This window comes from Pedobacter aquatilis, assembly GCF_032678425.1.
Lineage (GTDB): Bacteria > Bacteroidota > Bacteroidia > Sphingobacteriales > Sphingobacteriaceae > Pedobacter > Pedobacter aquatilis_B.
The window spans coordinates 691833-749503 of the sequence record NZ_JAVTSG010000002.1; the positions used below are offsets into that span (position 1 = coordinate 691833).

The following is a 57671-nucleotide window of genomic DNA, read 5'->3' on the forward strand; positions in this document are numbered from 1 at the left end:
GCTGCTGTCGGGTTCATAATTTATGGGTTAGGTTTTTAAGGCAAAACTAACCACCCCCAACGCCCAATGTCGTTAACTTAAGTTAAATAATTGTCCTTCTGAGCGTAGTCGAAGAATTTCTAATCGAAAACATAAATATTCATCCTTCGACTCCGCTCAGGATAACAGATTGAGCTAACAAGATTATGATAATAACATGGTGTATAATACGCAATGCTATTCCATTTAGAGGGGGGCGGGGCTGGTTATAAGCTTCCAAAACCTTTCATAGTAAAACAAGCCCAGCCACCTAAACCCGACCTGAATGTAAAATCCTTTGCCGATTTTTTCTATCGGCAAAGATTTGAAATGGGGGCGGGACTGAAGAAACCGATGCACGGCGAAATTGCTTTCCAAATCATTATATAAAAATCATTGAAGGGTTAAATTCTTTTAGAAATTATTTTTTTTTAAATTGTGGGCATGAAATACATATTCTCATCTCTTTTAATTTTTGTAGCAAGCGTTTCTTTTGCTCAAAGCACTAAATCGATTAAGCAATCGGGAAACCCAATTTTTCCAGGTTGGTATGCCGACCCGGAGGCCGTTATTTTTGGTAATAAATATTGGGTTTATCCAACTTATTCTGCTAAGTATAAAGAGCAGGTTTTTTTAGATGCTTTTTCTTCGGATGATTTGGTAACCTGGAAAAAACACCCGCATGTATTGGATACGGCAAACGTTAAATGGGCGAATAAAGCAGTTTGGGCGCCCGCAATTGTTCAAAAAGACAAGAAATATTACTTGTTTTTTGGTGCAAACGATATTCAAAGTGATAACGAAGTTGGCGGAATTGGTGTTGCCGTTTCAGATAAACCTGAAGGTCCTTTTAAAGACCTTTTAGGCAAACCGCTGGTAGATAAATTTCATAACGGAGCGCAGCCGATTGACCAATTCGTATTTAAAGATAAAGATGGGCAGTATTATTTGATTTATGGTGGGTGGAAACATTGCAACATCGCTAAGTTAAATAAGGATTTTACTGGCTTTTTGCCTTTTGATGATGGAACAATTTTTAAAGAAATAACTCCAGATAAGTATGTAGAAGGGCCTTATATGTTCATCAGAAACGGTAAATATTATTTTATGTGGAGCGAAGGTGGCTGGACTGGTCCTGATTATTGTGTAGCTTATGCCGTGAGCGATTCGCCATTTGGCCCATTTAAAAGAGTGGGTAAAATTTTAGAGCAAGATGCTACAATTGCAAGGGGCGCGGGGCATCATTCTGTAATCATTAATGAGAAAAAGAATTCTTATCACATTGTTTATCACCGTCGCCCGTTAACTGAAACGAATGGTAATCACCGTGAAACTTGTATCGATGAGATGAAGTTTGATGAAGCTGGAAATATCCTTCCTGTAAAAATTACCAAAGAGGGTGTTAAACCTCAAAAGGTAAAATAATTCTTTTTTCCGTTTTCGGCTATTCAGTCGGAAACGGAAAATTAATCTGCACTCAAAACGGCTTTTTCCTGCTTCTTATCTAATATGCTGAATCCATAAGCGCAAAGCAAAAGTATGCAGGCTAAGCCAAACCAAAGCCAATTATAACTTAGATGCTTTGCAATAAAAAATCCTGCCATTGGTCCTACAACTTGTGCACAACTCCAGCTCAGGGTATAACCTGCGGCATATAAACCTCTGTTATGCTCATTGCTTCTGCTAATCACCACTGTGTTAATAAAAGGCAGTACAAACATTTCGCCTATGGTAAAAGTTACAATCGTTAATATGGCCGAAAAAATGTGGAAACTTATTGGTGCACTAAGTATTAAGTAAGAAACCGCAAAGAATACGGAACCTATGATGATGAAGAACATTGGCGAGCGTTTCTTCTCGATTTTATTAATCATGATCATTTCGAAAAGGGCAATTATAGCACCATTTAATCCGATTATGATGCCGATTGCAAATTCATCAATGTGCCATTGTTCTTTAAAAAATACCGGAACCACCCTAAACATCAAAAAAGCGCAGGTAATAAAAAGTGTAGTTAACAATATAAACTGAACATAAAATTTATCTTGCCAGGGTTTTAAAATAACCATATTGCTGCGGTTTTCTTTGGCTTTTTGTATAAAATCCTTAACCTGAGGAAGCAAAAATAAGATAGCTAAACCAACCAGGATACTTACACCACCTTCTACAATAAATAACAGCTTATAGTTTATAGAGGCGATTATCCCCGCCATACTTATTCCTGCTGACCAACCAATATTAACCGCAAGGCGATTTAAGGAATATGAACGCGTTATGGTACCTTCTTTTGCATAATGCGCAACTGCCGTAAAATTCGCCGGACGAAAAGCCTCTGAAAAGAAACTAATGACAACTGCTAAAACGCAAAGTGTAGAAAAGTGGGTAATGGTGGAAAATAAGATGAACAGTAATCCACCAATGATTGAGGAAAGTATTTGTACTGGTCTGAAACCAATAATATCCGTCAGTTTACCACCTGTTGCCGAACCCAGAATAGAGCCAAAACCAAACAAAGTTATAATCAAACCTGCATCAATTTCTGAGCGGTGCAAACTCTGTGTTACATACAAACCCATAAATGGAACGGCCATGCTTCCGCAACGGTTAAACATCATCACAATGCTTAACAGCCAGGTTTCTTTGCTTAAGCCGCTAAATGAGGTTTTATAGGTATTTAATATGAGTTTGAACATGGTTTGGTTTGGAAATGCAAAAGTAATGAAATGGGCTGTGATAAATGAGGAGAGATTTTAAATAATGAGGGTAATTTACGATGCCGTTAAATTTAATTTTTCGAAATTGGGTGGCAGACTCCTTTCCTTGTTTAAAGAGTGTTTTATCTCGATTGTTCGGAAAACTGGAGGTGGTTTAATATATGTTGTCCTGGCCGGACTAGCACTTACCTTTTTCTTAATAAAAAGGTAACCAAAAATCAAGGCTTGGATCTGATGTCGGATAAAAGGGATAAAGTTTCTGTACGGCATCACAAGCTGCGATGAAAAATCGCAGAATGTGCGATGCCTTGAGTTGTGATTTTATGAAAGATGTTGCAAAAACTTTATCCTTTTCTCTCTCCATCATCTCCTATGCCGGTGAGCATGGCGACAATAGCGAAAGTATTATTTTTCTTAAAGTCATTTCGGCGCTCGCTATCCCCCTTTGGAGGGGACAGTTTAACCCACGCGTCGTCATGCTGAATTTATTTCAGCATCTCCTTAGTTAAATCACTTAACTAAAACCCTTCATGCCTTCATGTTCGCACCTTGTTCGTAACTTCTTCGAAAAAAGTAACCGAATTTCGAACAAGCTCCGAATGAACTAACATCTCGAATAGCTTACGTTTAACCAGATAATCTAATCATTGAAAAGATAGCGTCCATTGAATCTCCATAAGACGACTATCCCTGGCTGAATGCATGATACTTCATTAAATATCCCTTTCCTTTGAACTAAGGTATCATCGGTTTGTCAGGCGCTTATGGTGGGATTACAATCGATACACAGATGGATATGACACGGACTTGATACGGACTTGTTGAATGAAATTTTGGTGAGAAAATTTTTAATGGATTGAATATCCTGGGGTGTAATTAAAGATAATCAATAATGCTTGCTTTATGACTAGGTTTAGTTAATCTTTTTTTAGTTCGTTTATTTATTCTGTGGAGCTTAAATATTTTTTTGCTCATTAAAAATTCATGAAATTGATTAATAAAATTAGTCAAAAAATCAGTGCATAACAGCAGTTTAAGAAAAAAGCGGGTTCTGTGATAAATTCATCTATTGATTAATGGAATTCATGTTTAACTCTTTTTCCATTTCACCTCATTTTTCCTCAACTTAGCGGCATCAAATAATTATGCCGCCTGAGAAAAGAAAACCAACTGTAAAAAAACCTTCTGCACGAAAACCAGTCAGTCGTAAAAAGAAATCAAAACCCTTTCCAACGGCGTGGAAAGTGGCTATTTCGGGTTTATTGTTGATTTTATTGTCGCCATTTTATTATGGTTATGTGGTGAGTGCTTTTGTCTCAACCTGGCGTTGGATAACCGATATTGGCGAAGACCCCAATTATCGCACTTACAAAAGTTTCAACATTAAAATACCGAAGAAATATTCGATTCATGGTATTGATGTTTCTTACTATCAGGGTAAAATAGATTGGGCAAAAGTTAAGACGATGAAAGAAGATGAAGTAAATGTCAGCTTCGCTTTTATAAAAGCAACAGAAGGCATTTTGCTTGTCGACCCGTATTTTCAAAGAAACTGGCGTGAGGCGCCAAAGGCAGGTATACTGTGTGGCGCTTATCATTTTTTTAGGCCGAAACGAGATGGTAAGACCCAAGCAAAGTTCTTTCTTCAAGTGGTTAAAATAGAGAAAGGCGATTTACCTCCTGTTGTGGATATTGAAACTTTGGATGGGGTTTCTCCATTAAAAATGAGGGCTGAGCTGGCTGATTTCCTTAACTATGTGGAAATGAAAACGAAAGTCAGACCGATTATTTATACCGGACTAAAGTTTTACGAAGATTACCTTATTGAAAAGTTTGATGAATATCCGCTTTGGATTGCGCATTATTATCAGCCTAAACTTCGTTTAGATAAAAGCCGCTGGAAATTCTGGCAACATTCTGATAAAGCGAAGATTAGTGGCATTGGTCATGTGGTTGATTTTAATGCGTTTAATGGGGATAGTACAGCGTTGGCGGAGATGGTAGTGAGGTAGGTTTTTTGTTTTCTATCCGTAATTCGCTATTGCCTGCATGCGGTAGGCAGGCTGGGTTGATATTTCCTCTTCACAGGCTTGATTCGGCTCGCCGCTGAATGGTTCTAAACTTTTTCTTGATAAAAAGTTTAACAAAAATCAAGGCTTGGATCTGATGTCGGATAAAAGGGATAAAGTTTTCTTTCGGCATCACAAGCTGCGATGAAAAATCGCAGAGTGTGCGATGCCTTGGACTGTGGTCTTATGAAAGTTATTGCAAAAACTTTATTCTTTTCTCCTTCCATCATCTCCTATGCCGATGAGCATGGCGCCAATAGCGAAAATATTATTTTTGAGTGCTTCGCTGAGAGCATAGTTATCTCTGCATCCAAATCAATTCCCTAGTGAGCCAATGACTAATGAACTACATCACCCAACTTTCACATTTCTCTAAGAAAAATTCATCCGCTTCTGCGCCGATTCCTGGTGTTTCGGGGACATCAAGAAAATAGCCGTTATAAGTTAAACCGTCCACAACCGGGTCTACCAAATGGCCGAGTAGGGCGGTATCTAAATCAAAAAACTCAACATTCGGACTTGCTAATGCAAAGTGTAGGTTTGCACTCAAAGCAATTCTACTTTCGAGCATGCTGCCAATCATACATTTTACGCCAGTTTGTAAAGCTTCTTCGTGTATCTTTTGAGCACCTAAAATTCCGCCAGACTTAGAAAACTTAATGTTTAAGTAAGTGGTCGATTGACTGTTAATTAACTTTCTGGCATCGTGGTAATTGTAGCAACTTTCATCGGCCATTAATTTAATGGGCGAATTTAGATTGAGTTCGGGCAGCTTATCATCGTACCAGGTGCGCATTGGTTGTTCGCAGAATTCGATATTGTATTTTTCCAGTTCGCCCAAGGCAAATAAGGCTTCGTCAAAAGTCCAGCCTTGATTGGCATCCAAGCGTAAGGTCATTTCATCACCTACTGCCTCTCGAATGTGCTTTACACGCTCAATATCATCTTGGACTTTCTTGCCGAGTTTGATTTTAATGATTCGACAACCTAAACTTTTATACTTTACAGCTGTTTCCGCCATTCCTTCCGATGTATCAATACCAATCGTCATATCAGTTTCGATGGTTCTTTTTGTACCGCCGAGGAATTTATAAAGAGGCAAGCCTGCATGCTTCGCAGAAATATCAAACAAAGCCATATCGAACGCACTTTTTATGGTGCTGTTATGGTCGGCATAGGCTAATAAATCGTTCATACGCTCTGGAATCTCCAAAGGATTTTTACCTTTTAAAATTGCCGCAAAATCCTTAGCCATTGCAATGCAGGTTTCTTGTGTTTCGCCAACAATCATTGGGAAAGCCGAACATTCGCCAATGCCATGAATGCCGCTATCGGTATAAATTCTAATTAAAACGTTTTGTGCGAAGTGCATGGTTCCGGTTGCAATTACAAATGGCTCCATCGGGATGCTGAAACGGAAGATTTCGGTATGTGTGATTTTCATGCTTTTAAGGTTAAAGGTAGACGCTTAAAGGTATAGGGTTTTGTGTGAAATTGGAAATATCTATGAAGTTTTGAAAAACCTTATGCCTTACGCCTTAAACCCTTTACCTTTACAAATATGGAAAATACGCCCAACAATTTAATCCACGCTTCATCGCCATACCTTTTGCAACACGCTTACAACCCCGTACATTGGTACGAATGGGGCAATGAGGCATTGGAAAAAGCGAAGGCAGAAAACAAGTTGATTTTAGTAAGTATTGGCTATTCGGCTTGCCACTGGTGCCATGTAATGGAGCGTGAAAGTTTTGAAAACCATGAGGTTGCCGAGGTGATGAACCAACATTTTATCTGCATAAAAGTAGATAGGGAAGAGCGACCTGATATCGACCAGATTTATATGTATGCCATACAGTTGATGACGGGTAGCGGCGGCTGGCCATTAAACTGTATTTGCCTGCCCGACCAGCGACCAATTTACGGCGGAACTTATTTCAGAAAAAATGACTGGATAAACATTCTGGAAAATGTAGCCGGTTTGTGGGCAAATGAACCCGATAAGGCCATTCAATATGCAGAGCGATTAACATCCGGCATCCGCGACAGCGAAAAAATAATTCAATCCTCTGTAGAGGAAGCCTATACAGATGCGCATTTAACAGAAATCATTGAACCCTGGAAACGCCATTTTGATATCGCCTTTGGCGGATATAACCGTGCGCCTAAATTTCCTTTGCCAAATAACTGGGTTTTCCTTTTGAGATACGGCTTTTTAAAGGATGATGGATCTGTTTTTACAGCGGTTTGTCACACACTGGAGGAAATGAGCAGAGGTGGCATTTACGACCAGATTGGCGGTGGTTTTGCCCGATATTCGGTTGATGATAAATGGCATGTGCCGCATTTTGAGAAGATGCTTTATGATAATGCACAGCTCATTAGTTTATATGCTGAGGCGTACCAATGCACAAAATTCGAATCGTATAAGCAAACTGCAATTGAAACGATAGAATGGGTTTTCGATGAAATGACATCTCCCGAAGGCTTGTTTTATGCTGCATTGGATGCCGATAGTGAAGGTATCGAGGGCAAATTTTACGTGTGGGATAAAGCCGAATTTGATGAAATTTTGGGCGATGATGCAGAACTAATCGGCACTTATTACAACATTACAGAAGAAGGCAATTGGGAAGAGGAGCAAACTAATATTTTGCGTAAAACCCTAAGTGATGATGATATCATAACAAAATTTGGTATAACTGCCGAAATATTAAAAGGCAAGGTTAGCTTGGCGAAAGAGAAATTAATGGCTGTTAGAGGCAAACGTATTCGCCCGGGTCTAGATGATAAGTGCCTAACCGCCTGGAATGGTATGATGATTAAAGCATTGGCTGAAGCCGCACAAATTTTTAATCACCATACATATTATGAAAAAGCTTCAGCAACTGCTCAGTTTATCCTAAATAACCTTAAAACTGAAAAAGGCGGACTATTTAGAAACTACAAAAACGGCAAAGCAACCATTACTGCTTTCTTAGATGATTATGCTTTTTTTATAGAAGCCTTAATTTCACTTTACGAATACGATTTTGATGAGCAATGGCTTAATGAAGCGAAGCAATTAAGCGATTATGTAATGAATAATTTTACAGATGCAGACTCGCCGATGTTTTTTTATACTTCTGCAAAAGCAGAAGATTTAATTGCCCGCAAGCATGAAGTAATGGATAACGTAATTCCAGCCTCGAACTCTACCATGAGCCAGAATTTAAAAAAATTAGGTTTACTTTTTGATAATGAAAGCTACGCAGATAAAGCTGCGGAAATGCTTTCAGGCGTACGTGAAAAGATTAAAACCTATGGTTCGGCCTATTCTAATTGGGCTATTCAGCTGTTAAACGAAGTATATGGTATTAATGAAATCGCGATAACCGGATTGGAAACAGATGTTGTTAAAATGGAGCTAAGCCATTATTATATTCCAAACAAAATTGTATTGGGTGGAGCATCGAGTAATTTACCTCTGATTAGTGGCAAGCAAAGTAACGATACCAAAATTTTCGTTTGTAGAAATAAGGTTTGTCAGCTGCCTGTGAAAACTGTTGAGAAAGCATTGGAGCATTTAAAATAGAAGCATTTATTTACCTAATCTTCATGAGGTTTTAACTCAAATGGTTTAAATTGCGGCTATCTATTTAAATTAATTTCTTATGAAAAAACATTTTATTGCAACGGCATTTGCTGTGATGAGTTTCTGTGCTGCAAAAAGCCAGATTGTCCCTACCATTAAAGCAGGCGTTACTTTTCCAGCTATTTCAAGCAGTCAATCTCGAGATTTACAGGATGCACCTGGTGCTGTTGATTATAATATGTCTACTTCTTTTTACGTGGGCGGAACGGTAGATTTTTCATTATCAAAAGCATTGTATTTACAAACCGGAGCAATGGTGATTGGTAAAGGCGGTCAGAATGAGTTTTTTGGAAACAAAAGTAAAATCAGAACCTTTTATGTAGAAGTTCCGGTAAATTTGCTGCACAAGATTCCGGTAGGTAAAAGTAATATTTTACTAGGTGCCGGGCCGTATTTTGCAGTTGCTTTTGATGGAAATACAAAATTAAAAAGCGCAGCAGGGCAGGAGTATAATGTAGATATAAATTTCGGTCGAGATTTTAAACGTACTGATTTCGGATTGAATTTCGTAACTGGAATAGAGTTTTCTAAGCATTTAACCTTTAATGTTGGTTATGGTTTAGGCTTAATGAATATTAGAGGTGCAGGTTCTGATTACATTACCGATAGAAATCAGGTTTTATCAACTGGTTTGGGGTATAGATTTTAAGCTTTGATATGCGTTGGGATGTTTTATTTGTATTCTATTTGAACAAATGAGTATACTTTTTTGTTAGCTTAATAATTAACTTATCTTTGCCTCGCAATACTAGAAAGGCCTTAATAAGTTTTGATAATCGATTGCAAATAATAATGCCCTTTGCCAGTTAATAAGCTGAGGAAGCATTAAAGTATGTACAATAAAACAATTTAAATGAATATTTCACCAAACTCAGTAGTATCGTTAACTTACGAATTACATACTACTAACGAAGAAGGACAACAAGTTTTTGTAGAAAAAGCTGATACAGAAAATCCTTTAGTATTTTTATACGGCGTAGGCATGATGTTGCCTAAATTTGAAGAGCATTTAACTGGTTTAAAAGCTGGCGATGAATATAGCTTCGAATTATCAGCTGCTGATGGTTATGGCGAAATCGACCCAGGTGCCTTTGCAGACTTGCCTAAAGCAATGTTTACTGAGGCAGGTGGCGAAGTGCCAAATGTTGGTGATGTAATTCCTTTGCAAGATAACAATGGTAACCAGTTCAGAGCTGGTGTTACTGCCGTTCATGATGAAACTGTTGCAGTAGATTTAAACCACCCAATGGCTGGCAAAAACCTAATGTTTGCAGGTACTATTTTAACCGTTCGCGAAGCGACACAAGATGAGTTGGCTCATGGTCACGCTCACGGTGCTGATGGTCATTCAGGTCACTAAGCGCTTTACAATATTAAAGAAATAGGCTTTGGGTTTTAACCTGAAGCCTTTTTTTTATCCGTTGGTTGAAACCAACGCCAAAGAATATGAATAGTTATATATAATGGATTGGTTGAAACCAACGGGAATTACTATATGTCTGCAGTATAGAAAACAGTTAAAATGCAAATTCCCTGATTTCCGTGTTTCTGTGGCAAAAAATTATTAATTCTTTTTTTTGAAAAGCAATTGCAGCAGTGTATCGGTTCCGATAGTCCCGCCATTCGCTTTATCCCGATGAAAAATCGGGATGCCCGCTGCTGTCGGGTTTATTTTACTTAGGTAAACCTTTCTATTTTAAACCCAACTAACATGGAAATCTTTTTTTTAGTTAAACTCCCGAACACGCTGAGCTGCTAACTCCATAATATTAAACTATATTTATATCTAAATTTAATCAATATGAAAACTACAATCTTCTCAATATTCTTGCTACTATTTTCTTTTGGATTACGTGCTCAAACCGGTTTAAAGGTGGGTGATAAGGCACCAGATTTTGTTGCTAAAAACAGCGACGGTAAAGAAATTAAATTAAAAGAATTATTAAAAGAAAATAAAAGTGTGGTGTTGTTTTTTTACCGCGGACAATGGTGCCCATACTGTAATAAACACATTAAAGATTTGCAGGATTCGTTAACAAGTTTGAGCGCAAAAGGTGCTTATGTGTTAGGCGTAACGCCAGAAACAAATGAATCTATCGCTAAAACGAAAGGAAAAACCAAAGCTTCATTTTCGCTTATTTCAGATAGAGAATACAAAATAATGAAAGCCTACAAAGTAGATTTTGTTATGGAAGAAAGTCTGGTTTCGAAATATAAAACCTATGGAATTGATGTTGCTAAAAACAACGGTGCGCTTGATGCCGTTTTGCCTGTTCCTGCAACTTATATTATCGGTAAAAATGGTAAAATCACCTTTTTACAGTTTGATAAAGACTATAAAAAGAGGGCTTCAATTAAAGATATCGCGTCTAAACTTTAAAAATCCAGCTTTAACCTTAAGCCACCATTGGTAAGGTTGAGGTTGTCTTTTGAAAAAGTTTTCATAGGAAGACGTAAAAATGGTTCGACAGCGAAATTCTTTTTGCCTGATATTTTTTGTTTATAACCTAACGAGAAATTATAGAAACCAATGTATTTATCTGCTGCGGTGGTAGATTCTGTCTGTGGTTCAGAAACACGTTCGGTTACCAAAAGCATTTGTTGCTCGGCATATCCATTTGCTACATTGGTAACAGTTCGGTTTTGTGCACTGCTAACAATGTAATTATTGTCTTGATGGTTGTTTAAAACCGCTAATGCCGATACACCAATTCCAGTATAAAATTTCTTACTAATGGTATATTTTAACTCAATCGGAATATTTATACCGCGAAGATTTGCATTAACAGATTCTAAGCTTTTCGACGAATTAACCGTTGATGAACCTTTGGCACTCATTACCGGACTAGCTGCAGCATCGTTATAGCTATTAAAATTGTTGTTATTTGCTGATGGATTGCTGGTACTACTTAAAGCGGTATAAGCAATGCCCGAACTGATTGACAGTTTATCGGCTACATTGTATGAAAGTGAGAAGCCATAATTCATGTTTACTTTATTATCATTACCCATTGAAGGCGCAACAAAAATACCAGGTTCCCATTTACTGCTGTTTTTGGTTTTATCTGTTGTTTTAGCTTGATTATTTGCATAGCTGTCGCGGGCTAAAATATCCTCAAAGGTTAATTTAGTTTGAGCAGGTTTTTTCTGCTCAATTATCAGTTCTGCTTTTTTGTTATTATAAGCCGCAATGCTGAAAGTGTTATTCGGGTTTAATAATGAGTTTTCATTTTGCCTGGCGACAGGTAAATCAACAACAGGATTGTTGGTGTTATTTTGCACAAGCGTGTTTTGGCTATAATCCGGGGTATAGTTTTGTTCTTCAGGAGATGATTGTAAAGAATGTTTTTCATTGCCCGTTGCTATTTCTTTGTTCTTAGCAGGTTTTAGAGCTGTGTTTGCTAAAACTTCCTCCTTACCTGGATTTACAGCAGAAGTAGAAATTGTATCGCCTTTAGATTCTACTTTTGATATAGATTTTTTAGCAGCAATTTGTTGCTGCGTATTTGAATTATTGTTGAAGACAAAGAATCCGCCAATAACCAATATCACGGCCGCGGCCGACCAAAGTGGCCATAATACAAAACCTCTGCGTTTTTTTTCTTCCTGCACAGTAAAGCGCTCCCATGCGCCGGGAGTATATACCTCTTCGTGTTCCGATAGACTATCTTTTATATGTTCAATTAATTCTTTATCCATTTCTCTCATACGAATTAACCAAAGTGTTTGTGTACAACGTTCGTAGTTTGTTTTTTGCACGGGTTAAATAAACCCTGCTCGAACTCTCGGGAATGCTCATTATTTTTGATATTTCATCATGCGCAAACCCTTCAATTTCATATAAATTGAAAACAAGCCTGTGTGTATCTGGTAATTCATTCAATAATTTTAAAATATCCTGCACATGCAAATCAGAGGTAACCGAAACGTGGCTTGCAGGGTGTTCATCTTCTGTTAAATCATCAATATAACTTTGATTTTTTAGCGTCCGGAGTTTATCTATAGCCGTTCTGGAAGCTATTCTGGCCATCCAACCTTTAAAGGTTTTCTGGGGATCAACTGCATTGGCAGGTGTTTGATAGCTGTTAATATTCTTAAAAATCTTTATAAAACAGTCATTTACAAGCTCTTCACTGTCGTAACTGTTTTTAACATAGCGTAAAATAATACCCATTAAATAGCCATAAAATGATTTATACATCATTTCTTTAGCGGCACTGTCGTTCTTTTTGCAGCCTTTTATAATTTCCTCTACGTTGAGTATCTTTTTTATCAACCCTTTAAGAACTTAATGAAGATTAGTTTTAATGTCATCGCTAATTTAAAGAAAATAACATCACCCAAAATGATGGATGATGTTAATTTTCCTTTCATATGTAGGTGTTATTTGTTACTTAATATTGCCAGATTAAATTTCGTGCTATCTGTTTTGCTTTTTAAACCTTTAGCCCAAAGCGTGTATATTTTTCCTTTTTCAATTTTAGTTGCCGGTAATGTTGCGGTAATATTGGCACCCTCTTTAATTTGGAAAGTATAGCTATCTGATGGGTCGATGGAAATAAAAGGCGTAGCTTCCTTGTATGCTTTTGCTGTGAATAAAGCTGCTGTCTGACCTGAAATGGCTAAATCTAAAGCGGGTGCATCAGGACTTAAATTTATAAAGCGAACTTTTGCCTTATCGGTTTCAGGTGCTTTTAAATCATCTTCGAAAACTAAAATTTTCGGGCTAGGTAATACATCAACAACAAATGCTGAATAAAAAACACCAGATTTTAGTGTGCTGGATAATGTTGATAGGTAGCGGGTTGAGTCTTTTTTTACGATACCAAAAAAGCGATTACCAGGATATGCGCCGTAATAACCTAAGTCTTTACCATAACTAAATTCAAGGTTGTTGGCTCTTTGGTTATCCACAATAAAATCTAATGAACCCGTTCCTGGTGATGCGTGTACGAAACCTATGCCGGCAACGGTAATTGAACTTTGGTCATCCCAGTTTTTTTTACAGGCTGAGAAAAGTAGAGTAATTGCAAAAAGTGAGAGTATAATTTTTGTAGTTGTGCTAAAGTTTTTCAGAGTAGTTTTCATCTTAATGTTCTAAATCAATTTTTAATTTAAAACTGCTTAATGGCCATTAACAATTTTTCTGATAAAACGGGGCGAGCTTAAGAAACGCTACAGTGGATATGATTTTTTTATTAAAAATTTGTGTTATGATTTATTAATTAGTAATTCTTGCCATTACTTTTAAAATCATTTGACTATCTACAGCTTTACCGTTTACAATTGCAGGAGAAAAATCGAAATCTTTATATTGATGATTTTGGTCTACGAGTTCGTAGGTTTTACCATTATTTTCCAACTTATAATCTACAATGAGTTTGGTTATCTTGCCGAACTCATTGATGGTTAAAAAGAAAGTTACTTTGTAGTCGGTGTTCTTCTGAAATAATTCTTCAGGAATTTTTGTAGATGATGTTAGATAAGAATATAAATCATGCATATTTCCAATCTTTACAGGATATAAAACTTTATCACCTTGATTTAATGAATCGATATTATAAGCTATTGTTGTATCAGGAACGTTATATTCTATTTTTTTTAAATTGTAATTGTAAATCTGAGAAATGGTGTCTGTTTTGTATTTGAAGAAGCGCCATCGGCCAACTCTTTCATTTTGATTGTATAAGCCAGTGGCCATAAGTTTATCATTAAGAAAAACCTCAGCCGAACCATTTTTAATATGTGGCTTTGATTTTAATTCGGTGCTCTCTTCTATTAGGTTATAATCAATTGCAGTTTTTCGAACACGAGTTGAATCGCTTTTTTGGGCAGCACAAGTAATGTAAAGGAGGGAGATTAGGAGCGTATAGATTATTTTCATATTTGGTTTTTGTATTATAAAGAAAAAGGGTTTTGATGTAATATCAAAACCCTTTCAATTAAATTTTTATTAAATATCTTACGAGTACATTTCCTCGCGAAGTTTAGCAACTTCAGCATTGTTAATGTATTCATCATAAGTCATTAACTTATCAATTGTACCTTTTGGTGTAATTTCGATGATTCTGTTCGCAACTGTTTCTGTCAGTTGGTGATCTCGTGATGTAAATAAAACAGCGCCTTTGAAATCTTTCATACCGTTGTTTAATGCTTCAATAGATTCCAAATCCAAGTGATTGGTCGGCTCATCAAACATTAAAAGATTGGCTTGTTGTAACATCATTCTAGAGAACATACAACGCATTTTTTCACCACCGGAAAGCACTTTAACGTTTTTCAAAACTTCCTCGCCTGAGAATAGCATACGGCCTAAAAAGCTACGTACAAATTGTTCATCGGCATCCGTTCCAGAATATTCACGCAACCAATCAACCAAGTTTTCATCTTTACCTGCAAAATATTCAGAGTTATCATTCGGAATATCAGCTGTGCTGATGGTAACACCCCATTTAAACTCGCCTTTATCTGCAGGTGTTCTGCCCGTTAATACATCATAAAATGCTGCGGTTGCCAAACTGTTTTGAGATAGAATTGCAATTTTATCACCCTTATTCACCATAAAGGTAACTTTATCGAATAAAATGCCGTCATTGCCAGATTTGCCCAAAGCATCAACCTGTAAAATTTGGTCGCCTGCTTCTCTACCCGTATTGTTGAAAATAATTGCCGGATATTTACGGCTCGATGCCTTAATTTCGGTAATGTCAATTTTATCTAAAGCCTTTTTACGTGAAGTTGCCTGCTTAGATTTTGATGCATTCGCACTAAATCTGCGGATAAATTCCTGTAACTCCTTCACTTTATCTTCCATCTTCTTATTCTGGTCGCTACGTTGTTTTAACGCCAGCTGACTAGATTCATACCAGAAAGTATAGTTGCCTGTGTAAGTGCTCATTTTAGCGAAATCGATATCCACAATGTGCGTACAAACCGCATCTAAAAAGTGCCTGTCGTGACTTACAACCAATACAATGTTTTGATAATCAGCTAAAAAGTTTTCTAACCAGGCAATGGTTTCAATATCCAAATCGTTGGTAGGCTCATCCAATAGTAAAATGTCAGGATTACCAAAAAGGGCTTGCGCCAATAACACACGCACTTTCTGAGTGTTATCTAATTCCTTTAATAATTTATGGTGGTTATCTTCAGTAATACCTAGGTTACTTAACATGGTTGCCGCATTACTCTCCATGTTCCAGCCGTCCATTTCGGCGAAAAGATTTTCCAATTCTCCGGCACGTTCGCCGTCTTTCTCGGTAAAATCTTCCTTCATGTAAATGGCGTCTTTCTCTTTCATGATGGCATACAGTTCTTTATGGCCAATCATTACGGTTTCTAATACCGAAAACTCATCAAATTCATAGTGGTTTTGCTTTAAAACCGCCATTCTTTCTCCTGGAGTAAAAGCTACGCTACCCGAAGTTTGGCTTACTTCGCCTGATAAAATTTTCAGGAAAGTAGATTTACCTGCGCCGTTAGCACCAATTACGCCATAGCAATTGCCTTGGGTAAATTTAATGTTAACATCTTCAAATAGTGTGCGTTTGCCGTATCGTAACGATAAATTAGAAACTGAAATCATACTGTAAAATAAATAAGCCGCAAAGATAGGCAAAAAGGTTGAGGGTAAAAAGGTAGATGGTAAAAGGTTTAGGATTAATAATTTTGGCTAAAGCCTAATTGCATTTGTATTTATCCGTTGGTTGAAACCAAGGGCAATGAATGTTGTATTATTTTTTGAGTTGTGTTTATGCGCCTTTGTTTCATTGCCGTCTGCTTAAGCTGACGGTTATTTTAAATTTGAAAATGTAAGTTCAGTTTGCTTGGTAATTGTAGTCCCGCTTTCACTTCAATCTTTTTGTTGTTGCCAGTCTGAGCCTATCGAACACCTGCAACAAAAAGTATTTCCGTTCAATCTGGTTTATTTAACAGAGGACTGTGTATTTGGCCATATTGAAACCCATAGTATTATTTTGGCTAAAGCCCAATTACATTTGTATTTATCCGTTGGTTGAAACCAAGGGCAATGAATTATAAAGAATGTGCTTTAGTTTTCATTGCCGCCTGCTTTAGCAGATGGTATTCAAAAAAATACATCTCTCTGCTAATTTCTTAATTTCATTTTCGTATTTTGTTTCCACACACACAAAATGAAACATTATGAAAAAACTAACATTGGGCATCCTCATGTCCGTTATTGGGCCTTTGGCTCATGGCCAAACCACCAGCTACAAGTATAAAGTCGATTTTTTTGGCGATACCATTATCGTTGATGAAAAAGATAACACTATTGGAAAGCAGCAAAAGGATTTTTTTGGTAAAACCATCATCGTAGATAATCAAGGCAAAACCATTGGAACTCAAAAAAAAGATTTCTTTAACAACATCGTATTAGAAAACGAATCGGGTAAGGTAATTGGAATGAAGAATAAAGACTTTTTTGGCAATACTGTAATACATACAGAGAGCGGAAATAGTTTAGAAAGTGATAGGGATAATCATTTTGGAGGCATAATTCCCGGAAATGGTAAAAAGGAAACTGTAACTAAACAAAAAACGGATATTTTCGGCAACAGAATTGTTGAAGATGATAGGGGTAAAGTCATTGGTGTTTACAAAAAAGATATTTTTGGAAATACTACAATTGAGGATGGAAATGGCCGTACGATTGGTAAACAGAAAACAGATATTTTCGGTGATACAATTATAGAAGATGAAAGGGGTAATCTTATTTCTAAGCAAAAAGTAGATATTTTCGGAGATACTATTGTTGAGGATAAAAATGGAAAGAAAATCGGTACTTATAAAACAGATATTTTTGGGAATAAAGTTTTTGTGCCAGAAAATTAGTCAATAAATCAGATATTTCTGATTCTACATTTATTGCCATCTTGTTCAGTAGATGGCAATATTTTTTTAATTTCACCCGCTATTATGGATGTTAGCGAAACGCATCCTGAATCCGTAATAAAAGAGGATTTGAAATCCTCATTATTTAAACCTTGAGATGCCCTACGGAACATCTCGAAGAGCTGGTAAAATGCTATTTTAGTATCAATGGATTTAATCAATATCATAAAAGCACCCATCGGAAAAATTGAAACAGAAATTCTTGCCTCAAACAATACCTTTTCTACCAGAGATTTAATCGATTTAAGTTTCCATCAAGATGAGCAAATTGGATTCAGAGCCGCCTGGATTTTGGAACGCGTTTATTCCAATCATCAGATTAATTTTATACCTGACGCTGCTTATTTTTTAGAAAAACTTCCTTTACAACAAAATCTATCTGCTTTAAGGCATTATGTTAAAGTTCTAGCTTTTATGACCAATAAAAAAGCATCAACTGAAATTAAAGAGATTATAAATAATTACGAAACAGACGATATTGTTGAGGTTGTTTTCGCTTGGTTAATCGATGAAAAAGTTCCAGTTGCAGTTAAATCACATTGCTTAAATATTCTAGCAAACTTAATTTATAAACATAACTGGATTAAAACTGAACTTACCGAAACGATGGAGTTTTTAGTAGATAAGGAAAGTATTGCTTTTTTTGCGAAGGTTAAGCAGATTAGGAAGCAGTTGGTGGGTATCAAGTAGTTAGTATCAAGCCGTTTGTATCAAGTATTTAGTATCAAGTATCAAGATAGAAAGATTTACCAATGCTTTCTGTTGGGATTAAGGGCTTTCAGTATTAGTCTTTTAGCTTTAGTCTCTCTGCTTTATTCTTTTCGCTTAGTCTTTCATCTTTAGTCTTTCCGCTTTATTCTTTCAGCTCAGTCTTTCCGCTATCTCAACGTCAAAACTTTATTTCGCTCACTTTAATCTTTTCAATTTAGCTATTTTTACAATATGAGCAATTACGATATCATATCACAAGTTATAAAAGAACGCCGTAGTATTTTTCCGGCTAGTTATATTAAAAAAGAAATTCCGGTTGAGGTTATTAATCAGATATTGGAAACGGCCAATTATGCACCTACGCATAAATTAACACAGCCTTGGCGCTTTACTGTAATCAGAAAGGCTGGTTTGGCTAAATTAGGTGCAGAGCTTGGTCGTTTATATAAAGATTTGGTTTCACCTCAGAATTTCCTGCAAAAGAAATTCGATAGTTTTGCAGAAAAAACCAGTCAGGCCGATTGCATAATTGCTATAAATATGGCCGTGAGTGGTAAAATTCCAGAGTGGGAAGAACTGGCTGCTGTTTCTTGTGCAGTACAAAATATGGCACTTACGGCTGAAAGTTTAAAAGTTGGGGCTTATTGGAGTTCGCCGCCATTGATACACGATTTAGGTAATTTCTTAGGGTTGAAGGAAAATGAAAAATGCATTGGCTTATTTTATATGGGCTATCATAACGAGAAGCCCTGGGCGCCAAATCGCACTTCGATGGAAGAAAAGGTGAGTTGGATAGAGGAATAGTTGGTTAGTTGGTTAGTTGGTTAGTTGGTTAGTAAAAATGCCCAACAATTTAGCCATAAAACAATAAATCGAGTGCTTAAAATATGCTTAATCCATTAGATAATTTCTTCGAGCAAAAAGATGAGCCAGTTAAAGGTTGCCTTCAATATTTGAGGTTACTTTTGTTAGATAATACCGATGTAACTGAACATTGGAAATACGGAATGCCGTTTTATTATTACAAAGGTAAAATGTTCTGTTATCTTTGGATTCACAAAAAAATCCATCAGCCTTACATTGGTTGGGTTGATGGAAATAAAATTAACCACGAAGATTTGTTGCAAGAGAAAAGAGCCCGAATGAAAATTTTACTGATTAACCATGTTGATGATATCCCAGAGCAAAAGATAAAATCAATTCTCAAACAAGCTTTAGCACTTCGCAAATAATACATTACCCATTTTACATTATCCATTTTACATCAATCCATTTTCCATCTTAATATATGTCTGCCTTAAAATCTCAACTGTATCAGCTGTGCTTAACTTTTATTCAAAATAGAATAGAAAATATTGAATATTCTATGGAGCAGGCCAGACAAGCTTCAAATGATGATACCAAAAGTAGTGCAGGTGATAAGTACGAGACTACCCGCGAAATGATGCAGCAGGAAATGGATAGAAACAGTAAACTTTTGTATGAAGCAGGTCAGCAGAAGATTGCATTACAGCAAATTGAAAATGTAGATGCTGCTAAAGAGGTGAAAAATGGTAGTCTGGTTTTGACCTCCGAAGGTAATTTTTACATCAGCATTAGTGCAGGCGAATTGAATTTTGAAGGGCAAAAGTATTTTGCAGTTTCACAGGCGGCACCAATTGGCAAACTTTTTATTGGTAGAAAAGTAGGCGAGGAGTTGAATTTTAACGGGAGAAAGTATTTGATTCAGGAGATTTTGTAAGTGTTTTCTACTCAGATGCTGAAACAAGTTCAGCATGACGGAATTTGAAAATTTTCCTTGTTTAAAAACAATTATTTAATTTTCATTCTATCGGCAAAAGCCGGAACTAAATACGCTTTTAAATCGCTATAAGGAATGAAAACTACAATTTGTCCTTGCGCATAACTGGCTACTTCGTAAGGGTTGTACATAAAAGCTAAACCATTTGCATTGAAATAGAAATTCTTGTTTGGCTTTATAAAGTTATCAAACAATACACTGCTCAATTGTTCGGATGGTTTAATGTTGTAGTTTTTACGCAGGTTTTGCTCAACTATCTTTTGTAGAGTATTCGAATCGATTTTTACCACATCGCTTAAAACCATTTGCTTTTTATTTTTAACATCGAAACAGAACATGGTGCTGCTATAATTTCCATGTGCGCCACCGGTGTAAGCATCCGCCAGGAAATCAATAACCACGTAATCATTATCATTGTAAGCGATAGATTGTTGCGAATTGTTGGTATAATTCATCCACTGTAAAAAACCACGGTCTTTAGCGTTTTTTTGCTGGTCTTTAATCTGGGTTTTGTAATCCTCAAAGTAAGCAGAAGCAATCTTTTTAAATCCAATATGCCTATCTGTTTGAGTCATCTGACGGTTGAAAATTTGCTTTAATTGTTTGTCTAACCAAACGCTTGATTCATCTTTAGATTTAGGTTTAAGGTATTCAAAACTAATTTGCGCAACGGGCGATTTTTCTTCATTAACCATCGCTTTTATAGAGTCCTGATAAATACCGGCTTCAAACTGATAACTGCCTTCCGGATATTTTTCGGTTAGCGCAATCGGATAAGTTTTGTTTTCCTTATCATTTTTCCAGGTTCCGTTGAATCCATTTCCCGTCCATTTTAAATTTAGGCGAGATTGCTTAGCATCCTTATCGAAATAGTAATCATAGAAGCCGTTTTCATTTAATAAAACACTATCTTTTCCAATTAAGGTATCGGTAGAAAGGTTTAACCACGAACCGTTGTAAGAATAAACTCCGCTGTAATCATTATCTACGCTTTGTAAATGCATAACAACGGGTTTACCAGCAATTGTACCTTCTAAACGTTTATAAAAATTAGCGGTTAATTCAGTTTTTATATTTTTTGTAGAATCAGCAGTTGCTGAATCATTTTCATATTTAGGGTTATTACAGGCAGCAGTTATAAGCAGGCAAAAAAAGCCCAGGTAAATTAAATTTTTCATATGAAACGGGTAGTCGTTATGTGTTTTTCTTAACTAATCTACAGTTATGATTTAGCTTTTGTTTTATTAAAGCTTTTATTGATGCTGTAATGGAGGTTTTTTGCAGTATATCTACCCGGGTCGATTATCCTTCTGATGGTGTATAATGGATAATTTTCATCTCTTGCCGTTGATAAAATAAATGCTGCCTTAAAGCCATGTTCCTTTAACTTCGGTAAATTGGCCGCCTTGTAAACGCCGTATGGATAGGCAAAATATTCTACTTTTTTACCTGTAATTTCTTCGAGTTTTTTGGTTGGTTCGTCAATCTGGGTTTTCCAATCTTCATCGGTAAACTGTGCGAAGTTTTTATGATCGTAAGTGTGGCTTGCAATTGTATTTCCCTCATCAGCTAATTGCTTAATCTGCTCTTTAGTCATATAATTGATTCTACCTTTTCTGCCTATTGAAACCGTCATAATGAAATAAACACCCTTAAAGCCATATTTTTTTAACGTCGCATTTCCAACGGTATATTGGTCTTCATCGGTATCATCAAAGGTTATCATTATTGGTTTTTCAGGCAGTTTTTTTCCATAAACCAGGTAATCATAAAGTTGGTCGGGCAAAATTGAATGATAACCACTATCGGCTAACATTTTCATGTGTTCTCTAAACTTATCTGGAGCAATAATATCGTCGTGAGCCCTTTTGCTGTCGCTAGCAATATTATTTCGGATTTGATGATAACACAAAACCGGTACTTCCTTTCTGGCTAAAATGGTTTTAGCATCAGCAGGTTTTAAGGTTGCAGTATCGGTTTTTTCATTATCTGCTGTTGTATTTTGCGCTATGGTTTCTGTAGCCTTATTATTTGAACATGCACTAAATACTGAACTTAATATTATCGCTGCTAAGAGGGTTTGAGCGGTTGTTTTTAGATTTATTTTCAATTTGATAATAATTATTTAACCAAAGATACGGCGTTTTCAGAAAGAATAAATTCTTTTTCAAAAGTTGCCCATTCTTTTTCGGTAATGCCCGATTTGATTGCATTTTGCTTAAGAAAATCGTAGTTGGTAAATGATTTTTCAGCTTTTAAAATTGTAGTTAAATACTTAAACATTCGTTTTTCTCCAATAATTTGTTCTAAGCCCCTAAGTAAAAATGGTCCATAGTAGTACCTATATGTGCCATTGATTTGGTTCATATCTGTAATTTTATTTAATGGCACTGCTTTAAAACTTTTAAGCTCATTACCACGTTCTCTAAAATATTTGGTGGTGAAATTCTTTCCAAAATTAGCTTCTGCTGCTTTCACAGATAGATATTCTGCTGTTGATTCGAGGAAAAACCAGAACAATGTTGAATTTGGTTGCAAAACATCCCCAAAATAATAATGACCGATTTCGTGAGCTATAAAAGGATAATCCGTTGAATCTTTTAGGGCTGATTTTTCTTCATTAATCATGTCGCCAAGCTTGATTCCGGCAAAAGCAATAACAGGGAACGATACAAAACCCCAACTTCTACCTTTATTGAACTTTTCGATTGGCTCATGCTCTATAAATACATTTTTAGTTTCATAAGGAATGCCAAGATTTTTTGAGTAATAGGCTTTAATTTTTGCTATGTTTTCTTCAAAGATTTGCAGTTGTTTTTCATTCATTGAAGTATTGAGGAACATCGCGTTTTTAGTATTTTGAACGCCATAATTCCCCACAAAGAGCATAGGCGATAGGGGTACTTTTGAGGAGAAATTAGCAGAGGGGCCGTTTTTTGGTAAATCACCATTTACAAAAATTGTTTTGGCATCTTTACTTATCACTTGAATATTAAAAGTAAGTTGTTCAATCTGCCTGTCGTTTTTTACATCATAAATTACAGGATACCATTTAGATTGGTCAGTTGCACGCATGGTTTTACCGTTAAAGGCAATTAGTCCTTTAAAATCGATAAAATTTAAGGTATCCTTATAAATAGGAAATGCTCCGGTGTAACTGATGTGTAGTTTTTTAGGATTTTGTAAAACCTCTTTTCCTTTTAGTGGACTGTAGGTTAAACCTTCGCCTCTCATTTTTCCGTTGTAAAATCCGTCATAACTCAGTGTGTTATTCAAAGAATCTTTAAAGGCTTTAATGTTAAAGCCTTTATTCAGAAGGATTTGATAGTCTTTCCCAAAGTCAGGAATATTACTTAAGGTAAAATCGCAGGTAATCATACCTGTAGCCATCGAGATTTCGACCTTTCCACTTAAATGTGGCACTTGCGCATTAACAGTGATTACAAAGAGGGCTAAAATCAAAAAAGATAAACGTTTTTTCATAATAGATGTAAATGAGAAACCCCGGCATTTGCCAGGGTTTATGTGTTAAAAACTATTTTTAATGCTATTGCTTAACGTTTTCGGACTCCAATAACCGCTGGCAATAATTCTGCGGATGGTAAATAATGGGTCTTTTTCATCGCGTTTTGTAGACAGTTGGTAAGCCATTCTAAAGCCACGTTTTTTAAGTTCTGGAATACCTTCTGCATTCCATAATCCAAATGGATAGGCAAATTCGGTCATTTTTTTACCAGTAATTTCTTCCAGTCTTTTGGTTGGTTTATCTAATTGCTCTTCCCAATCCTTATCTGCATATTTTTTAAAGTTCTTGTGGTCGTAGGTGTGCGAACCGATAACATTTCCTTCATCCGAAAGTTGTTTAATTTGGTCGCTACTCATATAATCTACAAACTTTCCTTTTTTACCGATAGAAACCGTCATGATGAAATATACAGCTTTGTAACCAAGTTTTTTTAATGTAGGGTTAACGATTGTAAACTGATCCAAATCGGTATCATCAAAGGTTAGCATAATCGGTTTACTTGGTAATGCCGCACCTGTGTTTAGGTATGCGTAGAGCTGGTCGGGCAAAATAGTATGGTAACCGCTATCGGCTAACATTTTCATTTGGTCTTTAAAGTTTTGTATCTCTACAATATAATCTTTACCTACTTTTCCATCTGTTGGTTTCCAGTTTCTCACCTGATGGTAACAAAGAATAGGCACCTGTTTACGCTCCAAGATGGTTTTTGCATCGGCAACCTTTATTTTAGAAACATCAACAGGATTGGCTGTATTGCTATCACCTGATGTATTTACAGCTGTCGAATCAGTTGATTTATCTGTTTCCGTTTGAGATTTAGACTGGCAGCTGCTCATTAATATTGCGCAAGCAGTTATAATGGTTAGAATTTTGATTTTCATGTTTTAGATATTTAGCACAAAACTAAAAAAAAGCAGATTATTTAACACCGAATTAGAAGGTGTTGATAATTTTTTTAATACGCTGCATTAACTAACGCATTTATTACAGAGCACAACAAGCTTTTAGGTTATTAATAAATATTTTTGGCGACTAAAAATCAACTTATTAATGAATAAACTTTACAAACTTATTTTTTTTGCGCAAATAATCTCTTTTTCGGTTGCTGCTCAAACTAAAACATTCACCATTTCTGAAAATATTGCGCCTCAACCAAAGGCAAATTATCAGTTAGCATCGCGATTCTCTCCAAATAAACTAAAGAAAATGGTTTATTCCACTTCAGTAGATCCACATTGGTTAAAATTATCTAATCGTTTCTGGTACACTTTTGAAAGCCCAAAAGGAAAGTTTTGGTACCTGGTTGATCCGGCTTCAAAAAGTAAAAAAGTAATTTTTGATAATGCAAAGCTGGCTGCTGATATTACTTTAATCGTTCGCGACCCGTTTGATGCAGAGCATTTACCATTAGATGAATTTAAATTTGCTTCGGATGAAAAAAGCATCACATTTGAAATTAAAAGTACCATTGATGAGCTGAAGCAAGATAGAAAGGATAAAAAAGCTGCAGATTCTATGCAGAAAAAAATCTTCTCTTTCAGATATGATTTGGCAACAACCAAGCTTACTGAAATTCCAAATTACAGCAAGCCTAAACCAAAACCTAGATGGGGTTCAGTTGCACCAGATTCATCAGCAATTATCTTTTCACGCAATTATAATTTGTACTGGATGGATAAAGAAAACTACAAAAAGGCTGTTAAAAATGAAGATGATAGCACAATTGTAGAGCATCAACTTACAAAAGATGGCGTTAAGTTCTATTCATACGGAAGTGATGGCGATGGAGAAAACAATGTAGAGAATGAAAAAAACAATAAAAAGCGTCGCGGTGCTTATGTGCTGTGGTCGCCAAATTCTAAATATTTCGTTTTAGATAGAACCGATTCTCGTAAGGTTAAAGATTTATGGGTGATTAATAGCGTAACGCCTGGTCGCCCGACTTTAGAAACCTACAAATATCAAATGCCCGGCGAAGCCGAAGCACCAAAAGATGAAACCTTGCTTTTTGATTTTGCTGCCAAAACTTCTAAAAAGTTAAATCTTTCTGCATTTAAAGACCAAAGTATTGGTGTTTGGGGAAGACCAAGTTTAGCAAAAGATAGAGATAACGAATTTCGCCCTTCAATTTGGTTAGGTAACGATAGTAAATTATACTTCTCTCGTACCAGCCGTGATTTAAAACGTATTGATATTGGTACGGTTGAAATTGCTACTGGTAAGGTTACGCCACTAATTGATGAACGTTTTAATACTTATGTTGAAGTGAACCGTCCGGGTTTGGTTAATGATGGTAAAGAACTGATTCATTGGAGCGAGCGTGATGGTTGGGCACATTTCTATCTTTTTGACGGAAACGGAAAGCTTAAAAATCAGATAACTAAAGGTGCTTTTCACTGTGAAAGTATCGTAAATATCGATGAGAAAAACCGTGTGCTTTACTTTACTGCTAACGGTAGAGAAGTAAAGGAAGACCCTTACTACTTGCATTTGTATAGCATCAATTTCGACGGCTCAAATCTTAAATTGTTAAATGCAGGAGATTTTGACCATTTATCGAGCATGAATGATGATAACACGTTCTTTGTAGATAATTATTCAAGGGTAAATACTGCACCAAAATCCAGCGTTTACGATAAGGCCGGAAGAAAAGTAATGGATTTGGAAACCACAGATTTATCACTTTTGATGGCTGCCGGTTACAAATTCCCTGAACCGTTTAAGGTTAAGGCCGATGATGGCATCACCGATTTATACGGTGTAATGTACAAACCGTTTGATTTCGACCCCAATAAAAAATACCCGATTATTGAGTACGTTTACCCTGGGCCACAAACAGAGGCGGTGAATAAAGCCTTCACAAAAAGCATGGATCGTACAGAGCGTTTGGCGCAGTTTGGCTATATTGTGATAACCGTTGGTAACCGTGGTGGTAATCCATCTCGTTCTAAGTGGTACCACACTTATGGTTATGGAAATCTTCGTGATTACGGATTGGCAGATAAAAAGACCGCAATTGAGCAGTTGGCTTCGAAGTACCCTTATATTGATGATACGAAGGTTGGAATTACTGGTCACTCAGGTGGTGGTTTCATGTCGACCGCTGCAATGTTGGTTTATCCGGAGTTTTTCAAAGCTGCGGTTTCGAATGCGGGTAACCATGATAACAGTATTTATAACCGTTGGTGGAGTGAAAAACATCACGGTGTAAAAGAAATTGTTTCGTTAAAGGGTGATACTACCTTCAAATACAGCATTGATAAAAACCCAGATTTAGCTAAAAACTTAAAAGGTCATTTATTATTGATGCATGGTGATGTGGATAATAACGTACATCCTGCTAATAGTATTCGTGTTGCTAATGCTTTAATGAAGGCTGGAAAACGTTTCGATTTCTTGATTATTCCTGGTCAGCGTCATGGTTTTGGTGATATGACGGAATATGCTTTCTGGAAATTGGCAGATCACTTTAATAAATACCTTATCGGAGATTTTTCTAATCCTGAAGATGTTGATTTAACTGAAATGGATAGAGATATTGAGAAGACAGGGAAGTAATTGATGTTTTTTTGAATGGAAAGGCTTGTGTTTATGCACAAGCCTTTTTTTGTTGGGATTAAATCTGTTTTTTTTTATTGCTAGGAGTCAAAGCATCTAATCCGTCATTGCGAAGCCGGGCTTGTGCGGGCTGAAGCAATCTGTTTTTTATGAGTTCGTCATGCTGAACTTGTTTCAGCATCTTAATTCAGCAGATTAAATAATGAAAATTACAAATGCTTAGGTTTAAGGTTCTGACTTGCCCGTTCAGCAACTTCTTTAATTCTTTTTTGTCTTGTTTCAGGTTGTTTGGCTAAAACTATCCATTGTAAAATTGCTTTTCTGGTCGATTTGCTTAAGCTCAAATAAAATTCCATTGAATTAGGATTTTCTGCAAAGGCTTGTTCTAAATCGGCAGGAACAATTAAAGCTTCAACTTCATCAAGGATTGTCCATGAGCCGTTTTGCTTTGCCTTTTCAATAGCAACTAAGCCGGCATCTGTCATCAGCCCTGCTTCAATTAACTTAATAATTTTGTCTTTATTTATTTTCGACCAGGTACCATTTGGCTTGCGCTTACTAAAAAATTGTATGAATTTTCCGTCACCAAGGCTTTTTCTAATACTGTCTATCCAGCCAAAGCATAGGGCTTCTTCAACAGATTCTTCCCAGGTTATGGTCGGCATGTTAGCGCTTTTCTTATAACTAAGCAGCCAAACGGCTTGTGCAGACTCATGGTTTTTTATTAGCCAATTTCGCCATGCTTGTCTACTTGTTGGGTAAAATGTTTCAATACCAGTGTCAGCCATTGTTGAGTTACTTCATCGCAAAAATAATAATTGTAGCGATTAAAATACCCGTTAGATGATAGCTGCCACTAATAATTCCGTAATGAATTGGGTTGGGCATGTTTGGGTTTATTGCAATATTTATGGTATTGGCAACCAGGTAACCAACCCCAATTATTAATGCAAATTCAACAGCCTCAGCATAAGTATTTATGTTTAGTGCATAAACTAAAATTGCGGTAGCCAATACGATGACAAGGGTGCAAATCGCAGGGCCGATAATAAAAATTGGTGCTGGTTTTTCTGGCAAAGCATTTTCTTTTCCAAGTGAAATTGCATACTGTTTCTTGAATAATAAGGTGAACCACAAAGCACCTAGTATAAAATAGGCTACGAAAGCGATTAAAATACCTACCCAGTTTAAATTTGTTAATTGACTAATCATATCTTTTATTTTAATTGATGAGCCACAAAAATAATCGGGGTGTTTGACAGCCCTGTGTCAGGGGTTAAAAATAGATTATGGATGTTTATCAAAAAAATCCTGCAAGGTCATTTTGTGAGGGCTAAAGTTTTCGGAAAGCAACTGCAGGCTTTTAATTCTGTCCAGGCGGAAATACCGAAATTCATTACGTAAACGACACCAGGCAACAAGCAACCAATTTTCTGTTGTGCTAATTAAGGCAAAGGGTTCAATAATTCTATCGGATGTTAGGTTTTGCTCGTTGGTGTAATTTATTTTTGTGAGGTAATAATTTGTAATTGCTGTCTGAAGTTGAGAGATGTTGTTACTCTTTCTTATTCTATTGGTGTTGAACTCAAAGCGGGTTCTATCTGCCAGGAGGTTCACTTTATCTTTTTCAGATTGCTTTAGTACTGCTTTGATTTTATCAACAGCTTCCAGATAATCTCTTACAAAAGATTCATCATTGTTCTTTAAAACCAATTGTTCGGCAAGTATTAATGCATTGGCCTGGCGCTCGGTAAACATAACCGGGGGTATTTTATAACCCTCCATCAGTGTATATCCTTTACCATCTTCCGTTAATATCGGAACGCCTGCTTGCTCTAATGCCCTGATGTCTCTGTAGATGGTTCTTACGCTCACCTTAAATTTATCGGCAAGTGTTGGTGCCGTTGTTAATCTTTTGGTTTGGAGCAGGGTTAAAATTGCCGTTAGTCTGGAAAGTCTTTTTGTATCGTTATTATCCATTAAGGAATGATTTCTATTTCAGCAGATTTTATTTATCTCCGTCTACTTTGATAATTTGAAAATATCGTCTGCTTCCAGAACTTGTTTAGGATAACCTTTTGAAACCGCATTTATCATGGCCTTGCCTACATCTGTCAGCCTTAAGGTTTTAGTAGAGATGAAGGGTGAGACCAACGGGCCTAATATTCTGTAAATCAACTTCGCATTTTGTTGACCTTTGGTTGCGGTCATTATCGCCGGGCGAAAGTTGTATTGCCCTTTGAACGGGAGTTTCATTAAGGCATTTTCCGTTCTACCCTTTACCCTTGCCCACATTACTTTACCTTGCTCTGCACTATCGGTACGACTACCAGATACATAAATGAAAGTCATTTGAGGATTAACTTCAGAAAGAGTTTTGGCGAATGGAACGGCAAAATCGTAAGTTTTCCTGGTGAAGCTTTCTTCGTTTTCGCCGATGGAACTTATTCCAGCGCAAAAAAAGCAAGCATCGTAATTCTTTAATATTGAGGAATGTTCGCCAATTTGAGCAAAGTCTTTCACTAATAGCTCTTTCAGTTTGGGATGTGTGATTTCGTAATGTTTTCTGCTTAAAACCAATACATCGGTTACGGCATTGTTTTCCAAACATTCGAACAAAACACCCTCTCCAACCATTCCGGTTACGCCTGTTATAATTACTTTCATATTTTATTTCTTATAAATCATTTAACGAATCAATACCTTGTTCTTTTAATTTGCGCAAATGCCCTTTCATGGTTTCCACCTGTTCAACCGGATGACCATGCCACTTGCTCACTTCTCCAACCACTTTAAATGGCTGGGTAGAGCGGTAAGATTGTGTTGGGTTACCCGGAAATTTTTTATCGGTTAAATCAGGGTCATCCTCAATTGCTCCGGTTGGCTCTACCAGGTAAATTCTGCCTGGCCCTTCACCAACAGAAAGTTCAGCACCCCAAATGGCTGCATCTAAGGTAGCCGATAAAAAGATATACTTGGCATTTATTCTTTTACCAAAATTTGAATTGAATCCAACGGTAATGAAATCGCCGATTTTTAAATCTGCTTTTGTGCCATGAAAATAAGTCTGGCTAAAAGGTGTGGGGCAGAATTGATTAGGATGAACTTCAGCTTTGTTTTCTTGCATTTGCGATGGTATTTCTTTTTTAATGATGATAGTTTTCTGTATCAGCAATCAGCTTTTTGATAATTTCGGTTGTTGATGCACTGTTGTAACCGTTTATGGATTGTCCGAGCCAGAGGTTTACAAAATCAGCGTTTTTATGGCTTCGTGCTACGCTACGTAAACCAGCTGTTAACTTATTTTGGTAAGGGTAGGGCAGGATGTTGTCGCTATTCTCAGTGGCCTCGATAAAAGTGTTTTTAATTCCTCTGGCATAACGCCCCGAAAAACTTTTGGTTAGCATAATTTCTGATTCCTTTACCTTTCGCAGCCTTTCTTTTTCAAAATCTTTAAGCATACTTTCTGTTGATGCAAGTAATAAGCTGCCTATCTGAAATCCATCGGCGCCCAATGTTTTTGCTGCCAGTAGGGTTTTCGCATCATAAATTCCACCAGCATAAACGATAGGGCTACTGGTGCTGTCTTTTACCTGCGCCAACAAAGATAATCCACCGATGTGGGGTATATCTTCAGATGAAAAGCTACCCCGATGGCCGCCCGCTTCCAATCCCTGCACGCAAATCACATCAATGCCTGATTGTTCTAACGTTACCGCTTCCTGAACAGATGTACAAGTCCCGATTAAAAGTATACCTTTATTTTTTAAGCTATCGATGCTCGCTTGGTCAATGTTTCCAAAAGTAAAACTTAGAATTTTGCAATCTTCTTCAATAATCGCCTCTATTTGTTCGTGATAACTATTGAGTTTTATATCTGCTAGGTCTGGCACCGTAACATCCAATTGGTACTGTGAAGCCAGTTGCTCAATAAAAGCTTTCGCCTTAATATATTGCTGTTTTAAATTTTCGGTAAGTGGAGGGATTTTATGTGTAAAAATATTTGCTGCAAAGTTTCTGTTCGTTAGTTTTTTGGTTGCTCTTATGGCTTCAACACATTGGCTCGCGTTGAGGTCTGCCAAGGCTAAAGAACCTAAACAGTTGGCTTTGTGTGCTGCAGCAACCATTTCAGGACTTGTTACGCCAAACATGGGTGCTTGTATAATTGGGTATTCGATATCTATTAAGCTTGTTAATCTACTTTTCCACCTCATGTTTATGCTATTCGTTTTTGCTATAACGTTTAAATTTGGCTTGGTGTATTGTCATTGGTACGATAAATACCTTCAGAAAATGATGCTTTACAAATTTTAAAATTATTGCGAGGCATCAAATTAAAGGTTGATGTTAACCAAATATATAGATTTTGATTACCTTCAATTGTTATGATAAAATATCGAAAGTCAAGTTTAGCATGTAAAGAAGAAGGGCAATCTGGCAAGATTTTTATGAGTTTGTAACCACTTGCCTCGCCAAATTGCCAATCATTTGTAAATGAAGCGAAATTATTGTGGGTTCTCGTCGAAATTTACCATCCAGTTGATGCCAAATTTATCAACGAACATTCCAAAATATGCACCCCAAAAAGTATTTTCCATAGGCATGGTTACTTTTCCACCTGCAGAAACTGCCGCAAATAATTTATCAGCTTCTGCTTTGCTCTCTGCATTTATCGATACTGAAAAGTTATTTCCTTGAACAAAGGTTGGTGCCCAATCGCCGCCCATATCGCTACCCATTAAAATGGTGTTCCCGATAGGTAAACTTACATGCATAATTTTGTTTTTGTCGCTTTCGGGAACTGAATAACCATCGCCTGATGGCATTTCACCAAAACGACCGATGTAAGCAAATTCGCCACCGAATGCCGATTTGTAAAAGTTAAATGCTTCTTCGCAATTTCCGTTGAAGTTTAAATAAGTGTTTACTGCTGCCATGATTTTATTTTTTTGTTGTTTTTAAATTTAAGATTTTAATGCTGCTTTACATCATTATACTGCCAAAGCACATTGATGATTTTCCAGCTTCCGTTTAGTTTTACGATGTGCATGTAATCAATCCATTCATCTGCAATTAATTTTACAGATGCGGTGCGTTCTGATACATCAAGTAATATAAGATCCTTCTTCGGTTTTGGTGGGAATTTGTCGCCGTTCTTGTTATAACTTTCCGCAAGTAAAACCATCGATTCGGTTGAGGTTTCCCGAACATAATCTTTACCGGTTGATTTATCTTTCCAGAAAGTGCGTTTAACCATTCGGGGGTGTAGTGCACTCTCCATTTGTGCCGGATTTGGTTTGTGCTGCGATTCGATATAACTCAATGCAGCTTTTCTAATTTCTAAAGTATCTTGCTTACTTTGCGCTAAAGCTAAATTGCTTAAAAGAATAAAGAGGGTAATTAAAAATAGGTTCTGGTTTTTCATATTGAGTTAATTCTGTAGTGATTTATTACACTAGGGCGTTGCACTAACATTTTGCACGATAACAATAGAGGAGGGGCAGAAAGTTGCGTTCACTCTTAAGTATTAAAGGGTGAATGTTTTATTCTGTTTAGGAGTAAAGGTAATATTTTTTTGATTATCTGCAGATTTGGTTAAATAATCGTACAGGTAAATAAAATGCTTCGCTTTAGGTGAAACAAAGGCGAAGCATTAGCAGAAGAGATAGGCTTTACAGCAGCGAATATTACTTTTCGTCGCTTACATATTCCAGGATATCGCCAGGCTGGCAATCTAATGCCTTGCAAATGGCTTCAAAGGTGGTAAAACGAATGGCTTTGGCTTTTCCTGTTTTTAAGATGGATAGATTGGATAGGGTGAGGTCGACCTTTTCGGAAAGCTCATTAAGCGACATTTTTCGCTTCGCCATCATTACATCTAGATTTACAATAATTGGCATAGCTTAAATGGTTAGGTCATTTTCTGATTTCATATCAATGGCATTTTGCAATACTTTTTCGAATATAGCGGCCGCGGTGGCCACTACAATGGAAACGAAGGTTGTCATGATGCACATGGCGATAAAACCGGCCGGGTCGTCATCCTGATGATGGTTAAATTTGATGAATAATCCGGCTCCAATAATCATAATGCTTAATGCGATTGCACAATATTTTATGCCCTTCAGGCTTTTCACGGCTTCTGCAGAGAATACTTTATTTTGCCCGATGTAGCCCAATAACCTAAATGCTTTATATAATGCGATAAAAAAGGCAATTGAAGCAGCGTAACCATATAAAATGAATGGGTCGGCGTAAATGCTGACTAAATCTAAGTTCGTGGCTCTGCCTTCGGTTAATGGAACACGTATTAATATGGTAAGCGCAACTAGTGCAATTAGCACAACTACAGCTTGAAGGAATATGGTTGAAGCTCTTTTCATAATATTTGATTATTTAAATTATAAAGCAAACGTAATAAATATTTATTGAATAACAATAAATATTTACTGTTATTTGTTTTTTTTTTAAATCATCTTTTAAAAGTTACTACAGATTTACAGATTAAAGATTTTGTCCTGTTGAGCCTTTGGAAACACAATGATAACCGTCCTTCGACTCCGCTCAGGATGACGAGGAAAAACAAACTAAGATTTTCTAAGATGTCTAAGATGGTGAGTTATTTAAAATAATAAGCCACAGATTTACAGATTAAAACTTTAGTAATGTTGAGCTTGTCGAACACAATGATAATCGTCCTTCGACTCCGCTCAGGATGATAGGAAATACAAACTTAGATTTTCTAAGGTGTCTAAGATGGTGAGTTATTTAAATAACAAGCCACAGATTTACAGGTTAAAACTTTAGCCATGTTGAGCTTGTCGGAACACAGTAGTAATTGTCTTTCGACAAGCTCAGGATAACATTTAGTTTGGTGAAAATCATTGTTACAGTCTGAAATCAATCATCCATTCAATGCCGTATTTATCTCTAAACATGGCAAAAAAGGCATTTGGATTCTGGTTTGATTCTACTTCTACTGCTCCACCTGCCGATAGTCCGTTGAATAATTTTGTGGCTTCTTCATAATTATCTGCCGTGATGGATATTTTTGAACGGTTTTCGTTTTCGTTGGTTGGTCCCATAGCTTCGGGTACATCATTGGCTAATAAAAAATTGCCTCCGATAGGTAGAGCAATATGCATTATCTTATTTTCTTCACTTGCTGCTACCGGGTATTCTTCGCTGGCTATCTCCTTAAAACGGATAATTGTTGAGAACTCGCCACCAAATACTGATTTGTAAAAGTTAAAGGCTTCTTCGGCATTGCCATTGAAGTTAATGTGTGGATTAATAAGTGCCATGGTTTATATTTTTGTTATTCTTTTATTTGGTTATATATCGCATTTTTAAAATCACGATTACCTTTCATCTTCTGTTAATGATAATATTTCCATACAAAATACTCATTTATTATAGATTTTTGGTGTTGATTTAAATTTAGTTTGGCACTTTCCGTATAAGTGTATGTTTGTTAATGGCTAATTTTTCGCCCTTTTTTCTTTTATAAAAAATTGTGAACAAGATGGCGGTTAGGATGGTTAAGCCTCTAAAAATATTGGCTTTTACATCGCCCAAGGCAGAATTATCTACCTGAAAGAGGTGCCATACCAAGTTCATAAATGTGTGCGTAAATATAGGTACCCAGAGGTTGTAATTCCACTCTACGTACAACCAAGCAAAGAAGATGGCGCCAGAAAAAGTAACCATAAAAATTCCGGCTAATTCGGCCAAATCCTGACTTTGATATAAATGCCCAGATGCAAAAATAAACGCCCCGAAAATTACGGCTGGTATAAAGCCTAAGTTTGTGTTTCTGTATAATTGTCCGAATAAAAAGCCCCTAAAATAAAGTTCTTCCATAAATCCGGCAACTATGGTTTTTGCCATTAAATTTTGAAAATCGATTTGCTGATTAAAAGTGAAGCATAAAAAACCACCAAGAAACATCGGCAAGGTAAATAAGATGCTTAAGCATAAGGCCGATAGTGCATTGGATGAAAGCCCCAGACTTTTTAAAATGTTGGTGGTTTTGTTGATTAAGCCAGTTCCAATAAATATCGGAATGCCAATAATGAGGTAGGTTAGTATGTAGCTGGTTAATCCTTGTTGGGTTAGTTTATCTAATCCGAGTTTTATGGATTTAAAATTTTCGAATAAGATGTAATAGGCAATAAAACTTATAATAATCAGGAGGATGTTTTTTATCTGCGGATTGCTTTTCATTTGCTCAACTCAAAATTGGATAGATATAATAAACTGTCGGCTAAATATAGCTATAAGTTGTATTCCTCAGCAGATTTTCTAATAATACGCAAATGCAGTCCTCGTTAATACCTTTGGTTTAAATAGTTATTAAGAAGGAAGAGACTTAAACTAAAGCGGGCTATTCTAAAATAAATTTTTTCGGATAATTCTCAATTTTCTGAACTTGGAAATATTCATCAAACTCGTCTTTATGTTTGGTTTCATACAATTCGATTATTTTTTCAAGGAAACTTTTAAGTGATGGTGCAATTACATTTCGGTCGTTGTCTGCAGGCCAAAATTCAATTAATTGTCCTTTTTGCCCTGTAAAAATTCCTCTTAAATCGTAGCAAATACTGTCTCCGCCACCGTTTTGAAAAATTGGTATCCAGTTTTCGTTCCACCAGTTTTCGATTTCAAAGTCGAACCCAATCATGGACGTAAGTTCAGATGCATCATAAAGTGCCTGATGTAGCGGAATAAAACCAGAATTGTTTACAAAAGATTCGTAACCGTTAGGTTTTTGTCCGTTTTTCCATTTGTATAATGTTCGTAAATCTGCAGGTATTTTAATTCTATAATATTCCGCTAACTTGTCCAGTTGTTCATCGTTCAAGGGTTCATTAAGTTCTGAATAATATTCAGGTCTTAGTGTCGATAAATATTTGTCTAATTTTTGAATGATTTCTTCCATATGGTTGGTATGTGTTTCTTTCTGTAGCGTTACTGTCAACGGTTGAAGTATTGGTGTTCTGTCGGGATTTTTAGCACAAAATTTCAATAAAATTACTACTGTTGAACTTTGGATATATGCTCAATCGAAGACTTAAACCTCGCTATAGCTTCGCTGAGCTCGCAAGCTAGGTTTGGCAAACCCTTGTTGGTAGTAGTGTTTTTTAATTCAATTCACCAACTTTCGGAAATCTGTCAGTAATTTTTTCAAGTTGGTTTAATATTTTCGGAATATGAGTTTGATCAAAATCAATTTCAAATTCTAATTTATTTCCAGTTCCTGCGTTGTCCATTACTTCACACTCAGCTTTTAAATGTCCAATTCCATCTCCAACGATTTTAATTTCAACTTGACTTTCCAGCGTGTTAAATGTTGCAATTCCATTTAGTTTGTCATAAAGTTTTGCTAGTTCGATTTTAAAGCTCACGAAATCAGTAGTCATAAAATCAGCTGTAAATTCTCCTAAAAATCCGCCTGCTCTAACTTTTACAAATCCTTTTACCCAATTTTTATCCCAATCTAATTCCGAATTCGGATGATTGAAACCTATTAAGTCAATTCTTATAAAGTTTCCGCTTTCAGATATTTCAAAAAAGGTTGTTTCTACGTTCATTTTTTTAACATTACTGCCAACGTTTTGCAGGTTTAAGATGAGCCGAAATTATCTGCACAACAGAACCTATTCAACTAATCTAAATAAATTACTTCAAACTTTGTGTTTTCACTTCGCCCGAGGCTTAACTTAAAGCTGTTGTTATATTTAGTTGTAAATGGTTATCAAGGTTTATAGCTTTTCAATAGCTTACTTATTTTCTTGTCCTTAATATTTAAAATGACAATTCCAGTCCAAGCTTTGTTAACATAAAGTCCTTCTGGTTCTTTTTCCAATATTGTAACTTGAACATTGTCTGTCGTAAGTTGGTTACTCAATAAATTTTTCAACTCGATATTTGAAACTTCATTTACCATAACTCTATTTGCTACTATAACTGGTATAGCGTCATTCGCTAACTTCTTGAACGCAATCCGTCTAAAAAATCGATTCTGAATTGAAGTTAGTTGTGTTTCCCTATCTAATAACACAGCTTTTTTTAGCCATATCTCATTTTCTTCAACTGTCATTCCGTATTGGCTATTAGTAAGGTCTTGACCGAACAATATTGTCGTCATACAAAGAAAAAATATTATAGTGGTCAATATTTTCATTTTGTCGTGGCAATTACGTATAACGTTTTGTGGCTTGGCGAAGGGCGGGATTTTTACCGCTAAACTCTTCACGGAGCATGAAGCCTCGCCTATCGCAAATGTGCTGTTATAGGCAGATTTTATGTCTCGTTCCATTCGTCCCAATAGCTTTTGCATATTATGTCAAATTGCTCAATTGTCAGTTCGTTTTTATTCTGGTCAAAAACTTTTATATCCTTACAACTAAGTGTCAAGTTACCTCCACAATAGTCAAAGTCTGTGTTGTGTTGATTACAAGCAATAATTACTTTTTCATCTTTGATGTTAGCGGAAAGCAATTCAAGTTCTGCTTTAAAAATGTCGCTGGGTTCAGTTAAAGTTTGAACTGGTAAATCAAAAAGGCTCGGCCAAGTCGAAAGGAATAAGTCGTCAACTTGTCTGAGTTCAACATAAAAACTATCAAATGACTTGTTAATACGTTCTGCTAAACATTGGCACTCTACCGTCAAAGTCAGTAAGTTTTTGTCACCAGTCCACGCTGAGATTGTTCCATCATGAAGGATTGAAAAAATATCTTTTATGTCTTCGGTTACTGTCATTCTAAATTTGCCTATCACTTATTTATATGTTCCACAATATCATCCAAATCTATCCCTAATATAACCAAATATTGGTTAATTAGCCCCGATAGAAATGGAAAGCCCGCATCCCGATTTTTTATCGGGGGCGGCTTGAAGTGGATAGCGGGACCAACATAAAAAAGGACTTCTGTTATTGCGCTTCAAATGATTTAACAAATAAAGCCAAGAATTTTTTTATAAATTACCTTCAAATTAAATTTTATGAAGAGAACCTTATTTTACCTTTCTGCCTTTGCAATTGGCTTAACGGCCTGTAAACAAAGCGCCGAAAGCACAGCCGATGCGCCAGATTCTACCGCCATAAAAGCGATTAACGATAGCAGCTTAACGCAATATTTATCAGTTATTGCAGCTGATAGCTTAGAGGGCAGGAAGCCTTTTACTAATGGCGAAACGAAAACCATTAACTATTTAAAGGCTGAATTTGAGAAGCTTGGTTTAGAACCGGGCAACGGTGATAGCTATTTTCAGGAAGTACCTATGGTGGAAATAAAATCTGTACCGGAAGATAGGATGGTGATTAAGGGGGCGGGCAAAGATTTAACCTTGAATTATTTAACGGAGTTTGTAGCTGGTTCTCGTCGTGTTCAGGAAGAGGTGAACATTAAAAATTCGCCACTTGTTTTTGCGGGTTACGGAATTGTTGCGCCTGAGTACGGCTGGAACGATTACAAGAATTTAGATGTTAAGGGGAAAACGGTTGTGGTGCTGATAAACGACCCTGGATTTGCAGATTCTACATTGTTTAAAGGCAAGAACATGACTTACTACGGTCGTTGGACATATAAATTTGAAGAGGCTTCGAGACAAGGTGCAGCTGGTGTTTTAATTGTACACGATACGGAGCCTGCGGCTTACCCGTGGACAGTAGTTCGGAGCGGTTGGTCTAAATCAAAGCTTCAGTTGCAAGCTCCGGATAATGGCATGAACAGAACGGTTGTTGAGGGGTGGATTGGTTTGGATGTGGCGAAGAAACTGTTCGCGTTGGGCGGTCAATCTTTTGATGCCTTGGCGGCAAGTGCTCGCAAAAAAGATTTCAAGGCTGTTGATTTAAAATCGACTACTTCGCTTACGGTTAAGAATAAAATTAAAAAATCGGTTACTTATAATGTTATCGCCACCATCAAGGGCGATAAACGCAAGGATGAGGCAATTATTTATTCGGCACATTGGGACCATTTAGGCATTGGTGAAAAGGTTCAGGGCGATTCGATTTACAACGGTGCGGTTGATAATGCGACAGGTGTGGCTTCGTTATTTGAAATTGCTTCGGCTTTTAAGAAATTGCCGAAAGCACCTGAAAGGAGCATTGTTTTTATTTCTTACACGGCAGAGGAGCAGGGTTTGTTGGGTTCAGAGTTTTATGCGAAGCATCCGGTATTTCCGCTAAAGAAAACGGTTGCGAATATTAACATGGATATGATGGGGCTTGCGGGCAAAACAAAGGATATTGTGGTGTATGGTTTTGGTCAGTCGGAGTTGGAAGATTATGCTGCGGCATCGGCTAAAAAGCAGGGTCGTGTAATTGTACCAGACCCGGTTCCTTCATCGGGCTTGTATTACCGTTCAGACCATTTTAACCTGGCGAAAGTTGGTGTGCCTTCTTTGTTTACAGGTTCGGGCGTTGATAATGTTAAAAATGGCAGGGAATGGGGTTTAAAACAGGTTGCTGATTTTACTAAAAACCGTTATCATTCGCCACAGGATAATTTTGATGCAAATACCTGGGATTTATCGGGTATTGTAGAGGATGTTCGGTTGGTGTTTGACTTGGGATATAAATTAAGCAATGAAAGCCATTACCCGACCTGGAAGGAGGGCTCGGAGTTTAAGTCGATAAGGGAAAAGAAATAGTTTTTTGCTTTTTTGGCCACATATTGGCTGATTTTCTTCGACTCCGCTCAGGATGACAGACTGATAGAAAGTAATTTGGTTTTTGTGTATTCTGTGTTTCCGTGGCAACTATTTTTAGCTACAGATTGGTAGATATTTTTTATTGATTATTGTTTAGACAAAGCCAAAGATAATAAGACAATTAAATCTGCGGCTTAACTCAAAATGAAAAAAGCCACAGGCTAGCAGGAAAAATCCGCTAATCTGTGGCTTCTTTGTTGAATTTATTTCCTTAAACTAGAAGTGGAACATTACACCTAATTTTGGTGCGAATGTTTCAGCATCTAAACCAAAAGAGTTTGAAGTAACTTTAGCACCAGTTGCTTCGTTTTTAGCCTGGAAGTTTTGGTAGCCTAAACCGTTAACCGAAACTTCGATACCAATTCTTTTAGTTGGGAAGAAAGCAAAACCTGGCGCTACATTTACACCGATTGATGTAGTAGAAGCAACTTTTGCACCTGTATCGCCATTTGGCGCAACAACTTTATTTGAACCAAAAGCCATTGGTACTGATAATTGACCGAAGAATTTAAACTGATCTGATAAACCAACATAGTAACGACCGAAAGGCGCAACTACAAATGCTTCGTTTTGAACTAAACGGCTTACTTCTTTATCCGAAGTATAACCTACACCTGTACCAATTGCAAAGTTATTTCCTACAAAATAACCAATACTTGGAATAATGTTAAAGCTAACATCTGATTTTTGAGCACCTTCTACTTTAGTTGAATTGAAACCAACACTACCGCCTAAAATTACTTTTCCTTTTTCTGTTTGTGCATTAGCACTGTACACTAAACCTGCAACTGCTACTAATGATAATAATAGTTTTTTCATCTTTTTTTATTATTTATTTGTTTAAAACTATAGTCAGTTTTTAGCGTTTTAACATCTGACTATATTTGGCTAAAAGTCAACACTTGTGCCAAAAAACATTCATAAAGTCATAAAAAAATCAGTTTATAGCTAACTTGTTTATTAGTAATTAGATATAAATTTGATGTTAAATCAATATTATTTTAGTGTGACGTAATATTAATCAATCGATTAATTTTTAGGTGTGACAGAAATTGACAATCTGACTTTTTTTGTATAAATGTCAGAAATTTTAAAGCCGGTTTTGACAGCCTACGTGTCAGTTAATGCGCATTATACATGACATGCGGAAATCAGGTTTTCTACTTTTCTCTTGATTAAACTCAATGTTTTCTCATCGGTAAGTTCGCCATTTTCGTCAAATTTATTTTGGGCTTGTGCAATTAAAACCTCTGGCTGTAAAACCGGATTCATGTTTAAAAAAGTAAAAACAGGCAGAAAAGCCGTTTGCATTCTAACCGTTCCCCACATACCTTGTGTTGCCCCAATAATCGCCACAGGTTTGTGCATTAAAGGGGAATCTTTTCCACGGCTTGCCCAATCGATGGCATTTTTTAATCCTCCCGGGATAGAGTAATTATATTCTGGAGAAGCAATTATAAAAGCATCGGCTTTAGCCAAGGCATCTCTAAATTTTACGACAGCATCCGGACGGTTCTCCACTTCAGGAATATCATTATCTGCATTGTAAACCGGAACATCATCATAACTAACAATCTCAAATGAGATGCCTTCGGGTACTAAACTTCCGGCGATTTTTAAAAGTAAAGCATTGTACGAGCCCTTCCTTAGGCTTCCGCATAAACCAATTATTTTTCTGTTCTTTTCCATAGTTTGTAAACTTAATAAATCGTCTAAATGTTTTGGCTCATCCTACCTCACAAAAAATTGAATTGTTTACATTTGCAACAAGTGCTAATTTTATGACAGATTCCTCATCCACAAAAGCAATTGTTGAAAAAACAGTATTTCCAATTCTTTTTGCCTTAAGTTTTTCGCATTTATTAAATGATACCATACAATCTTTAATTCCTGCTATTTATCCGATTATCAAAACAAATTACCATTTAAGTTTTTCGCAAATCGGCTTAATTACCTTAACCTTTCAATTAGCGGCATCATTGCTGCAGCCTTTTGTTGGTTTATATACCGATAAAAAACCACAGCCATATTCTTTAGCGGTTGGTATGGGTTTTACCTTATTGGGTTTAATTACGCTATCACAGTCTACACATTTTTATACCATGCTGATTTCGGTTTGTTTAATCGGTATCGGCTCGTCTATATTTCATCCCGAAGCTTCGAGAATGGCGCATGCCGCATCTGGCGGGAAAAGAGGTTTGGCACAATCGGTATTTCAATTGGGCGGTAATGCAGGGAGTTCTTTAGGGCCATTATTAGCGGCGTGGATTATTGTGCCTTACGGACAAATGAGTGTTATCTGGTTTTCGGTAATTGCCTTGCTGGCGATAGTAATTTTAAGCTACGTAGGCAATTGGTATAAAGGTTTTGTTTTGTCTAGAAGTAAAAAGGCGAGTATTCAAACCGTTGTTAATCAGTTTTCGCGAAGCAAGGTTATATTTTCGGTTTGTATTTTATTGCTGCTGATTTTCTCGAAATACTTTTACATGGCGAGTTTAACTAACTATTTTACTTTCTATTTGATAGATAAATTCCATGTTTCTGTACAAACCTCGCAGATATATTTATTCGTATTCTTATTTTCGGTAGCTGCAGGAACATTATTAGGCGGGCCGATAGGCGACAAGATAGGCCGTAAATATGTAATCTGGGCATCGATATTAGGAACAGCTCCATTTGCTTTACTATTGCCCCATGCAAACTTATTTTGGATTGGTATTTTAATCGTGCCTATCGGGATGATTTTAGCCTCTGCTTTCTCCGCAATTTTAGTTTATGCACAAGAATTGATTCCGGGTAAAGTTGGTTTGGTTGCGGGTTTGTTTTTTGGTTTTGCCTTTGGGATGGGTGGAATTGGTTCGGCACTATTAGGTAAACTAGCCGATAGTACCAGTATTGAATATGTATTTAATATTTGTGCTTTTCTGCCATTAATCGGCTTGTTAACAGGATTTCTTCCAAATATCGAAACGAAGAAAAAATAGGGTAGGGATGATTTTTAAAAGATTTATTTGGTTAAATCGAAGGCAACACCAGCATTTAGCGTAAATTGGTTGTTCAGCCTTTCATAACCAATTGCATCGGCATTGTACCTTGCAATGGGGAATTGTGCTTCGGCGAAAAGACCAAAACCTTTTGCAAAGAAAATTTTGCCTCCAAGGTGGCCACCAAAGTTTTTTAAACCAAGGTTTAAGCCAGGGTAAACATCAACATTTGTTGGTAAACCAATAACACTGCCTAAGTTTGCGTTAAATTTTGCTTTTAAGTCGAATCTATCGCCAAAGCCAGGCTGCTCAATACCTGCGAATTTTTTAACCCCTAAAACGTAGCCTGCTTGTGCACCAATCGAAAAACTCGGACCAACGCCATAATCTAACGAGGTAACAATTCCGGTTCCCCATTTCTGAAAACTTGCACCAATCTGGTACCTCAAATCGTCTTTGCCTTTGTAAGCATCAATCTGTGCATTTACCTGATTAAAAGCTAAAACCACTAAAAATAAACTTGTAATAATCTTTCTCATTTTTTGTTAAATAAATAATGTAAAGGGGCAAAGCTAATAAAATTTACAACTTATAGTTGTGAAATTAAGCTATGATTGAGGACTATTTCCAAAAAAAATCCCACCAAAAAAATATTTGGCGGGATTACAGGTAGATGAGAAAGGGTTATATTTAGAAGAGAATGTAAATTTTAAAACCTAAATTATTAATGAAACCTTGGCTGCTTAAATTAAAACTGGTTTGCTTTGATTTACTGGTTGAAGAAAATGCCATATCTGTAGTTTCTGATGAACTGTAAGCTACATCAGCTGATAGTAAACTGGTTTCAAGGGCAAATCTTTTTGATAAAAACCACGTAATACCACCATATGCACCTAATGAGTAGGTATTGCCTTTATATTCTATGGGCGATGTATTTTGTGGATTCGTTTGTGTGCCGTGTATATAGCTTCCTTTACCGCCTGCATAGGCATACAAAGTTTTAAATAATGGGAAATATTTTTGGTATGATAAGTTTCCTCCGTAGTTCTTATAACCATATGTTTGCATTGAGTTGCCAGAAATCTTATTCTCTCCATAGGTAAGTTCTAACCCAATTTTACTGTTATCCTTAAAAAAATATCCATAACCTAATGTGAAAAGATTGTATTTGCTTTCGCTTTGCTCCACATTGTTAAAAATGCTTTTACTTGAGTTAACATTTACACCAAAGCTTAAAGCATTTGTTCCTTTGGTTTGTGCAATTGCCGTGGCAGAGAGGCATAGTACTGCCATCATCGTAATTAATAGTTGTTTTTTCATTTGTGTTTTTTTGTGTGTATCCAATATTAGATAAAAAAACACAAAGCAACTAATCGTTTAGTTTAAAGATATGTAACTATTTAGTTATAAGTTAATTTATTTTTAAGCTAAGTGTTTTGAAACCAAAGTTTCCATTCATATCAGCACCTTCAATCCAAACGGTATAACTTCCTTTTTTATCAGCAGAAAAAAATGAAAAACTACCGCTCCCGTTGGCATCTGTTATAAGATTTGGTTGCCAGAATATGGTAGAGCGGTAGTCGGGTTTTTTATCTGGTTTATTAACTGCTGTGTATCGCGGACTGTAAAATACTTTACTATCACCATAGCTAAACTGCGGTTTATATTTATACATGTTCGCTACTTTTTTTATAAACGGTCCTTCTCCGGTTCGGGTGGTAATTTCTACAAAAGTATATTCTTTATCATCTCTCGGGTCTAAAAATCTTGACCGATAAGTATTGCTATATCTGCGACTTCCCATTACTTCCATGCCTTTAATATCTTCGGCAGTGTAGTATTTCAAATAAGAATTTATATAGTTTATATATTCATTGCCGGGGATTCCTGTTCGCTCATAGAAAAAATCTACATCAATGCCATCTATAATTAACTTGAATATATCAGAATTTACAACATAGAAAGAGGTACCGTCTTTACCAAACTTCATTTTAAACCCTTTCAGATTATCTTCCAAGACATTTAGGAGTGTTCTCTTGGCTACTTTATCCATATCCTCTTCACTCAGAACCTGGTCAGCATTTCCGGCTCCGTTTAAATTTTTAGAGTTTTTAATAATCTTTTTTCCAACAATTTTAACTTCCCTTAAATTAATTCCACTTTTAAAAGCCACTTTGTACTCTTCGTTCTTGATATCGATAAATTGCTGACTTAAGCTATCAGGAGTTTCAACATTTATAATGCCTCTTTTTTTTATAGGGGAAACAAATGGAGCATTTTTAAATTCATTTAATTGTACACCCAAGGTTCCGACTTTATTTTTTGAGTTTCGGGCCTGAATAATAAATGAAGCGCTATCTAATTGCGGAAAATTATCGAAAACGAATTCGCCCTTATCATTGGTTACGGTATCTATAACCGTTGAATATTTTTTCATCCCCATCAAAATCATATTTGCTTTGTTAACTGGCTTATTAAGCATATTGGTCACTTTTCCAGTGATTTTAAAATCTTTCTCGGCTATGAAAACTGGTTTTTTGTATTCATTCCAATTGTAACTCACCCAAGCCTGAGTAAGCATTAGTGCTTCTAAATCGTTGTGTTTAGTTTCATCAAATTTTTGGAAATAATAACCCGGTTGCTCAATCTCGCCTTTTAAATCAGAACTTAATAAAATGTATGAAAGAATGTTTTCGTCATTTAGTGAATCCTTTTTGATTTGATTATCATCCGTTACTGCTATTGAAAATGCTCCGGAAATTGGTTTTCCTTCATCATCGCTTACACTTAAATTAACAGAAATACTATCGCGGATGTTATAAATCAAATTTGAAGAAAGGGCATTTATCTTTAAATCATCATTATGGTTGATGAAGAAACTCCGCTCGTTTATAATTTGACCTTTAGTATTCTGTAATAGAATTTGACAAACACCCGTTGGGAATAGTGATTTCGCAATCTTAAACGGACGATATTGTTTACGTGATTTTATTTGTGCCTGAAAGCAAATGGTACCTCTCGATTGACCAATAATGGTAAGTTCTTGTTCGGGCAAATCGGAATAAGCCTGAATGCTAATTGAATCCGTATTGTAATAATTAAAGAGCCTAAAATAGGCACCGTATGTAGTTGCTTTTGGGAAATTTATTTTTTTTAGATTTTGGTATTCGTTAACTTTAACTTCATAGTTTTCGTTAGCAGTTGGTATCATTTCGAAGTAGCCCATACCCATTTCATTTGAATTAAAGTTGGCTACAAGCTGTTGCTTTGAATCGAGAATGGAGCCAGATATTTTTATTCCCTTTCCATTTTGACCCAAGGCTTTGAAAGCCATTTTTTGATTTTTCTCGGCTAACCAAATTCCAGATTCGGGTAAAAATTGTAAATCTATTGCTTGTTGGCTTTCAGCAGGTGATTCTACAATTTTGGGTGATTTGACTTTCCTTTTGGTTTCTACCTCTGTAATTTGTTCTTCTTTTAAGAAGTCGAGAATTTTAAAGGATTTTGAGAAAATATAGGTTTGCCCAAAGTTTTGCATCCAATTGGTGTAGGCCCTAAATGTATAACTGCCTTGTTTGTAAATCTCTGGTTTTAATGCAAAGCCTGCCCATGTTAAACCCATGCTGGTAGGCATACTCATGGTTTGTATTATCACACCAGTTGCATCAACGATTTCGAAATATACTAAACCACTGATCTTGGAAAAGCTGTTTGTATTGGCATCGACTAAGTATGCTTTAAACCACAATGTATCTTGTGGAACAAATGTGGCTCTATCTAAATGAACATAAATCTTTTCCCTTGGTGCAATCTTCAGTAAACTATCGTATTTACTGACTAACTTTTTATCGTGTAAATTTGTGCCTTGCGAAAATGCTTGATGATATGTTGTGAATAGGATTACACAACAGAAAAAAATGTAGAGCGATTTAGTCATAAGCGTAATGGATGTAACTCCAAATTACTACTTAATTTTTAGTTATAAAAAAAGAGGCTATTTATTAACAGCCTCTTTACAAATTATTTATCTCAATTATTCGTTTTGATTAAGAAATACAAAATTATTGTCGAACATGTCAAGCTTTATTTTACTATCCTTATCAACTTTACCAGCCAATATTTCTTTTGATAGCTCGTTTAAAATCCGTTTCTGAATCACTCTTTTCAATGGCCTTGCACCAAATTGTGGGTCGTAACCTAATTGAGCCAACCAATCCAATGCTTCCGTAGAGGCATCCATTTCAATACCCATTTCGGCAAGTGTTTGTTGTACGTGCTTAAACTGAAGCGAAACAATATCTCTGATTTCACTACGATTTAAAGGCGTAAACATTATCAGTTCATCAATTCTATTCAAAAACTCCGGACGAATCGTTTGCTTTAAAACCTCAAACAATTCGTTTTTGGTTTTGGCAATAACTTCATCGCGGTTTTCATCATCCAGGTTTTTAAAATTATCTTGTATTAAATGTGCGCCGATATTAGATGTCATGATGATGATGGTATTCTTAAAGTTTACCGTTCTGCCTTTATTATCGGTTAAACGTCCATCATCTAAAACCTGCAATAAAATATTAAATACATCAGGATGTGCTTTTTCAATTTCGTCCAATAGCACAACCGAATAAGGTTTACGTCTAACGGCCTCGGTTAATTGTCCACCTTCATCGTAGCCCACATATCCCGGAGGCGCTCCAATTAATCTGGAAACGGCATGGCGTTCCTGGTATTCGCTCATATCAATACGGGTTAACGCATTTTCATCATTAAATAAAAACTCCGCTAATGCTTTAGCCAATTCGGTTTTACCAACACCAGTAGTACCTAAGAAAATGAATGAGCCGATTGGTTTGCGTTTATCTTGTAATCCTGCACGAGAACGGCGAATGGCATCAGAGATGGCTTCAATCGCTTCATCTTGCCCGGCAACTCGTTGATGTAGTTCAGCTTCAAGATTCAGCAATTTTTCTCTTTCACTTGCAATTAATTTCGTAACCGGAATACCGGTCCAACGGCCAACTACGCCCGCAATATCATCAGCAGTAACCTCTTCTTTAAGCATTCTGCTATCGCTTTGCTGATTCTCTAAATCGGCTTTAAGTTTTTCAAAGGTATCTTGCGCTTCTTTGATTTTACCATAACGGATTTCGGCAACCTTGCCATAATCTCCGGCACGTTCAGCTTGCTCAGCCTCCAGTTTATATTGCTCAATCAATTCAACTTGATTGTTAATATTATCAACCAGATTTTTTTCGCCCTGCCATTTAGCCTTTAATTCATCTCGCTCTGCTGAAAGGTTTGCAATATCTTCAGTAAGTTCTTTAACTTTCTTATCATCTTTTTCACGCTTGATGGCCTCACGCTCAATTTCCATACGCATAATCTCACGGTCTAAAGCATCAACATTTTCAGGTACGCTATCCATTTCCAGGCGTAATTTAGATGCGGCTTCATCCATTAAATCGATGGCTTTATCTGGTAAAAAGCGATCGGCAATGTAACGCTGACTCATTTCTACAGCAGCAATAATGGCTTCGTCTTTAATACGCACTTTGTGGTGTGTTTCGTAACGTTCTTTTAAACCACGCAAAATCGAAATCGCATCCTGTGTATCAGGCTCTTCAACCATAACCTTTTGAAAACGGCGTTCCAAGGCTTTATCTTTCTCTAAATATTTTTGATATTCATCTAAAGTTGTAGCACCAATGGCACGTAATTCGCCACGAGCCAAAGCAGGCTTTAAAATATTTGCAGCATCCATTGCACCTTCTCCGCCACCTGCACCAACTAAAGTGTGTATCTCATCAATAAATAGAATGATGTCGCCATCGCTTTGCGTTACCTCTTTAACTACGGCTTTTAGTCGCTCTTCAAATTCGCCTTTGTACTTAGCACCTGCAATTAAAGCACCCATATCTAACGAGTAAACGGTTTTGCTTTTCAGGTTTTCGGGTACATCGCCTTTTATAATTCTAAAAGCAATACCTTCTGCAATTGCAGTTTTACCAACACCTGGCTCACCAATTAAAATTGGGTTGTTTTTAGTTCTGCGAGATAAAATCTGAATTACCCGGCGAATTTCTTCATCACGACCAATAACCGGGTCTAACTTGCCGCTTTCGGCGTATTCATTCAAATTTCGGGCATATTTGCCTAAAGCCTGGTAAGTTGCTTCTGCATTTTGGTCGGTAACACGATTATCACCTCGTAATTCTGTAATGGCTTTTTTAAGATCTTTTTCGGTAACGCCTTGTTCTTTTAACAGCTTCGAAGTATTATCATTAACCGCTAAAATTCCAAGTAAAACGTGTTCAATGGAAACAAATTCGTCCTTAAATTCCTTTAAAAACGATTGCGCTTTCTGTAAAACATTATTTGCATTTGATGACAGATAGACATTGCTTCCACTAACTTTAGGAAACTTAGAAATTTCTGCATCTAATTTTTGATTTAATCCACTAAGGTTAACGTTTAGTTTCTTTAACACGTAAGAAACCACGTTTTCATCAACAGTAAGCAAACCCTTTAAAAGATGTGCCGTTTCTATAGCTTGTTGCTGATTGCCCTGCGCTATTTCAGAAGCCTGTTGAATTGCTTCCTGGGCTTTTATTGTAAAATTGTTGAAGTTCATATAACCGTTTTAATCAAAACAAATGCCACCGCATATTTGCTTTTTAAATCGGTAATTTTGTCGGTAAGAATTTATTTTTTATGACTAAGTTGCTGGTATATAGTGTTTTGTACTGAAGATTTGTCTTGTTTTTTAGATTTGTAAAGCAATTGTAGTAATGCTTTTGATTTTGTAGTCCCGCTTTACGCTGTATCCCCAATGAAAAATTGGGGATATCGCTGCAATCGGGTTTAGGTGGCGCAGCTTTTGCATCTATTTAAGAAAACCATAACGCATAAAAAAAGCATCTGCGTTTTATTTTGCAGATGCTTTTTTTCAGTTACCTGTCTTCAGTTGCCTGTTTGGTGTAACCGATTCAAACAATTAACCAATTCAAACAATTTAACTATTAACCTTATCCCAAAATCTCTTTTAGTTTTTCAGTCTGGTGGTCGGCTAACTTTTGTAAAGGACCAGAAGCCAACATCTTCATCATCATATTTAGATCGGCAGAAATAATATGTTTAGCAGTTGTTGTACCGTTTCCGTTATCAGCAACCGTCCATTTTAATTCCAAATCAAAAGGTGCTTTTTCTGTAGGTATTGCAATCAGTTCCTGATTTTCTACACGGTTTGAGATTTTAATTGCAAGTTTAGCCATATTTTGAATGGTAAAACGGGCCTCATCCTCAGTAGATGTCCAGTTATAAATATTTTCAGGCATTAGTTCCTGATGGTTGTTCATGTTCGATAGAAATGCGAAAACCTCGTTAACAGGTTTATTAATTTCTACAGCGCTTTCAATAATTGTCATTCGTAAATATTTGGTTTAGGAGATTTTTTTACTTTTATGACTCCGAATTAAGCACTTCGTTTTTGCCCCATTCTGATGGGTTTAAACGCCATTTGCCTAGTAATTCCATATCACTTTTAGCAATGATGCTGTGTTCGGCTGCATATTCGATTAATGCACCATAATTTGATAAGGTTAAATAACGACATTTAGCTGCGGCAAAGTTCTCATCTGCTTGTTCGAAACCGTAAGTGAAAATTGCGGCTAAGCCAGCTACAGATAATCCTGCAGCTTTTAACGCTTCAACAGCTTGTAAACTGCTTTTTCCTGTAGATATTAAATCTTCAATTACTACAACGCGTTGTCCTTCTACAACCTCACCTTCAATTAAACTGCCGGTTCCATGCTCTTTTGCTTTAGCACGTACGTAAATAAATGGTAAACCTAATTCCTGAGCAACTAAAACACCTTGTGGAATGCCAGCTGTTGCAACGCCTGCAATTACGTCAACAGCTCCAAATTCTTCTTGAATGGCTTGCGCTAACTTTTGGCGAATGTATGTTCTTACCTGTGGGTGAGAAAGGGTAATTCTGTTATCGCAATAAATTGGCGATTTCCAACCCGATGCCCAAGTAAAAGGATTATTAGGTTGTAATTTAATTGCCTTTATTTGTAATAAAAATTCCGCTACCTTTAATTCAATATCACTTTTATTATACATGGCCCAAAATTACAGAATTTATATCAACGATAACACTTTGTTTATATCAGATGTTTTGCCTGAACAAAAAGAAAAAATACAACAACTTGAAATTCAGGATTTTGATTTGCAAACATTTTATAAAAAATTAAAGAATGGGTCAAAAAAAAGCTACATTTTCTTAACCAAAAATCCCAAAGAAACCTTCAAACGGTTAAAAAAGAACTGTGAAATTATAAAAGCAGCAGGCGGTTTAGTAGAAAGTGTAAATGGAAATTTCCTTTTTATCTTCAGAAATAAGAAGTGGGATTTACCAAAAGGTAAGCTGGAAGATGGCGAAAACATGAAGGAAACTGCTGTTAGAGAAGTGGAAGAGGAGTGCGGTATTAAGGTTTTTAAACGTGAGGAAAAGCTTTGCAGAACTTACCATGTTTATCCGATGAATTCGAAAATGGTTATTAAAAAAACCAATTGGTATAAAATGAAAGTTAAAGGAGAGCCAAACTTGGTTCCTCAAAAGGAAGAAGGCATTGATGAAGCTGTTTGGCTGGATAGAAATCACCTTGGACCAATTGTAAAAAATACTTTTCCATCTATAATGGATGTGATGAGAGCCGGAGGGATTTTGTAAGTTTTGCTTTTTCACTTCCTATTTAATTGGGAATAGGAATGCAACAAATTAAAGCGCTCGTCATTCCCAATTCAATTGGGAATCTTAAAGCAATAATTTTTTTACAAAAACTCTAGAGCTTCTTGCGGTACAAAAGGACTAACATCGCCGTGATTTCTTAAGATATCTCTAACGATTGTAGAACTGATAGCAGAATATTCAGGTTTGCTTAAAAGTAAGATGGTTTCTACTTCAGGCATCATGGTTTGATTAATTTGCGCAATCGCTCTTTCGTACTCAAAATCTGATGCAGAGCGAATGCCACGAACCATGTAAGTTGCATTTATTTTGCGACAAAAATCAACCGTTAAGCCCTCATAAGTTTGAACTTCAATATTCTTGTATCCTTGAAAAACGGTTTCTAAGATGTGCAATCGTTGTTCAGCACTTAAAAAATTTTGTTTAGAACTATTTAAGCCAATGCCAATTACGATTTTATCAAAAAGAGGCGTAGCACGTTGTAAAATGTTAACGTGGGCAATGGTGATTGGGTCAAATGAACCTGGAAATAGCGCTATCTTCATAATTCAAATATAGATTTTTAGGCTGAAAGGAGAAAGGTTAAACATTCCTCGCAATGACGAGCGTTTATTTGAAGTATTTTTTTTGATCGTCACCCTTAATTTATTTCAGGGTCTTTTTTTCTTAAGATGCTGATCCCGAATATTCGGGACAGCATGACGGATGCCAAAACCTAAAGCTAACTAAACTCAAAGAAACTGAAAGACGAATTGCCATATTTTCGGGTTTCGGTATAACCCGGCTGACTATTCAATTTCATATTGCTTTGGTGTTCAACTACAAGTAATCCATTTGGTTTTAATAATTGCTGAGCAGCAACCATAACGGGAATTTGTGGGATGTTCGGCATGTTGTAAGGTGGGTCTGCGAAGATCAAATCGTAGCTGCCCGTCATCTGTTTTAGCAACTTAAAAACATCGCCTTTGCGCACATCAATTTGATTGAAATTATGTTTTTTGGCGGTTGTTTTAACCCAATTCACGCATCCGTAATCCAAATCAACTGCGAGAATGCTTTCTGCATCTCTTGAGGCAAATTCAAAAGTAAGGTTTCCTGTACCGCAAAATAAATCTAAAACGCTACAAGTTTCAAAATCGAATCTGTTGTTTAAGATGTTGAATAAAGCTTCCTTTGCCATGTCGGTTGTGGGCCTAACGGGCAAGTTTGTAGGCGGCTGTAAACGAATTCCTTTTAATTTTCCGCCAATTATCCGCATAAATCCAAAGCAAGAAGTCCGCTGAAATAATGTTGTGGCATATCTGCAAGCAATTCGTTGTTTTGCTTTGCGGCTGGTAAAAAGAAATATAAATTATTGAAATATTTCAAGAGGCAATTGTAATGTTCATCATCTTCATTTATAATACCCTGAAGATAAATTGGCACATTGTCGTTTAAATTTAACTGCTCCATTATTAGCAGCAGGAAATAGTTAAATTCATCAGCATTTTCGGATTGATAGTGATTTTGGAAAACTACCTTTTTATCTTTCACATACAGAATGTTAAAAGAAAGTGCTGTAAAATCAATTAGTAAAGATTCATCAGCCAAATGCTTAAATAAAGCAATTAAGGGTTCTGATTGAGGAAAAATTAAGGAATGCTTTGGTAATGTTTGTTTAACTTTTTCATCTAAGCAAAAAACGGTGTTGAAACCTAAGTTATTTTGTGTTGAATAAACCTGGTTTTCAGCGCCAAGATACTTCGCATAAACCGCTAAATTCTCTCCATCGAACCATTCGTCCGGAATAAAAATAAAATTTGAAGTATGGATTGCAGCTTTCACTGCAGCATAGTTCAAACTTAAATTTGCATCATTATCGAATGCAGTTTTTAGCTCAGCTTCTATAGAATCACAACCTTGTTTATCAAATATTGCGTTAATCGCTCCAGAATTCTTATCAACCAAGGCATAAGAGAAGCTGTCGTTGGTTATTTTTAACAATAAATGACAGTTTGCAGATGCCTCAGCTTTAAAGTTAGGGTCGACCAATAAAAGACTGTTTTTGCTCATTGAAACAAAAATAGAGTTTTTTAAGGATTAACCGCAAAGGGCGCAAAGTTTTTTCGCAATGAAAGATGAATTGGACACTGGAGTTTTACAATTAAGAATTTTTTAGGTTTTCGCCACGGAAACACGGATTTGCACGGAAGTTTTGTTTTTTATTAATTATTCCGAGATTTCTGTGCTTCCGTGGCAATAATTTTAGAATTTGTTTTCGCCACGGAAACACGGATTTACACGGAAGTTTTGTTCTTTATTAATTATTCCGAGATTTCTATGTTTCTGTGGCAATAATTTTTGAATTTGTTTTCGCTACGGAAATACGGATTTACACGGAAGTTTTGTTCTATATTAATTATTCCGTGATTTCTGTGCTTCCGTGGCAAACCGATTTACGGCTAAAGCATCTCAAAATCTTTTTACCAAACACAAACTTTTGCAAACATGAATATTTCAAAAATTCGGCTTAAATTCGAAACATGAGCTACCAACCTACCTATAAAGCAGCAAATACAATTGCTGGCACAATTGAGCAACATTTTATCAAGCTGCATCAAAATGCGATTGCGCAGGGAGAGGTTGATTTGGCGACACAACCCGATAAATTTACAATCGAAACCTTAATTGATGTTGCCTTTTGGAGCAGTTTAAGAAAAGAAGAAGGTCATTCGCCAAGAATTTCGATTGCCTTTTTGCCACCAGACCAAACTTCAAAACCATTGCTTTTTGCTAAAAAACTGGCATTAAATGCAAATACACTTACCAAAATTGCGCCTGGAATAGAACGTTCAGGAATACATCTTGGCGTATGGATGGAAGAGGGTGAGTTGTACATTTGGGGAACTACATTGAATATACCAAATTTTTGCTTTGTTGTAGATGTTTCTGAACCAGGTTTAATTGTAATTAAGCATCGCAGGATTTACGGAATAGGAAAGTTTACAAATGTTGCCGTTTTAAAAGGCGAGCAAATTCGAATTGTCGATGATACAAGCTGTGCCAATAGAGATTGTCCGCCGATTTTAAAAGCCTTACTTGATTTAACTGTTTTAGCCAGCTGGAATGACCCAATTAATATTTTAATACAATTTGCAGTTTCCATGCGTTCGCATGGGAGAGGTGGGGCCTTGTTAATTGTGCCAAAAGATGATAAAAAATGGGCCGAATCGATTATTCATCCAATAACTTATTTAATTGAGCCTCCTTTTTGTGGTTTATCCAATCTGGCTAAGCAAAGTGGCAATCAGACTGAAATATTTTCTCAGGGCGCATTACGCCGCGAAGTTGAGCATTTAGCAGGTTTAACAGCTGTTGATGGCGCAACAATTATAAACGAAGCATTCGATTTAATTGCCTTTGGTGCAAAAATTGGAAGGGCAAAGGGTAAACCTACTGTAGAGCAGATTGCCTTTTCTGAACCGATTGTTGGAGGAGAGGATAAAATTCTTTTTCCAGGTCAATTAGGTGGTACAAGACACTTTTCTGTAGCACAATTTGTTAACGACCAACCACAATCAATAGGTTTGGTTGCCTCTCAGGATGGACACTTTACCATATTTAGCTGGAGTGAAAAGCAAGGCGTTGTAATGGCGCATCGTATTGAAACCTTGTTGTTGTAAGTTAAATTGTTTAATTGCTTAATTGTTAAATTGAGCAATGTGCAACCCTTTTAAAATTTAGGTATTTTGCAGTAGCTGACATTAAAAATGGATTCTATCTTTGCAGCTTAAACCGTATTGAAGCGGCATCCCCCGATTTTACATCGGGGATATAGCGGAAAGACGGACTTTCGAAACCGATTAGCACTACAATTGCTTTCCAAAAAAAATATTTTCTGCTAACAATTACACAATTGGGCAGTTAAAACAATAAACAATACAATGTACATTAATAAAAACCAACTTATTGCAGAAGCCTACGAACACACGCCAACTAAAGAACAGCTTCTTTTTTGCGAGCGGATGTCGGTTTTTTTGCAAGATGAGGATGAATACAAATGTTTTGTGTTGAAAGGCTATGCAGGTACAGGTAAAACAACATCGGTGGCTGCGTTGGTTAAGGTTTTGGCAAAATTTAATTTGCGTAGCGAGCTGTTGGCTCCAACTGGCCGTGCGGCGAAGGTGATGAGCCAGTATTCGTACAGAAAAGCGTTAACGATACATAAAAGAATTTACCGAAAACGTTCGGCGGCATCACCAGAAATGCAATTTCAACTTGCCCCAAATTTATCAGAAAATACGCTTTTTATTATTGATGAAGCCTCGATGATTGCCGATGAGTTTAACGAAACGGGTTCATCTATTTTAAGAGATTTGTTGGAGTTTGTGTACAATACAAAAAACTGCTTTCTCCTTTTTGTTGGCGATACCGCACAATTACCGCCAGTTGGCAGTTTGGATAGTCCGGCGTTAAACGAGCAATACTTAAAAGATAAATTTGCATTAACCGTTACTTCGGTTGAATTAAAGGAAGTTGTTCGACAGGGTAAAAAATCGGGTATTTTAGCAAATGCAACCATGCTTCGTAATCAGATTAATAAAAATCCTGACAAACCTTTACCTAAGTTTTTAACTAAAAATTACACGGATATTTACAATATGGCAGGTGCCAGATTGGTTGAGGGTTTGGAATATGCATACCGAAAATTCGGAATGGAAAATACACTTGTGGTTTGCAGGTCGAATAAATCGGCAAATGTTTATAACCAGCAAATCCGTTCCAGGTTGCTTTACAGGGAAGAAGAACTTACAGGTGGCGACCAGATTATGGTGGTTCGTAATAATTACTTTTGGCTTCCGGATAATGATGAAACTGCTTTTATCGCCAACGGCGATATGGCAAAAGTAATTCGGGTTAGAGGTGAAGAGGAACGTTATGGTTTCCGCTTTGCGGATGCTACTTTAGAGTTTATGGATTTCCCAGCAGCAGGACAGGTAAGCTGTAAAGTGATGCTTGATACCTTAAGTTTAGAAACTGCAAACTTACCTTACGAGCAGAATAAGAAATTATTTGATGGTTTAAACGAGGATTACGAACACATTGCAAACAAACGCCAACGGATGCTGGCGATTAAACAAGATCCATTTTACAATGCCTTGCAGATAAAGTTTGCTTATGCGGTAACTTGCCATAAAGCACAAGGCGGACAGTGGGATGCTGTTTTTACCGACCAGGGTTATTTAACGGATGAAATGGTTGATTTGGATTTTCTCCGCTGGCTTTATACTGCTGTTACCAGGGCCAAACAAGAGTTATATTTAGTTAATTTTTCGCCATTGCTTTTTGCTAAAACGGCGCAGGAAGATTATTTTTAATTGTGATTATACCGATTTAAAGATTACATTGATAGCTACTTTAAATGTATTTTCTGTGTTTCGATGGCATAATATTACTAACCAAATAAATTATGAAATTTGCTTTCAGTATTAAAAACAAAATAAAAATAGCTTTTCTATTGTTCTGCATTATGTGCTGCACTTTATTAATCCGTTTTTTGGAAGATAAAAGTGTTACTAAAATAAATGATTCATTTATTTCTATGTACAATGATAGGTTGGTGCCTGCTACTGATTTATTTTTCATTGCCGAAAACCTTTATCATAAAAACAGCCTTCTACAGGATGCATTTGGAAGCGATAAAACCAATTCATCAACAATTATTTCGAAGATTGAAGGACATAACAGAAAAATAGATTCTGTTATAAATAAGTATGAGCTAACATTTTTGGTTAAGCAAGAAAAAGCATTTTTAAATGACTTAAAGAATGCATTAAAAACCCAACATCAAATGGAATTGCAGTTGTTTAATGTGGCGGAAGATGAAGCGGAAAGGATTTATGAAACTGTTGGTAGAAAAACCTTTGCTCAAACCTTAACTCAACTTTCCAAATTGATTAAAATACAATCAAAGGTTGGGGACGAGCTGATTAAGGATTCAAAGATATTTGTATCTGGTACTAAAGTTTATTCGTTTTTTCAAGTGCTTTTGGCAATTGCTATCGGGGCTTTAATTGTTAACATTGTTTCGGCTTCGAATGTTGTTAAAGTTCAGCAGGATAAATTTAATTTGAACTAAAATGGGTGGCCACAGATTGGCGTTTTTTTAATTAATAGTTGAAACGTGTTTGCCACGGAAACATGGAATTTTAAAACCGCTCCCTGTCAAAGTTTCTACTCCTCGTTCTTAACTGCAATCCCTCTCCTCAAGGAGAGGGAGAATGCAAATTAG

Annotated in this window: 57 protein-coding genes and 1 pseudogene; 19 read left to right on the forward strand and 39 right to left on the reverse strand. The window is 36.4% G+C overall.

Annotation, left to right across the window (positions count from 1 at the left end; all coding sequences use genetic code 11):
- Nucleotides 1-462 precede the first annotated feature (462 nt).
- Nucleotides 463-1443: a glycoside hydrolase family 43 protein gene (locus R2Q16_RS09120; protein WP_316736572.1), complete on the forward strand. Its 981-nt coding sequence runs from the start codon at nt 463-465 to the stop codon at nt 1441-1443.
- A gap of 41 nt (nt 1444-1484) precedes the next feature.
- Here the strand turns inward: R2Q16_RS09120 and R2Q16_RS09125 are convergent, their stop codons facing one another.
- On the reverse strand, nt 1485-2711 hold the full coding sequence (locus tag R2Q16_RS09125; RefSeq protein ID WP_316736573.1) for an MFS transporter: 1227 nt from the start codon (nt 2709-2711) through the stop codon (nt 1485-1487).
- Nucleotides 2712-3013: 302 nt separating this feature from the next.
- On the opposite strand from R2Q16_RS09125, the gene R2Q16_RS09130 reads away from it, so the two are divergent.
- Both R2Q16_RS09130 and R2Q16_RS09135 read left to right on the forward strand, forming a co-directional pair.
- On the forward strand, nt 3014-3241 hold the full coding sequence (locus R2Q16_RS09130; RefSeq protein ID WP_316736574.1) for a hypothetical protein: 228 nt from the start codon (nt 3014-3016) through the stop codon (nt 3239-3241).
- Nucleotides 3242-3877: 636 nt separating this feature from the next.
- Nucleotides 3878-4744 (forward strand): glycoside hydrolase family 25 protein, encoded by an 867-nt coding sequence (locus R2Q16_RS09135; protein WP_316736575.1) that lies wholly within the window; start codon nt 3878-3880, stop codon nt 4742-4744.
- 403 nt (nt 4745-5147) lie between these two features.
- Here R2Q16_RS09135 and R2Q16_RS09140 read toward each other — a convergent pair whose 3' ends face one another.
- Entirely contained in the window at nt 5148-6245 is a 1098-nt protein-coding gene (locus tag R2Q16_RS09140) for a dipeptide epimerase (RefSeq protein ID WP_316736576.1), read from the reverse strand.
- Nucleotides 6246-6362: 117 nt separating this feature from the next.
- Here R2Q16_RS09140 and R2Q16_RS09145 point away from each other — a divergent pair, with 117 nt between their 5' ends.
- The 4 genes from R2Q16_RS09145 to R2Q16_RS09160 all read left to right on the forward strand — a co-directional run bounded on the left by R2Q16_RS09145 (nt 6363) and on the right by R2Q16_RS09160 (nt 10815).
- Nucleotides 6363-8375, forward strand: coding sequence for a thioredoxin domain-containing protein (locus tag R2Q16_RS09145; RefSeq protein ID WP_316736577.1), 2013 nt, complete (start codon nt 6363-6365; stop codon nt 8373-8375).
- Between the two features lie 79 nt (nt 8376-8454).
- On the forward strand, nt 8455-9084 hold the full coding sequence (locus R2Q16_RS09150; protein ID WP_316736578.1) for a porin family protein: 630 nt from the start codon (nt 8455-8457) through the stop codon (nt 9082-9084).
- Between the two features lie 204 nt (nt 9085-9288).
- A complete protein-coding gene (locus tag R2Q16_RS09155) occupies nt 9289-9795 on the forward strand; it encodes a peptidylprolyl isomerase (RefSeq protein WP_316736580.1) in 507 nt (168 codons plus the stop codon).
- 441 nt (nt 9796-10236) lie between these two features.
- A complete protein-coding gene (locus tag R2Q16_RS09160) occupies nt 10237-10815 on the forward strand; it encodes a peroxiredoxin family protein (protein WP_316736581.1) in 579 nt (192 codons plus the stop codon).
- On the opposite strand, the gene R2Q16_RS09165 is transcribed toward R2Q16_RS09160, so the two are convergent.
- The 5 genes from R2Q16_RS09165 to R2Q16_RS09185 all read right to left on the reverse strand — a co-directional run bounded on the left by R2Q16_RS09165 (nt 10812) and on the right by R2Q16_RS09185 (nt 16020).
- Complete coding sequence (locus R2Q16_RS09165; protein ID WP_316736582.1) at nt 10812-12134, reverse strand: hypothetical protein; 1323 nt, start codon at nt 12132-12134, stop codon at nt 10812-10814. The genes R2Q16_RS09160 and R2Q16_RS09165 overlap by 4 nt on opposite strands.
- Nucleotides 12127-12711, reverse strand: coding sequence for an RNA polymerase sigma factor (locus tag R2Q16_RS09170; RefSeq protein ID WP_316736583.1), 585 nt, complete (start codon nt 12709-12711; stop codon nt 12127-12129). Before R2Q16_RS09170 ends, R2Q16_RS09165 begins: the two co-directional genes overlap by 8 nt.
- 107 nt (nt 12712-12818) lie before the next feature.
- Nucleotides 12819-13523 carry a DUF4397 domain-containing protein gene (locus R2Q16_RS09175; protein WP_316736585.1) on the reverse strand — a complete coding sequence of 235 codons (705 nt, stop codon included), beginning with the start codon at nt 13521-13523 and terminating at the stop codon, nt 12819-12821.
- A 133-nt stretch (nt 13524-13656) separates the two neighbouring features.
- A complete protein-coding gene (locus R2Q16_RS09180) occupies nt 13657-14319 on the reverse strand; it encodes a hypothetical protein (protein WP_316736586.1) in 663 nt (220 codons plus the stop codon).
- 78 nt (nt 14320-14397) lie between these two features.
- A complete protein-coding gene (locus R2Q16_RS09185; RefSeq protein WP_316736587.1) occupies nt 14398-16020 on the reverse strand; it encodes an ABC-F family ATP-binding cassette domain-containing protein in 1623 nt (540 codons plus the stop codon).
- Between the two features lie 578 nt (nt 16021-16598).
- Between R2Q16_RS09185 and R2Q16_RS09190 the strand changes: the two genes are divergently transcribed.
- The 5 genes from R2Q16_RS09190 to R2Q16_RS09210 all read left to right on the forward strand — a co-directional run bounded on the left by R2Q16_RS09190 (nt 16599) and on the right by R2Q16_RS09210 (nt 19800).
- On the forward strand, nt 16599-17288 hold the full coding sequence (locus R2Q16_RS09190; protein ID WP_316736588.1) for a hypothetical protein: 690 nt from the start codon (nt 16599-16601) through the stop codon (nt 17286-17288).
- 207 nt (nt 17289-17495) lie between these two features.
- Nucleotides 17496-18038, forward strand: a complete 543-nt coding sequence (locus R2Q16_RS09195) for a hypothetical protein (RefSeq protein WP_316736589.1) — start codon at nt 17496-17498, stop codon at nt 18036-18038.
- A 252-nt stretch (nt 18039-18290) separates the two neighbouring features.
- Nucleotides 18291-18863: a nitroreductase gene (locus R2Q16_RS09200; RefSeq protein ID WP_316736590.1), complete on the forward strand. Its 573-nt coding sequence runs from the start codon at nt 18291-18293 to the stop codon at nt 18861-18863.
- A gap of 83 nt (nt 18864-18946) precedes the next feature.
- The gene (locus tag R2Q16_RS09205) at nt 18947-19291 is read left to right on the forward strand and encodes a DUF1801 domain-containing protein (RefSeq protein WP_316736591.1); all 345 of its coding nucleotides are present in this window, start codon (nt 18947-18949) and stop codon (nt 19289-19291) included.
- 56 nt (nt 19292-19347) lie between these two features.
- Nucleotides 19348-19800: a 3-oxoacyl-ACP synthase gene (locus R2Q16_RS09210; protein ID WP_316736592.1), complete on the forward strand. Its 453-nt coding sequence runs from the start codon at nt 19348-19350 to the stop codon at nt 19798-19800.
- A gap of 71 nt (nt 19801-19871) precedes the next feature.
- Here the strand turns inward: R2Q16_RS09210 and R2Q16_RS09215 are convergent, their stop codons facing one another.
- From R2Q16_RS09215 to R2Q16_RS09230, 4 genes are read right to left on the reverse strand one after another with little or no spacing between them, the layout of a single operon-like run.
- Nucleotides 19872-21038: a DUF3298 and DUF4163 domain-containing protein gene (locus R2Q16_RS09215; RefSeq protein WP_316736593.1), complete on the reverse strand. Its 1167-nt coding sequence runs from the start codon at nt 21036-21038 to the stop codon at nt 19872-19874.
- 44 nt (nt 21039-21082) lie between these two features.
- Entirely contained in the window at nt 21083-21970 is an 888-nt protein-coding gene (locus tag R2Q16_RS09220) for a polysaccharide deacetylase family protein (RefSeq protein ID WP_410478156.1), read from the reverse strand.
- 11 nt (nt 21971-21981) lie between these two features.
- Entirely contained in the window at nt 21982-23343 is a 1362-nt protein-coding gene (locus R2Q16_RS09225) for a M1 family aminopeptidase (protein ID WP_316736594.1), read from the reverse strand.
- A 45-nt stretch (nt 23344-23388) separates the two neighbouring features.
- Nucleotides 23389-24267, reverse strand: a complete 879-nt coding sequence (locus R2Q16_RS09230; protein ID WP_316736596.1) for a polysaccharide deacetylase family protein — start codon at nt 24265-24267, stop codon at nt 23389-23391.
- Between the two features lie 169 nt (nt 24268-24436).
- On the opposite strand from R2Q16_RS09230, the gene R2Q16_RS09235 reads away from it, so the two are divergent.
- Nucleotides 24437-26944: a S9 family peptidase gene (locus R2Q16_RS09235; RefSeq protein ID WP_316736597.1), complete on the forward strand. Its 2508-nt coding sequence runs from the start codon at nt 24437-24439 to the stop codon at nt 26942-26944.
- 209 nt (nt 26945-27153) lie between these two features.
- Here R2Q16_RS09235 and R2Q16_RS09240 read toward each other — a convergent pair whose 3' ends face one another.
- The 17 genes and pseudogenes from R2Q16_RS09240 to R2Q16_RS09315 all read right to left on the reverse strand — a co-directional run bounded on the left by R2Q16_RS09240 (nt 27154) and on the right by R2Q16_RS09315 (nt 37708).
- Nucleotides 27154-27732, reverse strand: a complete 579-nt coding sequence (locus R2Q16_RS09240) for a YdeI/OmpD-associated family protein (RefSeq protein WP_316736599.1) — start codon at nt 27730-27732, stop codon at nt 27154-27156.
- A 7-nt stretch (nt 27733-27739) separates the two neighbouring features.
- Nucleotides 27740-28156: a DUF1761 domain-containing protein gene (locus R2Q16_RS09245; protein WP_316736601.1), complete on the reverse strand. Its 417-nt coding sequence runs from the start codon at nt 28154-28156 to the stop codon at nt 27740-27742.
- A gap of 75 nt (nt 28157-28231) precedes the next feature.
- Nucleotides 28232-28924 (reverse strand): YafY family protein, encoded by a 693-nt coding sequence (locus R2Q16_RS09250; protein ID WP_316736603.1) that lies wholly within the window; start codon nt 28922-28924, stop codon nt 28232-28234.
- 42 nt (nt 28925-28966) lie between these two features.
- Entirely contained in the window at nt 28967-29611 is a 645-nt protein-coding gene (locus R2Q16_RS09255) for an NAD-dependent epimerase/dehydratase family protein (protein WP_316736605.1), read from the reverse strand.
- A gap of 10 nt (nt 29612-29621) precedes the next feature.
- Nucleotides 29622-30071 (reverse strand): NAD(+)--rifampin ADP-ribosyltransferase, encoded by a 450-nt coding sequence (gene arr, locus R2Q16_RS09260; protein ID WP_316736606.1) that lies wholly within the window; start codon nt 30069-30071, stop codon nt 29622-29624.
- Nucleotides 30072-30090: 19 nt separating this feature from the next.
- Nucleotides 30091-31158 carry a nitronate monooxygenase gene (locus R2Q16_RS09265; RefSeq protein ID WP_316736608.1) on the reverse strand — a complete coding sequence of 356 codons (1068 nt, stop codon included), beginning with the start codon at nt 31156-31158 and terminating at the stop codon, nt 30091-30093.
- A gap of 291 nt (nt 31159-31449) precedes the next feature.
- Nucleotides 31450-31881 carry a VOC family protein gene (locus R2Q16_RS09270; RefSeq protein ID WP_316736609.1) on the reverse strand — a complete coding sequence of 144 codons (432 nt, stop codon included), beginning with the start codon at nt 31879-31881 and terminating at the stop codon, nt 31450-31452.
- Nucleotides 31882-31916: 35 nt separating this feature from the next.
- Complete coding sequence (locus R2Q16_RS09275; RefSeq protein ID WP_316736610.1) at nt 31917-32369, reverse strand: nuclear transport factor 2 family protein; 453 nt, start codon at nt 32367-32369, stop codon at nt 31917-31919.
- A 102-nt stretch (nt 32370-32471) separates the two neighbouring features.
- Nucleotides 32472-32567, reverse strand: a pseudogene (locus R2Q16_RS20365) (hypothetical protein); the annotation flags it as partial.
- A gap of 64 nt (nt 32568-32631) precedes the next feature.
- A complete protein-coding gene (locus R2Q16_RS09280) occupies nt 32632-32844 on the reverse strand; it encodes a helix-turn-helix transcriptional regulator (RefSeq protein WP_316736612.1) in 213 nt (70 codons plus the stop codon).
- Between the two features lie 3 nt (nt 32845-32847).
- Nucleotides 32848-33327 (reverse strand): DUF2975 domain-containing protein, encoded by a 480-nt coding sequence (locus R2Q16_RS09285; protein ID WP_316736615.1) that lies wholly within the window; start codon nt 33325-33327, stop codon nt 32848-32850.
- Nucleotides 33328-33831: 504 nt separating this feature from the next.
- A complete protein-coding gene (locus R2Q16_RS09290; protein WP_316736616.1) occupies nt 33832-34248 on the reverse strand; it encodes a VOC family protein in 417 nt (138 codons plus the stop codon).
- A gap of 136 nt (nt 34249-34384) precedes the next feature.
- The gene (locus R2Q16_RS09295; protein WP_316736618.1) at nt 34385-35170 is read right to left on the reverse strand and encodes a type II CAAX endopeptidase family protein; all 786 of its coding nucleotides are present in this window, start codon (nt 35168-35170) and stop codon (nt 34385-34387) included.
- Nucleotides 35171-35330: 160 nt separating this feature from the next.
- Nucleotides 35331-35924, reverse strand: coding sequence for an SMI1/KNR4 family protein (locus R2Q16_RS09300; protein WP_316736619.1), 594 nt, complete (start codon nt 35922-35924; stop codon nt 35331-35333).
- Between the two features lie 163 nt (nt 35925-36087).
- The gene (locus R2Q16_RS09305; protein ID WP_316736620.1) at nt 36088-36537 is read right to left on the reverse strand and encodes a hypothetical protein; all 450 of its coding nucleotides are present in this window, start codon (nt 36535-36537) and stop codon (nt 36088-36090) included.
- Nucleotides 36538-36701: 164 nt separating this feature from the next.
- The gene (locus R2Q16_RS09310) at nt 36702-37046 is read right to left on the reverse strand and encodes a hypothetical protein (protein ID WP_316736622.1); all 345 of its coding nucleotides are present in this window, start codon (nt 37044-37046) and stop codon (nt 36702-36704) included.
- 203 nt (nt 37047-37249) lie between these two features.
- Nucleotides 37250-37708 (reverse strand): hypothetical protein, encoded by a 459-nt coding sequence (locus R2Q16_RS09315; RefSeq protein ID WP_316736623.1) that lies wholly within the window; start codon nt 37706-37708, stop codon nt 37250-37252.
- Between the two features lie 243 nt (nt 37709-37951).
- On the opposite strand from R2Q16_RS09315, the gene R2Q16_RS09320 reads away from it, so the two are divergent.
- A complete protein-coding gene (locus R2Q16_RS09320) occupies nt 37952-39604 on the forward strand; it encodes a M28 family metallopeptidase (RefSeq protein ID WP_316736624.1) in 1653 nt (550 codons plus the stop codon).
- A 276-nt stretch (nt 39605-39880) separates the two neighbouring features.
- Here the strand turns inward: R2Q16_RS09320 and R2Q16_RS09325 are convergent, their stop codons facing one another.
- Together R2Q16_RS09325 and R2Q16_RS09330 are read right to left on the reverse strand one after the other, a co-directional pair.
- Nucleotides 39881-40483 carry an outer membrane beta-barrel protein gene (locus R2Q16_RS09325; RefSeq protein WP_316736626.1) on the reverse strand — a complete coding sequence of 201 codons (603 nt, stop codon included), beginning with the start codon at nt 40481-40483 and terminating at the stop codon, nt 39881-39883.
- Nucleotides 40484-40795: 312 nt separating this feature from the next.
- Nucleotides 40796-41353 carry an NAD(P)H-dependent oxidoreductase gene (locus R2Q16_RS09330; protein ID WP_316736627.1) on the reverse strand — a complete coding sequence of 186 codons (558 nt, stop codon included), beginning with the start codon at nt 41351-41353 and terminating at the stop codon, nt 40796-40798.
- A 92-nt stretch (nt 41354-41445) separates the two neighbouring features.
- Between R2Q16_RS09330 and R2Q16_RS09335 the strand changes: the two genes are divergently transcribed.
- On the forward strand, nt 41446-42648 hold the full coding sequence (locus R2Q16_RS09335) for an MFS transporter (RefSeq protein ID WP_316736628.1): 1203 nt from the start codon (nt 41446-41448) through the stop codon (nt 42646-42648).
- Between the two features lie 23 nt (nt 42649-42671).
- On the opposite strand, the gene R2Q16_RS09340 is transcribed toward R2Q16_RS09335, so the two are convergent.
- The 6 genes from R2Q16_RS09340 to pyrE all read right to left on the reverse strand — a co-directional run bounded on the left by R2Q16_RS09340 (nt 42672) and on the right by pyrE (nt 50772).
- Nucleotides 42672-43187 (reverse strand): DUF6646 family protein, encoded by a 516-nt coding sequence (locus tag R2Q16_RS09340; RefSeq protein WP_316736629.1) that lies wholly within the window; start codon nt 43185-43187, stop codon nt 42672-42674.
- Nucleotides 43188-43338: 151 nt separating this feature from the next.
- A complete protein-coding gene (locus R2Q16_RS09345; RefSeq protein WP_316736630.1) occupies nt 43339-43968 on the reverse strand; it encodes an outer membrane beta-barrel protein in 630 nt (209 codons plus the stop codon).
- Nucleotides 43969-44059: 91 nt separating this feature from the next.
- Entirely contained in the window at nt 44060-46585 is a 2526-nt protein-coding gene (locus tag R2Q16_RS09350; RefSeq protein WP_316736631.1) for a hypothetical protein, read from the reverse strand.
- A gap of 96 nt (nt 46586-46681) precedes the next feature.
- Nucleotides 46682-49279, reverse strand: a complete 2598-nt coding sequence (gene clpB, locus R2Q16_RS09355; protein WP_316736632.1) for an ATP-dependent chaperone ClpB — start codon at nt 49277-49279, stop codon at nt 46682-46684.
- 394 nt (nt 49280-49673) lie between these two features.
- Nucleotides 49674-50072 carry an SRPBCC family protein gene (locus R2Q16_RS09360; protein WP_316736633.1) on the reverse strand — a complete coding sequence of 133 codons (399 nt, stop codon included), beginning with the start codon at nt 50070-50072 and terminating at the stop codon, nt 49674-49676.
- Nucleotides 50073-50106: 34 nt separating this feature from the next.
- Nucleotides 50107-50772 carry an orotate phosphoribosyltransferase gene (pyrE, locus tag R2Q16_RS09365; RefSeq protein ID WP_316736634.1) on the reverse strand — a complete coding sequence of 222 codons (666 nt, stop codon included), beginning with the start codon at nt 50770-50772 and terminating at the stop codon, nt 50107-50109.
- Between pyrE and R2Q16_RS09370 the strand changes: the two genes are divergently transcribed.
- A complete protein-coding gene (locus R2Q16_RS09370) occupies nt 50771-51382 on the forward strand; it encodes an NUDIX hydrolase (protein ID WP_316736635.1) in 612 nt (203 codons plus the stop codon). The two genes, pyrE and R2Q16_RS09370, sit on opposite strands and share 2 nt — an antisense overlap.
- 101 nt (nt 51383-51483) lie before the next feature.
- Here the strand turns inward: R2Q16_RS09370 and coaD are convergent, their stop codons facing one another.
- The 3 genes from coaD to R2Q16_RS09385 form a co-directional block, all read right to left on the reverse strand.
- Nucleotides 51484-51945 carry a pantetheine-phosphate adenylyltransferase gene (gene coaD, locus R2Q16_RS09375; RefSeq protein ID WP_316736636.1) on the reverse strand — a complete coding sequence of 154 codons (462 nt, stop codon included), beginning with the start codon at nt 51943-51945 and terminating at the stop codon, nt 51484-51486.
- A 176-nt stretch (nt 51946-52121) separates the two neighbouring features.
- Nucleotides 52122-52658 carry an RsmD family RNA methyltransferase gene (locus R2Q16_RS09380; protein WP_316736637.1) on the reverse strand — a complete coding sequence of 179 codons (537 nt, stop codon included), beginning with the start codon at nt 52656-52658 and terminating at the stop codon, nt 52122-52124.
- The gene (locus tag R2Q16_RS09385; protein ID WP_316736638.1) at nt 52649-53452 is read right to left on the reverse strand and encodes a DUF3822 family protein; all 804 of its coding nucleotides are present in this window, start codon (nt 53450-53452) and stop codon (nt 52649-52651) included. Before R2Q16_RS09385 ends, R2Q16_RS09380 begins: the two co-directional genes overlap by 10 nt.
- Nucleotides 53453-53922: 470 nt before the next feature.
- Here R2Q16_RS09385 and R2Q16_RS09390 point away from each other — a divergent pair, with 470 nt between their 5' ends.
- The 3 genes from R2Q16_RS09390 to R2Q16_RS09400 all read left to right on the forward strand — a co-directional run bounded on the left by R2Q16_RS09390 (nt 53923) and on the right by R2Q16_RS09400 (nt 57518).
- Nucleotides 53923-55062, forward strand: a complete 1140-nt coding sequence (locus R2Q16_RS09390; protein ID WP_316736639.1) for a putative sensor domain DACNV-containing protein — start codon at nt 53923-53925, stop codon at nt 55060-55062.
- Nucleotides 55063-55323: 261 nt separating this feature from the next.
- Nucleotides 55324-56757, forward strand: coding sequence for an ATP-dependent RecD-like DNA helicase (locus R2Q16_RS09395; protein WP_316736640.1), 1434 nt, complete (start codon nt 55324-55326; stop codon nt 56755-56757).
- Between the two features lie 92 nt (nt 56758-56849).
- Nucleotides 56850-57518 carry an MCP four helix bundle domain-containing protein gene (locus R2Q16_RS09400; protein WP_316736642.1) on the forward strand — a complete coding sequence of 223 codons (669 nt, stop codon included), beginning with the start codon at nt 56850-56852 and terminating at the stop codon, nt 57516-57518.
- The last annotated feature ends 153 nt before the right edge of the window (nt 57519-57671 follow it).

Coding starts and splice junctions, on each gene's coding strand:
- R2Q16_RS09120 (WP_316736572.1), top strand. CDS start 463: ATGAAATACATATTCTCATCTCTTTTAATTTTTGTAGCAAGCGTTTCT.
- R2Q16_RS09125 (WP_316736573.1), bottom strand. CDS start 2,711: ATGTTCAAACTCATATTAAATACCTATAAAACCTCATTTAGCGGCTTA.
- R2Q16_RS09130 (WP_316736574.1), top strand. CDS start 3,014: ATGAAAAATCGCAGAATGTGCGATGCCTTGAGTTGTGATTTTATGAAA.
- R2Q16_RS09135 (WP_316736575.1), top strand. CDS start 3,878: ATGCCGCCTGAGAAAAGAAAACCAACTGTAAAAAAACCTTCTGCACGA.
- R2Q16_RS09140 (WP_316736576.1), bottom strand. CDS start 6,245: ATGAAAATCACACATACCGAAATCTTCCGTTTCAGCATCCCGATGGAG.
- R2Q16_RS09145 (WP_316736577.1), top strand. CDS start 6,363: ATGGAAAATACGCCCAACAATTTAATCCACGCTTCATCGCCATACCTT.
- R2Q16_RS09150 (WP_316736578.1), top strand. CDS start 8,455: ATGAAAAAACATTTTATTGCAACGGCATTTGCTGTGATGAGTTTCTGT.
- R2Q16_RS09155 (WP_316736580.1), top strand. CDS start 9,289: ATGAATATTTCACCAAACTCAGTAGTATCGTTAACTTACGAATTACAT.
- R2Q16_RS09160 (WP_316736581.1), top strand. CDS start 10,237: ATGAAAACTACAATCTTCTCAATATTCTTGCTACTATTTTCTTTTGGA.
- R2Q16_RS09165 (WP_316736582.1), bottom strand. CDS start 12,134: ATGGATAAAGAATTAATTGAACATATAAAAGATAGTCTATCGGAACAC.
- R2Q16_RS09175 (WP_316736585.1), bottom strand. CDS start 13,523: ATGAAAACTACTCTGAAAAACTTTAGCACAACTACAAAAATTATACTC.
- R2Q16_RS09180 (WP_316736586.1), bottom strand. CDS start 14,319: ATGAAAATAATCTATACGCTCCTAATCTCCCTCCTTTACATTACTTGT.
- R2Q16_RS09185 (WP_316736587.1), bottom strand. CDS start 16,020: ATGATTTCAGTTTCTAATTTATCGTTACGATACGGCAAACGCACACTA.
- R2Q16_RS09190 (WP_316736588.1), top strand. CDS start 16,599: ATGAAAAAACTAACATTGGGCATCCTCATGTCCGTTATTGGGCCTTTG.
- R2Q16_RS09195 (WP_316736589.1), top strand. CDS start 17,496: ATGGATTTAATCAATATCATAAAAGCACCCATCGGAAAAATTGAAACA.
- R2Q16_RS09200 (WP_316736590.1), top strand. CDS start 18,291: ATGAGCAATTACGATATCATATCACAAGTTATAAAAGAACGCCGTAGT.
- R2Q16_RS09205 (WP_316736591.1), top strand. CDS start 18,947: ATGCTTAATCCATTAGATAATTTCTTCGAGCAAAAAGATGAGCCAGTT.
- R2Q16_RS09210 (WP_316736592.1), top strand. CDS start 19,348: ATGTCTGCCTTAAAATCTCAACTGTATCAGCTGTGCTTAACTTTTATT.
- R2Q16_RS09215 (WP_316736593.1), bottom strand. CDS start 21,038: ATGAAAAATTTAATTTACCTGGGCTTTTTTTGCCTGCTTATAACTGCT.
- R2Q16_RS09225 (WP_316736594.1), bottom strand. CDS start 23,343: ATGAAAAAACGTTTATCTTTTTTGATTTTAGCCCTCTTTGTAATCACT.
- R2Q16_RS09230 (WP_316736596.1), bottom strand. CDS start 24,267: ATGAAAATCAAAATTCTAACCATTATAACTGCTTGCGCAATATTAATG.
- R2Q16_RS09235 (WP_316736597.1), top strand. CDS start 24,437: ATGAATAAACTTTACAAACTTATTTTTTTTGCGCAAATAATCTCTTTT.
- R2Q16_RS09240 (WP_316736599.1), bottom strand. CDS start 27,732: ATGGCTGACACTGGTATTGAAACATTTTACCCAACAAGTAGACAAGCA.
- R2Q16_RS09245 (WP_316736601.1), bottom strand. CDS start 28,156: ATGATTAGTCAATTAACAAATTTAAACTGGGTAGGTATTTTAATCGCT.
- R2Q16_RS09250 (WP_316736603.1), bottom strand. CDS start 28,924: ATGGATAATAACGATACAAAAAGACTTTCCAGACTAACGGCAATTTTA.
- R2Q16_RS09255 (WP_316736605.1), bottom strand. CDS start 29,611: ATGAAAGTAATTATAACAGGCGTAACCGGAATGGTTGGAGAGGGTGTT.
- arr (WP_316736606.1), bottom strand. CDS start 30,071: ATGCAAGAAAACAAAGCTGAAGTTCATCCTAATCAATTCTGCCCCACA.
- R2Q16_RS09265 (WP_316736608.1), bottom strand. CDS start 31,158: ATGAGGTGGAAAAGTAGATTAACAAGCTTAATAGATATCGAATACCCA.
- R2Q16_RS09270 (WP_316736609.1), bottom strand. CDS start 31,881: ATGGCAGCAGTAAACACTTATTTAAACTTCAACGGAAATTGCGAAGAA.
- R2Q16_RS09275 (WP_316736610.1), bottom strand. CDS start 32,369: ATGAAAAACCAGAACCTATTTTTAATTACCCTCTTTATTCTTTTAAGC.
- R2Q16_RS09280 (WP_316736612.1), bottom strand. CDS start 32,844: ATGCCAATTATTGTAAATCTAGATGTAATGATGGCGAAGCGAAAAATG.
- R2Q16_RS09285 (WP_316736615.1), bottom strand. CDS start 33,327: ATGAAAAGAGCTTCAACCATATTCCTTCAAGCTGTAGTTGTGCTAATT.
- R2Q16_RS09290 (WP_316736616.1), bottom strand. CDS start 34,248: ATGGCACTTATTAATCCACACATTAACTTCAATGGCAATGCCGAAGAA.
- R2Q16_RS09295 (WP_316736618.1), bottom strand. CDS start 35,170: ATGAAAAGCAATCCGCAGATAAAAAACATCCTCCTGATTATTATAAGT.
- R2Q16_RS09305 (WP_316736620.1), bottom strand. CDS start 36,537: ATGAACGTAGAAACAACCTTTTTTGAAATATCTGAAAGCGGAAACTTT.
- R2Q16_RS09310 (WP_316736622.1), bottom strand. CDS start 37,046: ATGACAGTTGAAGAAAATGAGATATGGCTAAAAAAAGCTGTGTTATTA.
- R2Q16_RS09315 (WP_316736623.1), bottom strand. CDS start 37,708: ATGACAGTAACCGAAGACATAAAAGATATTTTTTCAATCCTTCATGAT.
- R2Q16_RS09320 (WP_316736624.1), top strand. CDS start 37,952: ATGAAGAGAACCTTATTTTACCTTTCTGCCTTTGCAATTGGCTTAACG.
- R2Q16_RS09325 (WP_316736626.1), bottom strand. CDS start 40,483: ATGAAAAAACTATTATTATCATTAGTAGCAGTTGCAGGTTTAGTGTAC.
- R2Q16_RS09330 (WP_316736627.1), bottom strand. CDS start 41,353: ATGGAAAAGAACAGAAAAATAATTGGTTTATGCGGAAGCCTAAGGAAG.
- R2Q16_RS09335 (WP_316736628.1), top strand. CDS start 41,446: ATGACAGATTCCTCATCCACAAAAGCAATTGTTGAAAAAACAGTATTT.
- R2Q16_RS09340 (WP_316736629.1), bottom strand. CDS start 43,187: ATGAGAAAGATTATTACAAGTTTATTTTTAGTGGTTTTAGCTTTTAAT.
- R2Q16_RS09345 (WP_316736630.1), bottom strand. CDS start 43,968: ATGAAAAAACAACTATTAATTACGATGATGGCAGTACTATGCCTCTCT.
- R2Q16_RS09350 (WP_316736631.1), bottom strand. CDS start 46,585: ATGACTAAATCGCTCTACATTTTTTTCTGTTGTGTAATCCTATTCACA.
- clpB (WP_316736632.1), bottom strand. CDS start 49,279: ATGAACTTCAACAATTTTACAATAAAAGCCCAGGAAGCAATTCAACAG.
- R2Q16_RS09360 (WP_316736633.1), bottom strand. CDS start 50,072: ATGACAATTATTGAAAGCGCTGTAGAAATTAATAAACCTGTTAACGAG.
- R2Q16_RS09370 (WP_316736635.1), top strand. CDS start 50,771: ATGGCCCAAAATTACAGAATTTATATCAACGATAACACTTTGTTTATA.
- pyrE (WP_316736634.1), bottom strand. CDS start 50,772: ATGTATAATAAAAGTGATATTGAATTAAAGGTAGCGGAATTTTTATTA.
- coaD (WP_316736636.1), bottom strand. CDS start 51,945: ATGAAGATAGCGCTATTTCCAGGTTCATTTGACCCAATCACCATTGCC.
- R2Q16_RS09380 (WP_316736637.1), bottom strand. CDS start 52,658: ATGCGGATAATTGGCGGAAAATTAAAAGGAATTCGTTTACAGCCGCCT.
- R2Q16_RS09385 (WP_316736638.1), bottom strand. CDS start 53,452: ATGAGCAAAAACAGTCTTTTATTGGTCGACCCTAACTTTAAAGCTGAG.
- R2Q16_RS09390 (WP_316736639.1), top strand. CDS start 53,923: ATGAGCTACCAACCTACCTATAAAGCAGCAAATACAATTGCTGGCACA.
- R2Q16_RS09395 (WP_316736640.1), top strand. CDS start 55,324: ATGTACATTAATAAAAACCAACTTATTGCAGAAGCCTACGAACACACG.
- R2Q16_RS09400 (WP_316736642.1), top strand. CDS start 56,850: ATGAAATTTGCTTTCAGTATTAAAAACAAAATAAAAATAGCTTTTCTA.